This window comes from Chryseobacterium nakagawai (assembly GCF_900637665.1).
Lineage (GTDB): Bacteria > Bacteroidota > Bacteroidia > Flavobacteriales > Weeksellaceae > Chryseobacterium > Chryseobacterium nakagawai.
The window spans coordinates 1,037,843-1,095,513 of sequence record NZ_LR134386.1 but is presented as its reverse complement, the minus strand read 5'-3'; the positions used below and the strand labels follow the sequence as shown (position 1 = coordinate 1,095,513).

The 57,671-nt window shown below is 33.7% G+C and carries 49 protein-coding genes and 13 tRNA genes (1 of these 62 cut by a window edge); 9 read left to right on the top strand and 53 right to left on the bottom strand.

Annotated features, from left to right (window positions below):
- Together EL260_RS04975 and EL260_RS04970 are read right to left on the bottom strand one after the other, a co-directional pair.
- Nucleotides 1-2,160 carry the 5' portion of a DUF6493 family protein gene (locus EL260_RS04975; protein ID WP_123859114.1) on the bottom strand. The gene continues 537 nt to the left of window position 1, outside the view, so 2,160 of the gene's 2,697 nt are visible here — the first part of the coding sequence; the start codon lies at nt 2,158-2,160; the stop codon falls past the left edge of the window.
- Entirely contained in the window at nt 2,141-4,675 is a 2,535-nt protein-coding gene (locus tag EL260_RS04970) for a DUF6493 family protein (protein WP_123859113.1), read from the bottom strand. Before EL260_RS04970 ends, EL260_RS04975 begins: the two co-directional genes overlap by 20 nt.
- A gap of 466 nt (nt 4,676-5,141) precedes the next feature.
- Between EL260_RS04970 and EL260_RS04965 the strand changes: the two genes are divergently transcribed.
- The 3 genes from EL260_RS04965 (at nt 5,142) to EL260_RS04955 (ending at nt 6,859) form a co-directional block, all read left to right on the top strand.
- Nucleotides 5,142-5,540, top strand: coding sequence for a MarR family winged helix-turn-helix transcriptional regulator (locus tag EL260_RS04965; protein WP_228445320.1), 399 nt, complete (start codon nt 5,142-5,144; stop codon nt 5,538-5,540).
- Nucleotides 5,541-5,618: 78 nt separating this feature from the next.
- Complete coding sequence (locus tag EL260_RS04960) at nt 5,619-5,963, top strand: GIY-YIG nuclease family protein (protein WP_123859111.1); 345 nt, start codon at nt 5,619-5,621, stop codon at nt 5,961-5,963.
- Nucleotides 5,960-6,859, top strand: a complete 900-nt coding sequence (locus EL260_RS04955; RefSeq protein WP_123859110.1) for an alpha/beta fold hydrolase — start codon at nt 5,960-5,962, stop codon at nt 6,857-6,859. The genes EL260_RS04960 and EL260_RS04955 overlap by 4 nt, the downstream gene beginning before the upstream one ends.
- 12 nt (nt 6,860-6,871) lie before the next feature.
- On the opposite strand, the gene EL260_RS04950 is transcribed toward EL260_RS04955, so the two are convergent.
- From EL260_RS04950 to EL260_RS04820, 31 genes are all read right to left on the bottom strand, one after another.
- Entirely contained in the window at nt 6,872-8,845 is a 1,974-nt protein-coding gene (locus EL260_RS04950) for an AAA family ATPase (RefSeq protein ID WP_228445318.1), read from the bottom strand.
- 112 nt (nt 8,846-8,957) lie between these two features.
- Entirely contained in the window at nt 8,958-9,509 is a 552-nt protein-coding gene (locus tag EL260_RS04945) for a 3'-5' exonuclease (RefSeq protein ID WP_123859108.1), read from the bottom strand.
- Between the two features lie 69 nt (nt 9,510-9,578).
- Nucleotides 9,579-10,124: a 3'-5' exonuclease gene (locus EL260_RS04940; RefSeq protein WP_123859107.1), complete on the bottom strand. Its 546-nt coding sequence runs from the start codon at nt 10,122-10,124 to the stop codon at nt 9,579-9,581.
- Between the two features lie 75 nt (nt 10,125-10,199).
- Nucleotides 10,200-10,763, bottom strand: a complete 564-nt coding sequence (locus EL260_RS04935) for a metallophosphoesterase family protein (RefSeq protein WP_123859106.1) — start codon at nt 10,761-10,763, stop codon at nt 10,200-10,202.
- 125 nt (nt 10,764-10,888) lie between these two features.
- Nucleotides 10,889-11,830, bottom strand: coding sequence for an MBL fold metallo-hydrolase (locus tag EL260_RS04930; RefSeq protein ID WP_123859105.1), 942 nt, complete (start codon nt 11,828-11,830; stop codon nt 10,889-10,891).
- Nucleotides 11,831-11,997: 167 nt separating this feature from the next.
- Entirely contained in the window at nt 11,998-13,011 is a 1,014-nt protein-coding gene (locus EL260_RS04925) for an RNA ligase, Rnl2 family (protein ID WP_123859104.1), read from the bottom strand.
- Between the two features lie 4 nt (nt 13,012-13,015).
- A complete protein-coding gene (locus EL260_RS04920; protein WP_123859103.1) occupies nt 13,016-13,579 on the bottom strand; it encodes a DinB family protein in 564 nt (187 codons plus the stop codon).
- Entirely contained in the window at nt 13,579-13,944 is a 366-nt protein-coding gene (locus EL260_RS04915; protein WP_394343538.1) for a cyclic-phosphate processing receiver domain-containing protein, read from the bottom strand. Before EL260_RS04915 ends, EL260_RS04920 begins: the two co-directional genes overlap by 1 nt.
- A gap of 16 nt (nt 13,945-13,960) precedes the next feature.
- Nucleotides 13,961-14,737 (bottom strand): ATP-grasp domain-containing protein, encoded by a 777-nt coding sequence (locus tag EL260_RS04910; RefSeq protein ID WP_123859101.1) that lies wholly within the window; start codon nt 14,735-14,737, stop codon nt 13,961-13,963.
- Nucleotides 14,738-14,827: 90 nt separating this feature from the next.
- On the bottom strand, nt 14,828-15,313 hold the full coding sequence (locus tag EL260_RS04905; protein ID WP_123859100.1) for a ribonuclease H-like YkuK family protein: 486 nt from the start codon (nt 15,311-15,313) through the stop codon (nt 14,828-14,830).
- 125 nt (nt 15,314-15,438) lie between these two features.
- A tRNA-Trp gene (locus EL260_RS04900) sits at nt 15,439-15,509 on the bottom strand.
- A gap of 8 nt (nt 15,510-15,517) precedes the next feature.
- A tRNA-Gln gene (locus EL260_RS04895) sits at nt 15,518-15,590 on the bottom strand.
- Between the two features lie 99 nt (nt 15,591-15,689).
- Nucleotides 15,690-15,762: transfer RNA gene (locus EL260_RS04890), tRNA-Phe, on the bottom strand.
- A 260-nt stretch (nt 15,763-16,022) separates the two neighbouring features.
- Nucleotides 16,023-16,094: transfer RNA gene (locus tag EL260_RS04885), tRNA-Glu, on the bottom strand.
- A 253-nt stretch (nt 16,095-16,347) separates the two neighbouring features.
- A tRNA-Tyr gene (locus EL260_RS25355) sits at nt 16,348-16,431 on the bottom strand.
- Nucleotides 16,432-16,660: 229 nt separating this feature from the next.
- A tRNA-Cys gene (locus tag EL260_RS25350) sits at nt 16,661-16,742 on the bottom strand.
- Between the two features lie 284 nt (nt 16,743-17,026).
- Nucleotides 17,027-17,098, bottom strand: a tRNA-Asn gene (locus EL260_RS04880).
- A gap of 5 nt (nt 17,099-17,103) precedes the next feature.
- A tRNA-Leu gene (locus tag EL260_RS04875) sits at nt 17,104-17,176 on the bottom strand.
- A gap of 100 nt (nt 17,177-17,276) precedes the next feature.
- Nucleotides 17,277-17,348 (bottom strand) — tRNA-Pro (locus tag EL260_RS25345).
- 65 nt (nt 17,349-17,413) lie between these two features.
- Nucleotides 17,414-17,484, bottom strand: a tRNA-Asp gene (locus EL260_RS25340).
- A gap of 6 nt (nt 17,485-17,490) precedes the next feature.
- Nucleotides 17,491-17,564 (bottom strand) — tRNA-Arg (locus tag EL260_RS04870).
- Nucleotides 17,565-17,567: 3 nt separating this feature from the next.
- Nucleotides 17,568-17,644 (bottom strand) — tRNA-Lys (locus tag EL260_RS04865).
- A 9-nt stretch (nt 17,645-17,653) separates the two neighbouring features.
- Nucleotides 17,654-17,726 (bottom strand) — tRNA-His (locus tag EL260_RS04860).
- Nucleotides 17,727-18,296: 570 nt separating this feature from the next.
- Nucleotides 18,297-18,425 (bottom strand): penicillin-binding protein, encoded by a 129-nt coding sequence (locus tag EL260_RS04855; protein WP_164464399.1) that lies wholly within the window; start codon nt 18,423-18,425, stop codon nt 18,297-18,299.
- A gap of 226 nt (nt 18,426-18,651) precedes the next feature.
- The gene (locus tag EL260_RS04850) at nt 18,652-19,671 is read right to left on the bottom strand and encodes a soluble NSF attachment family protein (RefSeq protein WP_123859098.1); all 1,020 of its coding nucleotides are present in this window, start codon (nt 19,669-19,671) and stop codon (nt 18,652-18,654) included.
- Entirely contained in the window at nt 19,664-21,364 is a 1,701-nt protein-coding gene (locus EL260_RS04845; protein WP_123859097.1) for an APC family permease, read from the bottom strand. The genes EL260_RS04850 and EL260_RS04845 overlap by 8 nt, the downstream gene beginning before the upstream one ends.
- The gene (locus tag EL260_RS04840) at nt 21,354-23,726 is read right to left on the bottom strand and encodes a hypothetical protein (protein WP_123859096.1); all 2,373 of its coding nucleotides are present in this window, start codon (nt 23,724-23,726) and stop codon (nt 21,354-21,356) included. Before EL260_RS04840 ends, EL260_RS04845 begins: the two co-directional genes overlap by 11 nt.
- Nucleotides 23,717-24,460: a hypothetical protein gene (locus EL260_RS04835; protein WP_123859095.1), complete on the bottom strand. Its 744-nt coding sequence runs from the start codon at nt 24,458-24,460 to the stop codon at nt 23,717-23,719. Before EL260_RS04835 ends, EL260_RS04840 begins: the two co-directional genes overlap by 10 nt.
- A complete protein-coding gene (locus EL260_RS04830; protein ID WP_123859094.1) occupies nt 24,433-25,566 on the bottom strand; it encodes an AAA family ATPase in 1,134 nt (377 codons plus the stop codon). The genes EL260_RS04835 and EL260_RS04830 overlap by 28 nt, the downstream gene beginning before the upstream one ends.
- Nucleotides 25,563-26,213: a hypothetical protein gene (locus EL260_RS04825; protein ID WP_228445317.1), complete on the bottom strand. Its 651-nt coding sequence runs from the start codon at nt 26,211-26,213 to the stop codon at nt 25,563-25,565. Before EL260_RS04825 ends, EL260_RS04830 begins: the two co-directional genes overlap by 4 nt.
- A 362-nt stretch (nt 26,214-26,575) precedes the next feature.
- The gene (locus EL260_RS04820) at nt 26,576-26,965 is read right to left on the bottom strand and encodes a VOC family protein (RefSeq protein WP_123859093.1); all 390 of its coding nucleotides are present in this window, start codon (nt 26,963-26,965) and stop codon (nt 26,576-26,578) included.
- A 288-nt stretch (nt 26,966-27,253) separates the two neighbouring features.
- Here EL260_RS04820 and deoD point away from each other — a divergent pair, with 288 nt between their 5' ends.
- Complete coding sequence (gene deoD / locus EL260_RS04815) at nt 27,254-27,964, top strand: purine-nucleoside phosphorylase (RefSeq protein ID WP_123859092.1); 711 nt, start codon at nt 27,254-27,256, stop codon at nt 27,962-27,964.
- Nucleotides 27,965-28,046: 82 nt separating this feature from the next.
- Here deoD and EL260_RS04810 read toward each other — a convergent pair whose 3' ends face one another.
- From EL260_RS04810 to EL260_RS04800, 3 genes are all read right to left on the bottom strand, one after another.
- Nucleotides 28,047-28,832: a TatD family hydrolase gene (locus tag EL260_RS04810; protein WP_123859091.1), complete on the bottom strand. Its 786-nt coding sequence runs from the start codon at nt 28,830-28,832 to the stop codon at nt 28,047-28,049.
- A gap of 212 nt (nt 28,833-29,044) precedes the next feature.
- The gene (locus EL260_RS04805; RefSeq protein WP_228445315.1) at nt 29,045-29,698 is read right to left on the bottom strand and encodes a hypothetical protein; all 654 of its coding nucleotides are present in this window, start codon (nt 29,696-29,698) and stop codon (nt 29,045-29,047) included.
- Nucleotides 29,688-30,407: a DUF434 domain-containing protein gene (locus tag EL260_RS04800; RefSeq protein WP_123859090.1), complete on the bottom strand. Its 720-nt coding sequence runs from the start codon at nt 30,405-30,407 to the stop codon at nt 29,688-29,690. The genes EL260_RS04805 and EL260_RS04800 overlap by 11 nt, the downstream gene beginning before the upstream one ends.
- A 264-nt stretch (nt 30,408-30,671) precedes the next feature.
- Between EL260_RS04800 and EL260_RS25890 the strand changes: the two genes are divergently transcribed.
- Together EL260_RS25890 and EL260_RS25815 are read left to right on the top strand one after the other, a co-directional pair.
- Nucleotides 30,672-30,848, top strand: a complete 177-nt coding sequence (locus EL260_RS25890; RefSeq protein WP_228445313.1) for a hypothetical protein — start codon at nt 30,672-30,674, stop codon at nt 30,846-30,848.
- Nucleotides 30,849-30,966: 118 nt separating this feature from the next.
- Complete coding sequence (locus EL260_RS25815) at nt 30,967-31,827, top strand: DUF4822 domain-containing protein (protein WP_198418058.1); 861 nt, start codon at nt 30,967-30,969, stop codon at nt 31,825-31,827.
- Nucleotides 31,828-31,998: 171 nt separating this feature from the next.
- On the opposite strand, the gene EL260_RS04785 is transcribed toward EL260_RS25815, so the two are convergent.
- The 6 genes from EL260_RS04785 to EL260_RS04760 all read right to left on the bottom strand — a co-directional run bounded on the left by EL260_RS04785 (nt 31,999) and on the right by EL260_RS04760 (nt 39,961).
- Nucleotides 31,999-33,045, bottom strand: coding sequence for an MBL fold metallo-hydrolase (locus EL260_RS04785; protein ID WP_123859089.1), 1,047 nt, complete (start codon nt 33,043-33,045; stop codon nt 31,999-32,001).
- An 11-nt stretch (nt 33,046-33,056) separates the two neighbouring features.
- Nucleotides 33,057-34,637 carry a Na+/H+ antiporter gene (locus EL260_RS04780; protein WP_123859088.1) on the bottom strand — a complete coding sequence of 527 codons (1,581 nt, stop codon included), beginning with the start codon at nt 34,635-34,637 and terminating at the stop codon, nt 33,057-33,059.
- Nucleotides 34,638-34,828: 191 nt separating this feature from the next.
- Entirely contained in the window at nt 34,829-35,752 is a 924-nt protein-coding gene (locus tag EL260_RS04775; protein WP_123859087.1) for an alpha/beta hydrolase, read from the bottom strand.
- Nucleotides 35,753-36,460: 708 nt separating this feature from the next.
- A complete protein-coding gene (locus tag EL260_RS04770; protein ID WP_123859086.1) occupies nt 36,461-37,327 on the bottom strand; it encodes a helix-turn-helix domain-containing protein in 867 nt (288 codons plus the stop codon).
- Nucleotides 37,328-37,424: 97 nt separating this feature from the next.
- Nucleotides 37,425-38,114, bottom strand: coding sequence for a hypothetical protein (locus tag EL260_RS04765; RefSeq protein WP_123859085.1), 690 nt, complete (start codon nt 38,112-38,114; stop codon nt 37,425-37,427).
- A 92-nt stretch (nt 38,115-38,206) separates the two neighbouring features.
- Nucleotides 38,207-39,961, bottom strand: a complete 1,755-nt coding sequence (locus EL260_RS04760; protein WP_123859084.1) for an alkaline phosphatase D family protein — start codon at nt 39,959-39,961, stop codon at nt 38,207-38,209.
- Nucleotides 39,962-40,388: 427 nt separating this feature from the next.
- On the opposite strand from EL260_RS04760, the gene EL260_RS04755 reads away from it, so the two are divergent.
- Entirely contained in the window at nt 40,389-41,615 is a 1,227-nt protein-coding gene (locus tag EL260_RS04755; RefSeq protein ID WP_123859083.1) for a site-specific integrase, read from the top strand.
- A gap of 233 nt (nt 41,616-41,848) precedes the next feature.
- Nucleotides 41,849-47,041 (top strand): AAA domain-containing protein, encoded by a 5,193-nt coding sequence (locus EL260_RS04750; protein WP_123859082.1) that lies wholly within the window; start codon nt 41,849-41,851, stop codon nt 47,039-47,041.
- Nucleotides 47,042-47,199: 158 nt separating this feature from the next.
- Here the strand turns inward: EL260_RS04750 and EL260_RS25485 are convergent, their stop codons facing one another.
- The 4 genes from EL260_RS25485 to EL260_RS04735 all read right to left on the bottom strand — a co-directional run bounded on the left by EL260_RS25485 (nt 47,200) and on the right by EL260_RS04735 (nt 50,313).
- The gene (locus tag EL260_RS25485; protein ID WP_164466605.1) at nt 47,200-47,361 is read right to left on the bottom strand and encodes a hypothetical protein; all 162 of its coding nucleotides are present in this window, start codon (nt 47,359-47,361) and stop codon (nt 47,200-47,202) included.
- 52 nt (nt 47,362-47,413) lie between these two features.
- Nucleotides 47,414-49,045, bottom strand: a complete 1,632-nt coding sequence (locus tag EL260_RS04745) for a hypothetical protein (RefSeq protein WP_123859081.1) — start codon at nt 49,043-49,045, stop codon at nt 47,414-47,416.
- Between the two features lie 4 nt (nt 49,046-49,049).
- Nucleotides 49,050-49,691 (bottom strand): hypothetical protein, encoded by a 642-nt coding sequence (locus tag EL260_RS04740; protein ID WP_123859080.1) that lies wholly within the window; start codon nt 49,689-49,691, stop codon nt 49,050-49,052.
- 67 nt (nt 49,692-49,758) lie between these two features.
- Nucleotides 49,759-50,313, bottom strand: coding sequence for a hypothetical protein (locus EL260_RS04735; protein WP_123859079.1), 555 nt, complete (start codon nt 50,311-50,313; stop codon nt 49,759-49,761).
- Between the two features lie 176 nt (nt 50,314-50,489).
- Here EL260_RS04735 and EL260_RS04730 point away from each other — a divergent pair, with 176 nt between their 5' ends.
- Nucleotides 50,490-50,897 carry a helix-turn-helix domain-containing protein gene (locus tag EL260_RS04730; protein WP_123859078.1) on the top strand — a complete coding sequence of 136 codons (408 nt, stop codon included), beginning with the start codon at nt 50,490-50,492 and terminating at the stop codon, nt 50,895-50,897.
- 191 nt (nt 50,898-51,088) lie between these two features.
- Here the strand turns inward: EL260_RS04730 and EL260_RS04725 are convergent, their stop codons facing one another.
- The 7 genes from EL260_RS04725 to EL260_RS04695 form a co-directional block, all read right to left on the bottom strand.
- Complete coding sequence (locus tag EL260_RS04725) at nt 51,089-51,976, bottom strand: hypothetical protein (RefSeq protein ID WP_123859077.1); 888 nt, start codon at nt 51,974-51,976, stop codon at nt 51,089-51,091.
- Nucleotides 51,977-52,158: 182 nt separating this feature from the next.
- Nucleotides 52,159-53,223 carry a hypothetical protein gene (locus EL260_RS04720; protein WP_123859076.1) on the bottom strand — a complete coding sequence of 355 codons (1,065 nt, stop codon included), beginning with the start codon at nt 53,221-53,223 and terminating at the stop codon, nt 52,159-52,161.
- A 2-nt stretch (nt 53,224-53,225) separates the two neighbouring features.
- A complete protein-coding gene (locus EL260_RS04715) occupies nt 53,226-54,587 on the bottom strand; it encodes a DNA cytosine methyltransferase (protein WP_123859075.1) in 1,362 nt (453 codons plus the stop codon).
- A gap of 5 nt (nt 54,588-54,592) precedes the next feature.
- Nucleotides 54,593-54,901: a helix-turn-helix domain-containing protein gene (locus tag EL260_RS04710; protein ID WP_123859074.1), complete on the bottom strand. Its 309-nt coding sequence runs from the start codon at nt 54,899-54,901 to the stop codon at nt 54,593-54,595.
- A gap of 441 nt (nt 54,902-55,342) precedes the next feature.
- Nucleotides 55,343-55,954 carry a hypothetical protein gene (locus EL260_RS04705; RefSeq protein WP_123859073.1) on the bottom strand — a complete coding sequence of 204 codons (612 nt, stop codon included), beginning with the start codon at nt 55,952-55,954 and terminating at the stop codon, nt 55,343-55,345.
- A 22-nt stretch (nt 55,955-55,976) separates the two neighbouring features.
- Entirely contained in the window at nt 55,977-57,125 is a 1,149-nt protein-coding gene (locus tag EL260_RS04700; RefSeq protein WP_123859072.1) for a relaxase/mobilization nuclease domain-containing protein, read from the bottom strand.
- On the bottom strand, nt 57,118-57,567 hold the full coding sequence (locus EL260_RS04695) for a plasmid mobilization protein (RefSeq protein ID WP_123859071.1): 450 nt from the start codon (nt 57,565-57,567) through the stop codon (nt 57,118-57,120). The genes EL260_RS04700 and EL260_RS04695 overlap by 8 nt, the downstream gene beginning before the upstream one ends.
- Nucleotides 57,568-57,671 lie beyond the last annotated feature (104 nt).

Here is a 57,671-nt window from a genome sequence, read left to right as displayed (position 1 = left end):
AGCATTACTCAAAGTATTCGGAAAACACCACATCATACCAATGGTTTCTGAAAGTTCTCTTGGTTCAGCAATAAAATATTCCAGGAGCAATGGATCTTTTCTTTTTTCAAAGTGATATTTTGGAATCACGATATTCAGCTCGGCCGGATAATATGAATTTTTCTTACTGTCAATAGTTTTCCATTGATAAACTCCTGTAAAGAATTCCTTTGGAATCGTATCATATCCAAAGCCACTGAATTCTTTGAAAACAGCTTCCGGAGAGCGTGTAATTCCTGCTGTCATCCACCATGCAGAATGTTCAAATTGTCCTTTCGGTTCGGTATTTTTACCAAAAAAGAAAAGTAATAAATCTTTGTACTCTCCTTTTAATCTTTTTTCAGCCAACTGCAAAGCTTCTGCCGTATTATCCAAAGCACATCTCTGTAGCGCTAACTGCATATCAAGATGATGAGGCTCAATATTTTTATTCTGATATATTTCCAGTCTTTCCACTAAAGTGACAGGAGAGATCCAGCAAGGAGCATGGGTAATGGCAAAAAGTAAAGGAACACTATCTCCTGCTTTTATTTTTTCATAAGTATATATTGCAAGCTCTTTAAAAGCTTTCATCACAGGGCTTCCTGCTCCCACTTTCGTTATGGGACCTAATTTTTTTTGATAGTTTGAATAGGTTTCCCTTGCAGTTTCCTCATTATTGGTTTTTTCATATATTTTGTTCAGGTTTTTAAGCTGTACCGGATACTTTTCCAATAAATTTAATCCGTAATTGATAATAAGATTACACAGCAGAACGTTCAGATATGGAACTTCCCATTTTGCAATGGTTTTACAGGCTTTCAGAAATACAGGTTCTATCAGTTTCACAGATTCTTCATTTACATCATTGGCAAAACATGCAAATCCTGACAAAGCAGTATCACAGTGATGACTGTACGGATCTTCAATAGCCAAAGGCAGGAAGAACATAAGGTCTTCAAAGCTTTCAAGTACCTTCACTTTATTTTCTTCGGTAGTCAGGTATATTTTTTCCGAAACGATAGCTTCCAATTCCTGCGGTTTCTCTTCTATATAAGTTTCTAAAAGAGATCGTACATTCGTCAGTATATTATCTGAATAATGGGAAAGAGATTCCTTTATCATTTTGGATGGCGGAATATATTTCAGGATAATTTTGGCTGCTTTTGACTGTATTCCATCATCTTTGCTTACAAATGCAGAAGTTAAAGCAAGTCCTAATATTTCCGGATCAATTTTCTTATGTTGAAAGATCTTTTCTGTTAAAGCAAGACTGCCTATCACTACGGTTTTAACTTCTAAGCTCAGTAAATTAGGAAGGTAATGGGCAAATTCTTCATTCTTAAAGGCAGGGCTTCCTACCATTTTCTTCAGATGGATAAGAATGGTATTCACTGCTTTTGACTGTGCAGATGCTAACCCAGCCATTAATTCATCCTGAAGTTCTATCAGCTCATCTTCTGTTGGTTTTAAAGCTGTAAAAGCATCCATAAACCAACCTGTCACATTCTTATTAAAATTTCTGTTAGAAGCTAGAAGGCATTCTCTTAAAAATCTTTTTCTTTCAATTTTTTGCTCTGTGACAAGCTTTTGTACTAATGGAAACCATTCTTTCTGGAAGGGTAATGATTTGGATGGATATTCGCACAGATACCAGAAATGGGTACTCAGCGTTTCAGGATGTTGATCCAGATCAGCAGGATAATTACTCAGATGATGTCCCAATAATTCCGGTTTTGGATGGATATAGCCTTTTTCTGTCCATCCTAAAAGATGCTGATAATTAAAGGCAGTAAACTCCGCATCAATAGAATCGTTGATAAAGTCAGAAAACCAGTCGGGACATCCCCATTCCAGTATCTGCTCCGTCTGTTCTATATTACGGAAAAGACTCCAGTAATTTTTACCAAAACTCTTTTGATCCATACATACAAATGATGCAATATCAATAATAGAATGCTGATTCACAGAACCTGCTGTATGGTAAGAATTTTTGGTCATGACGATCTTATTGATCTCACGATCCATTTTTTTAATCGTAGGTACTAATGTCTGCTTTTCTTCTACAGTAAGCTGTTTCAAAAAAGGGACAATCTCATGTATTTTTTCCTCATTAAGGATCTCATAAAGTCTTTCTTTCATGTGTTTTAATTTGATGTATAATTTTTTTCAGGTTATTCTCGTTTTCCCATTCTTTAAGAACTTCAGCAACTGTTTCGTCTACTTTGGTTCTGTTTTGATTCAGTAATTCATAATAAAGCTCTAACAGCTTTTTAAGATTAAAAACCGGTTTTTCAACTGCTGAAAGAATGGATATCAGCAGTTTTTCAAAGGATTGATTATGACTGGTACTCAGATTAATAAATCCGGACAATCCATCTGTAAATCTTTTTACGGGAGCCCATTCAAAATTGATCTTTTTCCCCATTATAATGCCCAGCTCCACAATATTAAAATCTTCTGAAACAGCCCTGTTAATAAGCACTTCAAAAGCTATACCAGAGAATGTTTTATCTTTATGAAATAACCCTGCAGACAGGATTAAATAATGTACAGACTGAAACGGAAGATTCAGTTTCATCCAGGAATCCAGAAATTCTATATTTCCTTTTATATCGTACTGATAGGTAGAACAGGATAAATCACCATTGTATTTTCTCGCAGCTAAAGACCCTGAAAAATGAGGAACTGTATATAAAATTCGAATCAAATCATCCTGATAGAGGGCATGATAAGAATTGAAAAGATGATCAAGAAATGAAGCATTTTCAGGCAATTCTTTGTTGCTGTCAATAGCGATTAATGATTCTGGAACTTCTTCTGTATTATTCCATTTGTAAATTTTTTTATAGCCCAGCTTCCAGTCGAAACTTCCATCAAGAAATTCTTTTTTATAACGTTCTGAAAAATAGTTTTTCTCAAAAATCGGCTTAAGAAGATCAAAATATTCTTCATTAAGCTGTTCTTTGGCATAATGTTCTCCTTTTTTCAGATTCTGCTTTTCTACTCTGAGTAGGGCAATTTCCAGATCAAAAGGAATAGGCTTTTCACCTTGCAACTGATAGATTTTTAATTTATCCACAAGAGTGTTAACAGTAACCCAGCAAGGAGTAAGTTCCGGCACTGAAAGTAACGGAAGTTGTTTATTTTCTTTTAAAAATTCAAAAATACCTAATAAAAGCTGGTGATAGGCTTTAAAAATAAAAGGAGTTCTTTTTTCATTCCAGTTTTCCAGTATTGGAAACCCTAAATAAGCATCTGATAATATTTTTGATTTATTTTTTTGCTTCAACAGGCCATAATTAATAAGAAAGGTAGCCAGCAGATGTTGAAACTCTATCGTATCTTTCCTTTTGAATGCTGTGTTAAAAGCAGGCTCAAGTTGATTAAAATGTTCATCTTCAAAATCATCATTAAACCTTATCAACGCATCTAGAAACAGATCAAAATGATACGTTTCATTATTATTGAAAATCTGAGAAGCCAGAAAAATAAAATCGTCTATGGACCCTATAGGAGAAATAGGCTGTGATACATGCCATGAAGCAGCTTCGTAATTTTGTTCTTCTTTAATTTCAATGACTTTATTTTCTACAAGAAATTTCTGCAGTAAAATTTGAGCATCAGATAGAAGAGATCCAGTATAAAATGCCAGTTCTCCTCTAATCTTTTCTGATTGCAGATCTCCATATTTGGCAATGATCTTCGCCCCTTTAGTTTGAAGTGTTTTGTCTTTATTCAGAAAGACAGGCATGAGTAACAGACCTACTGCTTCATGGTATTTATTATTCTCTTTCGCTATTTTTTCCAGAACCTGAAGCAGTGCATTGACAATATTCTTGGTTGGAAGGGTCATTAAAGATGCTGTAGCCTGTAAAAAGTATTCTGTTTTAAAATCTTTTTCTGCAATTACCGGATTGATAATTTTTAAGACTCCCGGAAACAGAGAATGTTGTGTGGAATGGAAGATCATAAACAGCTCCTCCTGTAATTCCAGAATTTCTTTGTGAGTAGGTTCCAGATGCGCAAAAAGCTCAAGGAACCAAGCATTATGTTCTTTTGAAAAATTGAAATTGATAGCGGAAAGACTTGCTCTAAGTACTCTGAAACGGTCTATTTTTTTTTCCTGAATAAGACTTTTCAATACATCTTTCCAGCTTCTGTCAAGATAAACGGAGGTAATACTGCATTCATATTCAAACAAAAGCCAGATATGGGAGTCCAGTGTTACCGGATATGCAAACAATATTTCTTCAGTTCTTGATGATGAAGAAAGCAAAGATGCCAAAATTTCATCCTGGATATGAACCTCCCTTTTCTGATCCCATTCCAATATTTTCAGGTAATCAAATCCATCGAGAAATAAATGACTTTCTCCAATCCAGTCAGGAATATAGGTTTCAAAAAGTTCATCAACAAGTTCTACCGGAATGGAATAAAATCCTGGTCTCATCTTTTCGTATTCATCCTTCGTTTTACTGCATGCCAAAGCAGCCAACACAGATATTGTATTATGCCCCCATTCTTTATTGATGTGCTTCTTTAAAAGGGCAGCAACTTCTTTTTTATCTTTGGGTGTAAGCTTCTTTAGAAAAGGAATGATTTCCTTGATTTTATAGTTCAAATATATTGCCCTAAACTCCTGGTCAATAAGCATAAATTCATTCTTGGCGGCTAAAATAAAAAAAATTGACTGACAGGCAGTAAATTATCCCTGAAAAGTGAATTTTTTAACAAAACTTTAAGTTAATAAAGCTATTATATTAAACACTTTTATGATATACAATCATTTCCCTATTTAAAGATTTATATATTGAAACTCTCTAAATTCATCAGTAATTATTTTTTTACTTTGAATTTAAGTACAAGTTAAAAGTTAGAAAAGGAAAGACGAAAGCTAGATGAGCAATCAGATTATAGTAAACTACAGTAGACCATAGATTACTAAAAACTAACACTATGAAATATTTATACTTTATGAACTTCTTACCCCGTTTCTACTCTATTTATTATTTACTTCATTAAAAAACATTATTAATTCATTAATATTTATATATTTGCAAAATATAATTAATTGACAACTCAAATACTTTTCAATGATAAGTCCTGAATTATTATTTTTAATGAACATTAACAAAGTTCAATCAGTTATAGCCAGAAAGTTTGATTCTTTGAGTGCTCATGGATTGGGATTCAATGATTTTGTAATTCTTTATATCCTCAGTCAATCACCTGAAAGTAAAATGCGTAGGATTGATCTGGCTGAAAAAATAGGAGTTACAGCTTCCGGTATCACTCGCTTACTGAATCCTCTGGAAAAAGTAGGATTGGTAACCAGAGAAACAAATGAAAGAGACGCCAGAGTAAGCTATGTTTTGATTACTCTTAATGGTAAAAAGATATTTGAAGAAGCTAAAATAACTGCAGAACTTGCTACAAACGATATTCTTCTTTCCAAAAAGAATAAATCTTTACAAACCGCTTCCGGGCTTTTATCTGAACTAGGCGGAAATATTAAATAAGTTAGAAGGTATTTGTTATATCATAATCACGTCATCCTTTCAACTTCTACCCTATTAACTCTATACATAATAAGTTATATGAAAAATGCTATAAAGCAACAGCTTCGTGAAAAAGCCAAAAACCAAATTATTACAATGGGTGTACTTTCTGTAAAAAATAATAGGACCGGAAAGCAATACCTTAAGGGAGCTTTAAATCTTGAAGCACTGGTGAATAAAATGAAGTTTGTATTAAATAGTGGATTATTCGCTAATACCCAACTCCAAAAGGATTGGAATGAATATGGAAGTGACAATTTCAGTTTTGAATTTATTGTCACTATTCCCTATCAGGAAAATAAATATATCAACTATCGTCAGGAAATCTTAAAGGCTGAGCAAACTGCAATATCAGAAATTAATGGTGAAATTTATACATCATGAATCATAGTGTCAGAATAAACGGCGTTGATATATGCTATGAAATTTTAGGAGCAGAGCATCAACAGACTATTGTACTGATTGCCGGATTAGGAAGTCAGATGATTCGCTGGGACGACTCTTTTTGCCAATTATTGGTAAAACAAAACTTCCGAGTCATTCGATTGGACAACAGAGATTCCGGGATGTCAATTTTTCCAACTGAAAAGGAACTAAATTTTAACGGAAATCATCAGGAATTTTTTTCTAATATCAAAGCGGAAAATATCCCTTATTCTTTGATGGATATGGCAAAAGATGTGATTGGTTTACTTGATTATTTACAAATTGACAAGGCTCATTTTACCGGAAGATCCATGGGAGGAATCATTGCACAATTATTAGGTTCTTACTTTCCTGAAAGAGTTTTATCATTAACAATTATCATGTCAACATCTCTAAATCCCGCATTACCTCCTTCTGATCCGGAAGTGATGGCTATGATGATGAAACCTTCTTCCGATCCAACCTTGAATAAAGAGGATTATATTGAGGAAAAATTACTTTTTGCTAAGAGAATTTCAGGAAATTTATATGAATGGGATGAAAGCTTAGAAATCAAAATGATTGAAGAAGAACTCAACCGTTCAAAAACAAAATATGGAATTATAAGACAACTGTTGGCTATGGCTACCTATCAGTATGACCGGGAAGTTCTGAAGAAAATTGAAGCCCCAACTTTGGTTATCCATGGAACTCAGGATCTTATTTTCCACTTTGATTGTGGAAAAGATATTGCAGATGCTATTCCCAATGCAAAATTTTTGTTGATGGAAGGAATGGGACATTCTGTTCCAAAAGAATTGTATCAACTTATCTGTAACCAAATTACTATATTGATCTCAAAAATAAGTGCATAGCTTTTGGCTGCGTTACTGTTTAAAAGTATGCTCTACTTCTGTTAATCCCATTTTGACAAGGTGCCTATATACTGTTGCAAGGGTAAGATTTCTCTTTTCTGCAATTTCAAAGGGAAGTATTCCCTCATCAAATAGCTCAAAGGTGATTATATGAGTCGGTCTTTTAACAACTTTTACGGAAGTATCTATTTCAATTTCCTGATCGAATAAAAGATGATCGAACAAATAACAAGACTTGAGCTTTTCAAGGTATTCTTCGAGATCGTGTAGAAATATTTTCGTTTCTTCGTTGAAGGTTTTTAAGCCTTTGATCCCTATAGTATCTGAATAAAGATTTTTCAGAGGCAAAAAGAACTTCTCAGCGACATTTTTATAGAAAAAGTTGATAGCACCCTGGCATTTTACTTCAACCTCCATCCACTGAATTTCTCTTCCAATAAAATCTGCTAATTTCAAACGGATCACTTTTTTAAACTTTTCAGCTACTTTAAAAAGATATTCACTTTCTCTTTCAAACTCATCAGACAGTGTATTGACCTTTTCTGAATCCGGGATTCCTGCAGTAAAGGTTATCTCTTTCCAGCTCATGACCGCTTCTTTTAACCAACCTGTATCTACCGTCATCTGAACTTTATATAATGTGTAATCATATTTTTCATGCTCAATGATCTGAGGTAAATGATCATTAACATGGGTAGCGTTTTGAAAGTCTTCAATTCTTTGGTCTTTGAATATGACATTCTGAGAAATTTCAGATTTCAGAACGATTCCGCTTAGGGTACGGCAGCGGCTTAATGCCACATATACCTGCCCACTGGCAAAGGATCTTCCGGCATCAATAATGACACGATCAAACGTCAGACCCTGGCTTTTATGAATGGTAACTGCCCATGCTAAACGTATAGGATATTGTTCAAAACTTCCCAATACATCTGTTTTAATATTTTTGTCAGTATCCAGCGTATATCTTTTCTGCTCCCAGACTTCGGTGGTCACGATAATCTCTTTTTTACTTTCAGCCAATATCACCTTTATGGTATCTTCATCGAGATAGGAAATTTCAGCTAATTTCCCATTATAAAAGTTCTTTTCAGGTGATGAGTCATTTCTGATAAACATAATCTGCGCCCCTACTTTTAGCTTCAATGTTTCCTCCATAGGATATTGGGTTTCTTTAAATTCACCAATTACTGAAGCTGTATAAAACAAAGATTCTTCTTCTAATGCTGCGAGTTTTTTCTGATTAATATGATCTGCAATCCGATTATGAGAGCATAAATGAATATAGGTTTCATTTTCAGGCTCAAAGTTGGGATTGTATCTGGAATTCAGTTTTTCAAAATCTAATTCGTGGAAGTCTGCATGCCGGACAGCATCCAGTATTTCCAGAAATTCCTCATCCTGCTGGCGATAAACTGTGGTGAGTTCTACTGTGATTAACCGTACATTCTGCAACGCTTTGGCTGAAAAGAAAAATGGAGTTTCATAGAATTTTGATAAAATCCGTTCAGAATCATCTCTTACCACAGGTGGTAATTGATATAAATCCCCCACTAACAACAACTGTACTCCCCCGAATGGTAACTGATTTCGTCTTACTCTTCTTAATGAATGATCCATCATATCTAATAAATCAGCTCTCAGCATAGATACTTCATCCATGATAATCAGTTCAATTTCCCGAAAAAGATCCAGCTTTTCTTTTCTATACTTAAAGTGAGGAAACAGCTCATTAATATTCATTGCAAGATTAGGATCAACAGGCTCAGTAGTAGGAACAAATGTTCGAGACGGAATACCAAACAGCGAATGTATGGTTACCCCACCGACATTGATTGCTGCAATTCCTGTAGGAGCAACAATAACATGTTTTTTACGGGTTGTCTTTACAAAATTATTCAGGAAGGTTGTTTTTCCTGTTCCTGCTTTTCCTGTCAAGAATACACTTCTGTTGGTATGTTCCAGTAATTTGACGAGTTCCTCCAAGGGATACAATTTTTATCAAAGGTAAATTATAAAAATAAAGTAACATATAAAAAAAGAGACTGAACGCTCTGGAACAGTCTCTTACTATCAATGATGTGATCTGTATTGCATTTTAATTATTCTGCAAACACCAATGTAAGATCTTGGCGATATTTCTGGCATCATCTACTCCTCTGTGGTGGGTGCCATCTAATTTAAATCCAAGTTCATTCAATGCTCTTTGCATTCCTACGCTCTTTCTTACCGTAGGATGAATTTCTCCAAATAATGTTTTGACATTGATATGGTCATCACTTAACGGATAATCCACATAAAATCTTCTGGCCTGATCCTGAAGCATATTCAGATCATAGTTTCCATAGCTTGCCCAGGTTAATTCTTCTGAATCGTATTCTGCTCTCAGAATATCAAATGCATCATCCAGCATAATTCCCTCATTATCCAACATATTTTGGGTAAGGGTGGTAAGTTCCGTACAGAACGGGCTCACTTTTGAGTATTGAGGTTTTATTAAAATCCCCTCATTCTGGGAGATCTTTCCGGTTTTTGCATTCATAATACAAATGCCAATTTCGATGATCTCGCTTTCCTGACCTCTTGGCGGTCGGTTGTCCCAACACGTGGCCTCAAGGTCTATAATAAGTATATTTTCTGTTGTTTTCATTGTTTTTTATTTAAGATTAAAAGATAGAAGTAATGTCTGGCTTTGAGTTTTCTTCTTCCATCCAAATTATTATTCCAAAATCTTATTCAGTATTTTGGCTGTATTGTAAGCATCGTCTGCTCCACTATGATGATTGCCATCGAAATTCATGTTCAGGTAATCCAGGGCTCTTTTCAGTCCTAGAGATTTTTGCAGTCTGAAATGTCTTTTGAATTCGTACATTACATTCAGGTATTGCCCTGAAAAAGGATTTTCGATTCCAAGCCAATCACATTGTTCAATGATCTGTTCTCTATCGAAGTTTCCATATCCGGCCCAGGTGAGCGATTCAGTATCATATTCATCTCTGATCTTCGCACAGGCTTCTTCGAAATAGATTCCTTTTTCTTCTATCAATTGTGGTGTAATCCCCGTTAGTTTTGTACAAAATCTATTGATTGCTGATCTTTCGGGAATGACATAAATGCTTTGTTTTTGAGAAATAGTATTGGATATCAGATCCAACTTACAAATTCCCATTTCGATAATATCTACTTTCTGTCCGATTGGAATCCTGTCGTTTTCCCAACAGGTTGCTTCCAAATCGACAATTATTATTTCATGAGTTGTTTTCATGGTTGTGTAAAATGTATTAATGAGGGCAAGGAGGTTCCAGAAATTTTCTTTTTATCCCAAAACCCTCTTGCTCATTTACTCTCGAGGCCCAAACGGCGGTGTCCATTTTTTATTTTTCATGACTTCCTTAACTTCTTCGTAGGAAATCGGGTAAAAATCGTGGCAATCTACACCTACATCGAAACTCAATGCCATCTCATCATCCGGCAATGTTCCGTGTGAGTGCCCGTATAATTGCCAGACTCCACGGTGTGATCCATTCCAGGTACGCATGGCATAATGGAAGAGAATAATTTTCTGTTTCCCGTTTTGATTATCCGGTTCATCAATTCTCAGTTCGTGATAATCCCTGATGGAGGAAAATCTTTTAGGATACGTTAAAGCTGCACCTTCATGATTACCTTTGATTAAATGGATGTTTCCGTTCAGTTGATCTAAGATTTCCTTTGTAAAATCCGGTTTTCCAAGACTGAGATCTCCTAAATGATAGACGGTATCTCCGGGATTGATTCTCTCATTCCATCTTTTAATTAATTCTAAATTCATCTGCTCCAAGGATTCAAATGGTCTTTCAGAGAATCGTATAATATTTTCATGACCAAAGTGATGGTCAGCTGTAAAAAATATATTGGGTTTCATTTTTTTAATTTTTTGTTATTAGTTGTTCCTAGAACCACCCCGTCAAATCTACGATTTGACATTCCTCCGTAAGATGGGAATATTACGTCTTCAACAGAGGTTTTGTGAAGGGGATACTATGATTTTTAATTTTGAAATGCTTTATAAAAAGCAGTCTCAATTTCTTCCTGATCGCTTTCTGTATATCTTCTTGAAAAGTGGATCGGAATGGCTTCTTTCACCTTACATTCATTCATGATTTTTCCAGATGCAGAGGCAAAACTGTGATAATTGATCTTGGCGAACTCCTGATCCGTATCCTTGTAAAAGGTTTCAATATAGACTTTATCTGCATTATTGAAAACGGCTTTTATCTTTTTATAATTATCTTCATCTACAGCATGATCCATGATAACGCCTAATTTGTAGCCTTCATTTCGGGTTAGCATATAGAACAGATCTGATGCTTTATACAAGGTTTCTTCTATTTCAATTTCTTTTTCAAGATCATTATTTTCAAAAGCGGTTTTCAATTCACTGATCCATTTTCCTTTCCTAAAATCAGAGGCATTGTCATGAAAAGTCACTGAATCTTTTTCTTTAAACAAATAGGCAATAGAGTCTGTCTTATGATCCAGAATAGCAAAATCCACATTTACATATTCATCTTCAAATAGAAAATTCTGTGTCTTTACATATTCAGCATTCCAGTAAGGAGGATGAAGCGTATAGATGTTGATTTCTTCTTTGGAAATAATTTCATGAATTTCGTATTCAATGGCATTTTCATCTATTAAGTTCCAGGTGTAGGATTTTAATCTTGCCTCAATTTGCTGATGGATATTTTTCGGTCCACAGATCACAACTTTTTCACCACTGCCAATCTGATGTCTGAAAATACCATCAAAGTTGGAAAAATGATCGATATGAGTATGACTGATGAATATTGCTGATATTGCCTGCGCTTCCTTTACTGTGAGTAAACTTGCTTCTCCACAATCACATACATAATGCTTTCCTGAATTAGGAATTTTTATTAATATACTGATGTCTTCTTTTAAAAGACTTTTTATTTCTGCTTGTAACATTTCTTTTCTTTTTTTAAAACCAGCCCGTCAAAAATTCTTTGAGTTTTCGTCGCCTTTATTTTTCATGTCTTCAATTTAAATTTTTGTAAAAATTGAAAATTCCAAGTATTCCTCTGGGCTTGTGGTTATATTATACATAAAAAAGTTTCGGTAATACATCACCGAAATTAGACTTTAAGAGTCATTAACTCTTCTTTTATACAATCAATGACTAAAGAGTTCAACTTTTTGTTGATCCTTTTATGCTCATCTTTTTCTATGGTTGTGAAAACAGCTGGAAAATCTTTTTCAAAATCTTCTAAAATATCCTGTGCAAAAAGGTCTATTACTTTCCCTATCATTTTGGGTTCAAATTCACCAATTTTGCTCACGACATTATTCAATCTGTTTGCTGTTACATATTGTTGAATCTCCCCCCAGATATTTTGAGCCGTTTCACTAAAATCAACCTGTTTTTGAGTAGCTTTTCTCTCTTTTTTTACCATTTTAGATTTTTCAATCCATTTTTCATTCTTATTTTTTAGAATGACTCTGGCTCCGTTTCCGAAATATTTAGTTTTTAGGGTCTTAATAATGGTTCCTTCACACATGTTGTTCATTTCCGGTAATCCTAACCAGGTTGGGATTTTAGAATTGAAAACATTCGGGAATCTTAAAGCTTCTTCTAAAGTTCCTTCAAACAAAGTTTTAGCATAGAAAAATCCGGTCTTCTCAAAAATTGAGTTGATGATATCTGTATCCAAATAAGTGACTCCATTCAACTTAATGTCAAATGCATAAAAATCGTTGTAAGGTGCATATTCAATTCCTTTTTGCACTTTTATCGCATTTTCTACTGGTTCTACTTCTTTATGATTGTAACTTCCACCGAATAATTCACCGTAGATGACTACTGTCTCAACATTCGGGTATATTGTTTTCACTTTTTGAAATAAATTAATTACATTTTTTCTGTATTGTTCCAAAATCTGATGTGCATTGTAAAATTTTTCTTCTTTTTCAATGAAAGCTGTTCTTTTTGCGATCTTAATTTCCTTTCCGTCGGTAAAGAAAGAGAAATTAGCACCGTGAACTTTTTCCTGCACGATGAAAACCTCATCCCCAAAGCCCTGCAACCTGATCTGATCGATCATGCGGGTTTGGTAAGCATTTTCTATAGAGTTATATGTTTTGAAAATCATTTTTTTAGTTTTTAATCATTTCTGATTGGTTATTTCCCATTTGGGTAATATGTCTTTGTGCATGGAGTGAGAGAAAATAAATGTACTCATCGACATTGATCTTGCCCAGATTATTCACGCTCATGGTCGTTTTATAGAGAACTCCTTCGCCATTTTTCATCAAATCCAGGTAATTCTGACATTGATAATACTGTTGAGTAATCAGGTTTCTGATCTCTCTTAAACTTCGTTCTCCTTTAGGCTCCATGTGTTCAGGTCTGATCCATTCAAAAGCACCATATTCCCCTACTTTTTCAAAATTTTCTTTGTTGAAACTGTAGTTTTTAATTTCAGATTCCAGGTCGAGTTCTAAAGAATTTCGCATTGCCTTTTTTGAGCCTTTTTCAATAAGGATCAGCAAATAAAAATTCGTAAGATAGATATGCTCTAAAATCTGTTGAACTGACCAGCCTCCATTTGATGGCTGATAGTTCAGGGTTGTACCATCTTTATCAAACCATCCGTCAACCTCATTAAAACTGAGGCTGAGATGATTTCTAATCTTCTGGATATATCTGAAAATGTCCATTACAATTTTTTAAAGTTTTTTAAAAGTCGTTCAATATTCTCCTTTCCTACAGTATTCATGGAATGACAGTAGAATTTGGGTAGGTCTAAATAATGATCCATACAATATTCTATCAGCCATTTTGCACAATCGTAGCCTGTTTTTTCCACAAATTCACCGGTATCTGTTTTCAGATAATGTTCATCTGCAAGGTCATGGTCAAAAGAAATCATTTCCGGAAGTCCCTTTTCCAGGATTCTGTTGACAAACTGATCGTAATTTCGAACGATATGCCAATCTCTTCTGAGAAAAATATCCTGTTTGGTATAACGATATGCCTCAATCGGATATCGTATATCATCCAGAAATAATAGTCTTTTGGTCATTTCTATGGTTTATTTTTTAATTGGAAAAGTAGATATTCAATGCTTTGATTACACTTTTCACGTTAGTATTGGGATAAAATCCGGAACTGTTGATGCAATTTATTTCAACAATTTTCCAACCTTCATCCGTTAAACAAATATCCATTACAAAAGCTTCTGCAAGGTTAAACAACTGAATCATTTCTTTAGCAAAACCTAATCCGTCCCTTGAAACATTTTCTTCGAAAGGAACATTATCATTAAGTTTATAATAACCACTATCAACAATTTGCCCACCAACGATCCAAAGTCTTGCTTCTTTTAGGGTTTGCTTTGCTTTAGAAACCTGGATTAAAGAATCTGCTGTAATCCTATTACTTTGATTTTCTAATCTTTCAAAAACGAAATCCTTCCATTCTGATTCAGTAAAAACCTTTCCTGTAAAAATTTTCGCTTCATGATAAGGTTTGATAAATTTTTCTTCATCTTTTTCCCATAACAATTCTTCTGAAATTGTATGAACAGAAATCTTATCATTCAAAAGGTTTTCACCATAATATTGAGAATAGATCTCATATAAATGACTACCTCCGTAAAAAGAACCTGGATACCAATCTGATTTCTTTTTGGCCAGCCTTGCAATGGTCACAGAACCATACACAAAAATATCTTTTCGATCTGTCTCAAAATCTACCTTATCAGCCGTTGGCTGAATATTAATGGCCTTATATTCAATATTTAATTCTTCCAGCGCATCAAAAATTTTATAATGGTCCGGATCTGAATATATATTCGACTGAATTAAGAAATACATGGGTAATAGTTTTAATCTTTATTATTTAGGATGGAAGATAGATCAGGAAGTTAATAGTATAATGTTAAAACTCCTGCTTCCAGCCTCATATTATACCATCATATCAGCACAGTTGGAACTTGCGAAGGCAAAAGGTTTTGCTTTAAACACATATCCCATTCCCAGAATGTATCCCATTGCATCTTTTAATGCTGCATTGGATTTAAAATCAGGATCGGTATTGATGTCTGCGTGTACCTCCATTTCTACTCCATAAGTATCCAATACAGAACAAATTGCGTAAGCAATTTCAACAGATTTGTTGACTTCATTCAGCATTCGCTCTTTAATACTGATGGTCTGTATTTCTCTTTCTTTTCTGATAAAGGTAAACGCTCCTTTTCCTTCACGAATAAATACTACTGCCGTAGCATAATTAATAGCTTCTCCATATACGTGAGAGTCTGATCCCACACATACTTTCAGACGATGTCCGTTTGCCTGTTCGCGAATAATGGCTTCTTCTACCAGCTGTGTGATAGAATGTTGGAAAAATTTTCCTTTCATATTCTGCCATGTTTGTTGTTGCGTTTCCATTTTTTTACATACTTTAATTTATAATTGATAAATGATTGTTGATAATTAATTTGTAAACAGTTAATCCACTTTGCAGCTAATTTTAAAAATTCACTTGCCTGGCAAAGTTCACTGTTTACTTGTTGCACTCCGAACTGGACTCGAACCAATACCATCAGTTTTGGAGACTGAGATGCTACCATTACAATATCAGAGTAAATGTTGTTAATTCATTAGGACTCGAACCTAAACTCCAAGAATCAAAATCTTGTGTGCTGACCAATTACACTATGAATCAGATTAATTCATGAGCAATAAGTAATGGATAATGAGGAATGTTTAAAAACAATCAAGTATCAAAGATCACTCATTATATTACTTATCGTTCATGTTCTTGCGGAACAGACAGGAATTGAACCTGTACCTTTAGTTTTTCAGACTAACGTGCACACCAAGTACACCACTCTTCCCTATTTTATGAGTAATAAGTAATTAGTGATGAGTAATGATGAAAACTACTTTTCTATCATTCATTACTTATTGTTCATTACTTATTGTTCATTATAAAAAGTAAAAGGTTGTCTGTTTTTATTGACTAAAGATCTTCTACGCTTGACAAACCTTTTCTCTTTTCTTCATTTTGTGTGAATGGCAACTGGCCAATATTTTTTTAAATCTGAACTTTCATGGTATTATATCAATTATGTATTGACCAGTCATTCACATTCAGTACTCTATAAGGGAATCGAACCCTTGTTTTCTGCTCGAAAGGCAGGCGTCCTTACCGTTAGACGAATAGAGCGTTTTTATAAGCAATGGGTAAGTGATACTATTTTATATTATTAATTACTTATTGCCCATCATCCATTATAAAAAGAATAAGCTTGTCTTTAAATTTGCTTAACAAAAAGATCTTCTACGCTTGACAAGCCTTTCTTTCGAAAATTATATTGAGCATTTAATATTTTCTTCTTTTTGACCTACTGACTAGGAATCGAACCTAAACAACAAGAGTACATTTCCTGCATGCTGCCATTACATTATCAGCGGTTGGGTGGAAGTAGTAGGATTCGAACCTACTCAGCAATGAAGCAACAGATTTACAGTCTGCCCCGACTCTCCAACTTCGGCGTACTTCCGGATTTCTTTATGAGTAATGAGTAATTGATGATGGCTAATTTATCATTCATTGCTTATTGCCCATTACTTATAAAAAGAAAAAGCCTGTCTGTATTTTGTGTTTTGGCTTAAAGATCTTCTGCGCTTGACAGACATTTTCTTTTCTTAATAAAGGATATTTTTAGCTATAATTAATGAATGATAGTTGATGGATCATCTTCTAACATTACAATTTCCAGCTTTACATTGAGATGGTTATGGGATTCAAACCCACTCAGCTTACGCAACGGTTTTGCAGACCGCCCCGACTCTTCCACTTCGGCGAACCATCAGATTTTAACATGAGGAATAAGCAACAGGTAATGAATAATTTTTGATGTTTATTATTCAAAAAAACAAAGTCTGTCTATATTTTTGCTTGATATAAGAACTTCTGCGCTTGACAGACTTTATTTTTACCTAAAATTGTATTAATCATATTTTTCTTTCACTTGTAACTGTATTATTGAGAAAGAAAAAAGTTTGTCTGTATTTTCTTGTGTTTTTTTGATGTAAAGATCTTCTGCTCTTGACAAACTTTATTTTTCTCCTGAAACAATTAACATTTAGTTACTGCGATTCCGGGAAGATTCGAACTTCCAACTTCTGGTTTAACAGACCAGCGCTCTACCATTGAGCTACAAAATCTTTTGTACGGGAAGAGGGATTCGAACCCTCAGCGCCTTGATCCTAAATCAAGTGTGTCTACCGTTCCACCATTCCCGCAGCGGTTTTATGAGTAATGAGTAATTGGTGATGAGTAATATTGAAAACTCCTTTCTATGCATTATTGCTTATTACTCATTATTTATTACTTATCATTTCGTCTGGAAAGCAAGATTCGAACTTGCGACCTCCCGCGTCCAAGACGGGTAAACAACCACCGTTATCTTTCCAGTTTTACAGATTCACTTCAATTCTTTTCCGGGAGACAGCCGGAGCAAAACTTTCTACGAATCTTTGCGGTCTATGCGAGAATCGAACTCGCAGTGCCCAAGAGACAGTCGGGCAGGTTACCATTACCTCAATAGACCATTTTGTGATTCCGAAAGGATTCGAACCTCTAACCCTGGGTTTAGAAAACCCATGCTCTATCCGGTTGAGCTACGGAACCGTTTGGTAATCCCAGAAAGATTTGAACTTTCAACCCCCGGTTTAAAAGACCGGTGCTCTAACCATTTGAGCTATGAGATTTTATATTTTGGGTATCTTCGGGGATCGAACCCTGTTCTCCGGTTCCACAGACCGGCGCTTTACCAAATAAGCTAAAGAAACCATAAAAAAAAGCGCCTCTTTTCGGGAGGCGCTTCATATTTTTTAACGTGAAAGATCATTAGCTGACCCACGTATATAAGCACCTTTTATCCACAAATTCACAATCATAAGCACACACTGTCCCTGTCGGCTCCTGTCCGAATAGTCTTGAATATTGATTGAGTATGTTATGAAATTGTTTCATTTTATTTTTGTTTGTTTCTAAATTATTTTTTGTTGAATCCTGAAAACCTGTTGCTTTCAATTTTCGGTTGCAAAGTAAATATGATTTTTTGGAATCTGCAAATAAATTTTAAAATTAAATTATTGATAATCAGTTAATTACATGCAAAATTAAGAATAAGCGATTTCTGTCCGCAATCTTTTGCAGATATCTTAATTACCTAAATGACTGTCTCTCATCGGGTTACTTATCACTCTATTTTATTGTATTAAAGTTGCATTGTTAATTAAAAAATTTTCATGTTTATGGTTATTTTTTTTCATTCTAAATAATTTCTGACCTAAAAAACAAAAAACGCCTCGAAAAATCGAGGCGTTTTTGCTGTATTTTGATTAATTTTTTACAAGTTTATAGTAAATAATTTCCAAAGTCAGCACATTTCGCCTCATTCCATACCCCTTCATCATATCCTAATAATCCTTTATTAGAAGGACTTTCGAATAGTTCTGCATTGATATGTGCTCTTTGTATTGTCATAATTTTCTGGTGCAAAGATAAATCTTTTTTGTTATTTTTTATAATTCTCACATGGAAGAGTAATAAAAAAAGGATTCTATGATTGCTTTTAACGGCTGAATTATGTGTTTTTGAAACACAGAGTTTTACTCTATTTCTTCATCAAGTTTTTCAAGTTGCATGAATAGCTCACCTTGCATATTTATATTGGATATATTTAAATGTATTATCATTTTATTTTTATCCTTTAATTTCTAAACATTTTATTTCTTCCGGTCTTGAATCTTGAGATATCTTTAAGGATCACTTCATCTTTAGGGTTGAAATGTTTCAACTCGTTAACAATTTCTGAACGGCTTTCTACTTTTTCAGCAACGATCTCATAAGCTATTCTTCTTGTAACAGACTGTACTTTGAGGTCTTTTTTAAACTCATACTTCATTGCTTCCAGATAGATGAGTTTTTTATAGGCCGGAGTTTTTTCATACATAACCTGGATTTCGGCTTCCAGTTTTTTAGTATCAGAGATATTCGCAAAGTAATTATTGAGACAATTGAAGGCATCTTTATCTTCTTCCCAGCCTTTTAATAATACTTTTTGAGCATCTCCCGGCTTTTCCATTTTTTTACGGTATACCAATGAAGCTTTCACCATCTGATTATTGGTTATATAATCATCCGCTACCATCTGGTAATAGATATGGGCATTTTTCAGCTCATTAATCTCTTTGTAAAGATCACCTACTTTTTCTTTCTGTTCCATTTCTTTGTACAGGTCAATGGCTTTTTTATATTGCTTTGCCTTTTCATAACAATTCGCTGCATCAGATTTACTTTTAAGTTTTTTAAGATATACTGCTGCTGCCTCATTATAAAATCCACCGTCTTCCAATGCTTTTGCCCCTCTGTAATAATCTTGAAGTAAATTCATATACACTTTTGCCGCTTTTTTATAATCTTTTTCTGCAAGGTACTTTTGGGCAAGGTCTTCATATTTACTTCTAATCCTGTCAAATAGTGAATTTTCCAAATAGAAGTTTCCTCCTCCAGCTCCTCCCCTTCCTGAATTCTGTTTGTTTTGTTCTTTATCCTTTAAAGAAGTAATGACCATTAACAGAATAAATGCCACAATTAAAAAAATGACTAAATTTCCGACTACGCTCCAAAAACTTTCATGGAACAGCTGGGCTACGATTCCGATAATCTTAAACATAGCCAGCAGGACAAAAGCAGCCATGAACTTGTCTATAAATTTCTGTTTATTCATCATCATCGGATTTTAAAATGCTTTTATCATCTCTGAACAAACGGTAAAGCAGTAGCATCACCCCAATAGCAAGTATCCATACAAACCAGTTGTAGCCAAACATTTTAACCAAAGGATAAAACAGATACACCAACATAGCTACGAGAATCACAATCAAAAAGAATTTCACCCATCCCGGAACATTATCTCCTCCAAGATTTAATGATTTATTTTTAAACATGAAAGAATACAAACCAACCGCTGCAATCATCAGAATCACCATATATAATATATCGAAAACAGGAGTGTCTTTCTTCATCGAGTTACTACTTGATTCTACTCCCTTTACTTTAGAATCTTTAATGGTAGATGGAGGTGACCTATCAGTCATATCAATGGTTCCGTATAATTTTCCTAAAGAGTCTTGCATCAGAACCTGCTTTTTCTTTAAAAGATATTTCACCACCTCTCCATTTACCGGTTTTCCTTTGGTGTATTGTTTTAAAGAATCTGAAATTTTCCGTTTCAGCGCCTCACTTCTTTCCTTAATATGTTTGGTTATAACTCTTGTATAAATGGTTTTAAGAGAGTCTCGGCTTTGTTGCTCTTTATTACTTAGCTTTTGAATATCGTGTCCTATTTCATTTACTTCTCTTCCCCCTGCCCTTTTATATTCTTCTTTTTCTTTTTTTGTCTTACTTTCCTGCATTCCTGCGTTCAGGAGTTCATTGGACAAGCTTTTCCTTTTACTGTAGTACAGAGAATCTATCTTCATATCTATTTCAGAGACTCCTGAATGAAAAGCAATCATATCTGCAGGGGCTTTTACAGCATCTGTTACAATAGTTCCTGAGGACACCTTATTTTCTTCCTGCTGGGGCTTATTTTCATTGGATGGTAAAGCTATTTTTAAAACAATTGCAATGACAATAACGGCCCAGAATATTCTGCGGAAATTCCTGGTATTGGTACTTTCCTGTTTACTATCCGTTCCTCCTCCAAATAGCCCCTCCAACCAGGTAAATTTACCAAATCCATCTCCCCTGGAAGTACCCATGATATCTAAAGGAACTCCTAATTCTATAGCTCTTTCAGGGTATTTTTCTATGTATTTTAAATATTTTTCAATTTCTTTTTTGTTTCCAGCCATTACTTTCTTCAGATCAAACGGCAGGTTATTCATCCATTCTTCTTTGGTTGGGGGATTCTGTAATGCTTCAAGCATTTTTTCCTCATCGATTTCCACCGTATAGCTTTGTATGATTTGTGGAATTTTGACTCCATTCAAAGGTTTTTTGATGGTTTCTTTTATGATCTCCGGATCCTGAATCAATTCAATCCAATTGATCTCTTCTAGCAGTTTTACCAATCCAAATTCAGGATGCATTATGAGAAAGCCTGCCTCTACTGTATCCCAGTCTTCAGGATTGATCTTAGGATACAATGTTGTGTTTTCGGGAATAAAAAGTTTATTATCTACGCATTGGAAATAAGCATTTCTTCCAATTTCCTGCGGAGCATAATCATCAAATACAAGAAAGCATCCATACAATACATTGGGACTATTGGCTGGAACAGCATAAGATTTCACGCCATTAAGTGCTATTCCTAACGTTTCCATTTCCTGAAGCCATACCAAAGGTGAAGAGCCTTTTATCAAAAGTCCTTTTTTAGGGTATTTATTTTTCGGGAAAGGTTTTATTCTAAGCTCCATAATCCAAAATCTGCTCTATAAACGGCTTTACATAGTGATTATACATTTCGTCCATTGTTCTCACCTTCAATAGCGTATGTTCCGGAAGATAATATTCTGATCCGCCAAACTCTGTATAGGTAGCTATGGCTAAGAAGCCATATGTTGTAGTAGGCATATAAAACTCTTCAATTCCTTTGTTACTGCTTCTGAATGTCAATATTCCTCGGGAATCTGCAATGACCTCGCTTCCGTCAGGGAAAGTATATTTATTTTTATTCTGTTCCGCAAAAATCTTAATATCATATCTGTTTTTATAAAGATTCAGGGTATTTTCATATACACTATTTATTTCAAATCCTGAAAAAACCAGATTATCATGGGCATTAATACCGATTTTATTAAAATTACCGATAATTTTTAATCCACTCCGGTTTAACTTGGCTACTTCAGTATTTACTTTTGTGGTGTTTTTATCTATATCATCGTATTTATTATCCAAAGGCTCAACAGAGGTATTTCCTTCAATATTTATTTTATAAAGTAAAGGATTGTTAAACTCGTGAAGATAGAAGCTTTTCCCAAAATAAATCAGTTCATAGTCATCAGGAATATTCAATCCGGTAACATTGATCTCAGAATATTCTCTTGTATTTACATTAAGTTTAGATACTAATTTTCTGGAGGGTTGATATTGGCAGAGGATAAAATGCTGCTGTTTATTTTTTGCCAGGGCAAATTGTCCTGTTCGCTTTACAGAAATATCTTCAATCATCACTTCACAACCATGATATGTTTTATAATAATCATAGGTGTGCCTGTCGTAATAATTATCAGAAAGATAAGTTTTCAACAATTGTTTTTTTGAACTCAGAATAAAAAACTCTCCTTCGTATAAAAACTGGGCAATCTTATTAACCGGTGTTGGGAACAGGATCGGATAATTCAATGGAAGATCAGTTTTCTTTCCATTAGAATTGTTTTCTTTTCTTTTTTGCTGTGGTGGGTTAGCCCACAACTCATGAAGGGGAAGTTTTATTTTCTGGATGTGTTTCCGTGCTCCTTTATGATGCTTATAAAAGTTAATTTCTCCCTCTGAAGAAGTAGCCACCAAAAACTTCAGCCTGTCTCTATTTTGATGAACTACTTTCTGGATTTTTTCATCTTCAAAGTTCTCCTGATGGGTAATGAAAAATACTTCAATATCTTTCTGAGGATAATCTTCGTTAAAAAAATTATCTAAAGCTTCTGAAACCTCCAAAACCGGACTGACCTGATTAAGGTTTTCAACTACCTCTTCCACTTTATTCAGAGAAATAGCAACACCTGTCTGTCCCAATGCTATTACTTTACATTCTGAATGAGCTTTTGGATGTTTAATTATCGCAATCGCTGAAGCAAATGCCAATACTTTTGGAGTTCCCCAGTTTCTCAAGGAAGTATCAATCAGAATAATTCTTTCAAAAATATTTTCTTCGGGCGGTATCTCTCTTTGGATGTATAATGCTTCATTATTGGCTACGCGGCTCATAAATAAATCGTCTTCATTCGCAAACTCAGACAAAAGCATTCTATGAAAGTCTCCTTTATTGGTCATATCTGAGATACCTCCAACAGGCTGTTCTCCCGGAGAAAGGTGGCGCATTGGAATTTTAAGTCCGCTCCAGATTCTTTTGATTAAGCTTCCTACCTGGAATGTTTTGGGTTCTTCTATCAGCTCTCTGATAAAGTCTGTATCTGTAGTAGCTTGCTCTTCTACAACCTCATCAATCAATTCTGGCTCTTCGATTAGCCCTTTCATGGCCTCAATGATGGATTGTACGGTTGGAAATTTTTTATTGAGATCCATTGCCGTGAGATCTTTATTCAAAACGGATGGTCCTGCATCTTGTTTCTCTGCACTTACAGCTAATTCCTGAGGTCTTTTGGAATAAATTCTTAAATGAGCTTCAGCATTTGCAGAAGATATTCTGTTATGACAATCTTTAAATAAAGTCCGCAATAATACGATTTTGTTCTGCTTCTGTTTGTAAACCTTAGGAAGTGCCTTTATTTTTTCAAGAAATTCAATCTCTTTTTCAGCATTGAATTCAAAATTCCCCATGCTATAAAAATCTGTAGTATATCTTAAAGGACCAGCAAAGTCTGTATAGCCATCTTGCATGGCATATAAAACCATCAGCAAAGCACCGAACGGAGGCCATCCCTGATCCTGAAGGTCTTTCAGAATTTCTATGATATAAGGTCTATAAGCAATTGCTCCTACTCCTGGGATGGAGAGGAGGTTATTGTCATTATATCCGGAGTCTCCGGGAACATCTTCATCAGTTTTCCATTCCCAAAAGTAGTTTTCATAGGATTGGAAATAGGCCTTTAATTCCATTCTCTTGATTTTTCAGTAAGACGGAATGAACTTACAGATAATGGTCGGAAATCTGTTTTCTTTATTTCAAGATAATTCCCTTCCTCATCCCATAAAAGCCATCCATCTGACATTTTATTATATTTCTGTTGTAAGAGCTTGCTCAGATTTTTAAATTCAAAATCAAAACCGGAAGGCAAAAGGTGTCCGTCTTTTGTCCAATATGTTTTTCCTGGCAGGCTTAATAGTGGGGTTCCTAAAAAAAGAACTTTCTCTTCTATTACAGTCCATTCTATTTTATCCAATCTGAATTTTGGCAGTGTCACAATACTCTGTTTGACCTCTGTAATTACGCTTATCAAAGCAATAACCGAATGTTCTTCCTTACTTTCTTTTAATCTGATCTGAATCTTTTCACGAATCCCAAAATAGTTTTGGTTAGAAGCTGGAAAAGTAAGGCGTAATGCTTTATCAATGGGTGTCCAAAGCAATCCTGTTCTCATCTTTTTACTGGGAACCAATGCTTCTTTTTTAAATAAAAGCCCATCCCGAAGCTCGTAGAGTAAAAAGTTAGGCAGCTGATGAATTTCTGATGACAATGTCTGTTCCTCAGTGAAACCTTTGAGCCATATAATTTCATCATCTGTTGCAACATGAACGTTCTTCCAGTCTCGTATAGAGCCTAGATAATCATCATCGGTACGGGATAGTTCTGCCCAGAATTCTTTTATATCGTCTGAAGAATTTTCTGCCATAAGCTTTCAATTTCTTGCTGAATGTATTGCTTTTGTTCAGGGTTTCTGATCCAGTCACAGCGTGTCTGAAGGTATCTCAGTTTATCTTTGATTACGTTTTGCTCTTCAAAACTTAGCGATCCCTGATTCCATTTATCAACCAATATTTTTACATCCTTCATTACTTCTTCCGGGTTAGGAGTTTTATTCTGCATAGCTTGAGGATGAGAATGCGGATGATCGTCTTTCTCAATGGTTCTGTTAATGATCCCTTCCAGAATTTCTATCTGCTCTTCTGTATCCCATATATGTTTTAAAACCCAAAGATCTGAAAGAACGGCTTCATTTCTTCCACAAATCAGAGCACTTGCAGCAATGAGGTTCTGAAGTTTAACGGCTCTACGGTCTGAAATGGCAATTCCTGTGTTTCGTAAGCTCATGATGGTATTCAGATATACTTCGTAGATTGGTTTTAAATCGATCGCTCTACACAGATTCTGAAGTTCTCTGATCTCATTAGCATGAATTTCCGGGACTTCTGTTTCTTCTTCGTTTTCCAGCTTTCTTCCTGCTAAAAGCACTTGTTGCAAAAGCTCCGGATGAACATAATCAACATTGATTCTAATCAGGAAGCGATCGAATAATGCATTCAAAGCTTCATCTTCCGGAAGAATATTACTTGCTCCTACAAACATTAAAGCGGGTAAATGCTTTGTTTCTTTTCCTCTCTTGAAGATCTTTTCGTTAAGGGCCATCAAAAGTGAATTCAAAATAGCAGAATTGGCGTTGAAGATCTCATCCAGGAACACCATCGAGGCTTCAGGCATCATTCCTTCCGTATTGGTAAGCAGTTCTCCTTCTTTTAATTTTCTGATATCAAAAGGACCGAATATTTCATTCGGTTCTGTGAAACGGGTTAATAGATATTCAAAGTTCTTTCCGTCTGTTACCGTTTTTGCCAATGTTCTTACTATAGCTGATTTTGCAGTTCCCGGAGGACCATACAAAAAGACATTCTCTCTTGCCAAGAGACAGATTCCCAGTAAATCTACCACATCATCTTTACCGACAAAGGTATTTTTTACGTAGTTCAGAACCGTATTGAGTTTATTGATATTCTGCGTCATTGATTTTCTTCAGTTATTATTTTTAATTCTCTCCAGAATGCTTCTTTATGCATCCCAAACTCTGCAATAAGCAATGTATTGATGAACGGAATTTCCGCCAGTTTATAATCTTTCTTGTCTACAATTCTTTCCAGATATAATTTCCGGTATGTTCTATCTTTCAGCTCTTCTTGCCAGTTTACCACCTCCAGATCAAGATCATACCCTATTGCTGAATAATGAAATTCTGTCAGAATATCTTCAAGCATTTTAATGAGTGGATCTTCGGGATCTACTGAATTCAGAGCCACGATCACCTCGGGTAGAAATCTCAATGATAAATCGGCAGACAAAATAGAAGACACATCTCTTGGCCCTTTATATGCTGGAATAAGATTCTCAAGATTGCTGGCCGTATTTTCTCTTATTAGATACAATTGGGCACTATGATACAGTATTTTTGCCGCCCAAACTGCCGTTATTTTATTACAGATTATCCGATCATACAGAAACTCCAGTCTTTCTTTTTCAAATTCTGTTTCAAAATACACTTCTGCTTCCGCTTCCTCTTTTTGGGAAATGGTCTGTATACTGGAAAAAAGAGTGATGCATTCATTCTTCCTCAGCAAAAATATGGTATCTAAAAATGGTGATTTGGTTTCCAACATCTAACAAAAATAGAATTATTTCGTTGAGAATAAAATTTTTAAATAGAGGATTGATATTAAATTGTATTTCTTTATGAATAATGATGAAAAAGAGTACTATTGGAAAACGCAAAGAGGTATTTTTTTCCTTTCAACATGCTTTTAAAGCACCGGGATCTTATCGTAGATAAAATTTATAAATTGCCACGAATTCACGAATAAAATAATTCGTGAATTCGTGGCATATGATATCCTTGCTGAAAATTTTTGATTTTCAAGCGTCTTAAAAGCAATATATTATTTAAATGAGCCTTTGTACTATCCAATAATACTGATTTCTAAGAGAGAATTGCTTGGTCGCTAGCGCTCCTCGCATTGAAAGTTTAGGCTACTATTTCAATGATGTTGTTTTCCGGATCAAGGATAACACTTTCATAGTATCCGTCACCTGTTGTTCTAGGTTCTCCTGCAACTGTATATCCTTCTTTTCTTAAAGTCTCTGTAAGCTCGTTTACTTTTTCTTTGCTTCCTACAGAGAATGCAAAATGTATGACTCCAAAGTGTTGGGATTCGTAAGAGTTTTCATTTTCTATAAGATCCGGCCTGGTCATAATTTCAAGTCGGCTGCCATTCTCGAAACTGAGAAAATAAGATTCAAAATTTTTAATAGGATTATTATATTTTTCATTGGAAACAGCTCCAAAATATTTTTGATAAAATGTTCTAGCTTTTTCAAGGTCTTTCACCCAAATTGCAATATGTTCTATTTTCATTCTTTAAAATTTTAATATGATTACTATTGCAAAAGTAGCCTACTGAACTATTGTATATCCGCTCCCTGTTACTCTATCCTTGTTCTCTATTGGCTTATTTTATTTTTTATTTCAAAGAAAAAGATAAAAACAAAAATTCTAAAACTCCGACTGGAAAGCAAGAAACAAAACATTTATATACAATTATTTACCCATTATATTCTTATAAAAACACCTGTCTCATTTCATTTATCATAATGATGAGGTCAATATAAAAGTTATTATCTTTGTGCCATTCAAAATTAAATTATGAGTATTCACATCAGTGCAAAAAAAGGAGAAATTGCTAAAGTAGTATTGCAGCCGGGGGATCCGCTTCGTGCACAGTATATTGCTGAAAATTATTTAGAAAATGCAAAACTGGTAAGCAAAACCAGAGGTATCTTTTATTATACAGGTCTTTACAAAGGTAAAGAAATCACTGTAGGAGCTAGTGGAATGGGATTCCCAAGTATCGGAATCTATTCTTTTGAGTTATTTACAGAATATGAGGTAGACACGATCATCAGAATCGGAACTTGTGGAGCTTACAATACAGACCTTAAGCTTTTTGATATTTTAAATATTGAAAATGCTGCCAGCGAAAGCACCTATGCTAAATATGCATGGGGAATTGAAGAAGACATCCTTCCTCACCAAGGAAACATCTTCAATACAATCAATGAAACTTCTAAAGAGCTATCTATAGATGCTAAAGCGATCAATATCCACAGTAGTGATATTTTCTACAGAAAAGATCCAAACACTCCTGAAATTGCTACAAGATATAACTGTCCTGCAGTAGAAATGGAAGCTTTCGGATTATTTGCTAATGCTCAACACTTAGGTAAAAATGCAGCTACTATTCTTACCGTAACTGATATTATCCCAACTCATGAGAAAATTTCTGCCGACGAAAGAGAAACTGCTTTGAAACCAATGATGGAATTAGCACTGGAGTCTGCAATCAAGAGTTTATAAGAAAAGGATAAAAGGCAAATTTGCTGGTCACCCTTTCAACACTATAATAAAAAGAGCTTTACTGAATCAGTAGAGCTCTTTTTTATAGTCTGAAAAATTTTCTGGCAGTTCCTGTAGTTTCATCTGCTACTTCAGCAATGCTGATCTTCTTCAAATGCGCAATAGTTTGTGCCACATAGGGCAAAAAGGAGGGTTCATTTCTTCTGTTCTGCATCCTTGGCATATTCTTCGGAAGCATGAATGGCGCATCGGTTTCAATCGTCATTCTGTCCAGAGGAACATAACGAATCACCTCTTCCAAATGTTTAAATCTTTTCTCATCACTGATGGCTCCGGTAAATCCCAGATAAAATCCTTTGTCCAGATAAGTTTTGGCTTCATCAAGTGTTCCTGTAAAGCAGTGTACAACAGCTTTCGGTAATTGAGAAAGATAATCATCCGTAATTTCATTAAATCTTTTAAAAGCTGATCTTTCATGAAGAAAAAGAGGCTTATTCACTTCAATTGCCAATTCCAGCTGAGCTCTATAGCATTTTTCCTGAACGGGTCTTGGTGAAAAATCACGATCAAAATCCAGTCCACATTCGCCTACTGAAATGACATGATCCTGCTTCAACAGCTTTCTAAGCTCATGAGTGCTTTCATGATTAAAAGATTTTGCATCATGGGGATGAATTCCCGCTGTAGAAAATAAAATATCAGGATAGTCTTCCGCAATAGCTGCGGATTCTTTACTTCCACGGACACTTGTTCCGGTAAGGATCATATAGTCTACTCCATTATCCATAGCGCGGTTAATTACTTCTTCGTGTTCATTGTAAAACTGTTTATTGGTCAAATTAATACCAATATCAATGTATGTATTCATTTTTTTTAAATTTATGCACCTGTAACTATTTATCATTCAGGTATTTTTGATTAAGTTATTATTTCTTATTTCATTGATCTTCCAGAATTACTTTTTTCCAGAAGAATACAAAGCAAAATTATTCACAAGAAACGCAATCTTTTTGCGTAGTAAAAAATAGTGACTTAATCAGCTTGAAAAATATGAGCTAAAAGAAGTAACTTCCAGCCTCTTTATTCATTGATAAATTTTTCTAGAAAACCAATCAATTTTTCTCTTCCATGGCTCCATCGGATTCCGTGACCATCCTTTTCTCTTATTTCAAAAACTAATCCATGTTTATAATGAAAAAAAACATTCCACCAGGTTTTATTTTCAAGGATATAATGTATTTTCTGCATTACCTTTTCTTGTTTCTGCAAGGTATTTCCTTTCACTTCACCCCAAAAATCATCGCCCATTCTTCCGGTATGTTTTTCCCAGGCACGTTGGGCAATAGTAATTTCTTCATTAAAAGGTTCCTGACAAGCTTCAATCAAAACAGAAGCCAGTGGTGGAATTGCATTTTCGTCACGAATACTTGCAGAAGTTAACCTTTGACCTAAGACAATAAGCCAGTCTTCAAACGGAATTGCTTCCAGCTGTTTTGCTTTATCCTCATCAGAATCATTATTATTAAAAATGTTGATAAATTGATTAAAGATTTCATCCCTGTTAATCTTAACTTCTTCATTAAAATAAGGGAGATTGCATTCCAAAGTTTTAGCCTGATATTGTTGAATGTTTAGTGACAGACTTTGTAAATGTTCTTCTGTTAAAATAGCCTGATATTTTTCCTTCCAGCCCTCTGAAATCAACACCATATATTGTTCAAAATTATTCATCATAACATTGTATAAGATTAACGAACTGGCTTTCTTCTTTAATAAGATAGCCGATAAGATTAAACCATTCTTTACAGTGATCCAGAATCCAGGCATCCGAGGAAATAATAATCCCGGAACTGTCTGCCAGGAATTTATCCGGACTGTACTGTAATTCAACTTCCCAATTAATCTTATTTTCCCCAGCAAAATCAAGTACAAGCTGTTTAATTCTTCCACTATTGGAAACCGGCTGATCAAAAATCCACATTAATTTCTGAACCTGAGCTTTTTGAAAAAATGCAGCAACAAGTTCTATCGCTCTTTCTGTTTGATTTACCCGTTTATATGTTCCATGAACTCCGGAAAGATCCCGAAAACAACCGTCCACCCCTTCAAAAATATAGGCTTCCGACAACAGACTTTCCAATAGAATCAGCACATTGAATCCATCCAGGTATACTGGTTTATATTTCAGATCTGAAAGATTCAATTGTTTCAGTCTTCTGTTATGAATTTGTCCATCAGATGCTGAGGCTCCACGAATCACCTGTATCTGTCGTGTTTTTAATCTATATCTGTTTCCTACAAGGTCAGATGCTGCTTTTTCCGCATACCCTCTTGTCAAAAGATACTGCATATCCTGAACTGCCAGCTTCAGCTTGCTGATCTGCTTTTCTGGACCGAACAGAGTGTCATCACCTGTGTTTTTTCCGCGGTTTCTATTATTCATACTCAAAAATAGAATTTTTTAAAGGTAAATCTCTCACAGATTTTACCGATCACGCAGATCTTTCTACAACCATATGTAAAACCTGTGGGATCTGTGGGAGATAAAATCTAAAGTGGCTATATTCTTATGTAGGACATGATGGATTGATGGATTTTCAGTTATCAGAATCTTTTAAAAATATGGATAAACAGACAAGAGACTGTATTATTTTAGCCTGTTACAGTAAAAGATTCACCATTATTACAGGAAACCAAGGCTAATCCATTGGTATGGACAAGTCATCTGATGGCTCCTGAAGCCTATATTCTTCATGATGCTTTAACAGGATACATCAACAATGAATCGGCTGAACAAGTCAGAAGCCGGGCAGCATTAGCCTATTCAACATATCAAAAATGCAGTATCAAAGCAGCGAGAAATCTATTGGTAACAGGCTGGTAATTTCATTTCATTCAACTTAACACTTTATCGGTTATATTTTTTACAACAAAAGAGATATTTCATACAAAGATTTTAATATTTAATAAGGATAAGTTTGCAAAGACTTAAAAATACCTTTATGAATACCCTGAAAAAATTATGTTATCTGTCTGCAGCGATACTTTTATCTGCTTCTTTCATTTCATGTTCAAGCGATGATAACGAAATTGTTATTGAACAACAGACTCCCTCACAGGTTCTATCTTCTACTCCCTGGGAAACGACAGGAGCTAAGGATAAAAACGGCAGTAACGTAGCATTAACAGACTCTAGCGTAGCAGGTTATGTAGGATTTGCTTACTTTAAAGCGGACGGAAACTTTGCTATTTACAGCTTGACTGATGTTTTGAGATCAAGGGGAACATGGTCTGTAGATGCTCAGGGGAAAACGAGAACTATTACAGCGTTAAACCCGGATGCAACAACCATTTTCACACGTGATGTTGAAATTCTTGTTTTAAACAGAAATGAATTTACATACAGAATTCGTCCTAATGCTGCCGATCTATCTGTATATTATGACATCATCCATACGAGAACTCCTCATGCTGAACCTAAAAACGGACAACTTACATTAGCTTCTACCCCATGGAAGACTACAGGTGCTAAAGATAACAGTGGAGCCAATGTAGCTTTAGATAATTCCGCGGTGGCTGGTTATGTAGGATATTCTTACTTCAAAGCCAACGGAACTTTTAAAATCTTTGGATTAAATGATGTTCTTAGATCTCAGGGAACATGGTCAATTTCTCCTGATGGGAAGACAAGAACACTTGTTGCTTTAGATGCTAACGGTAATGTACTTTTTACCCGTACCGTAGAAATTTTGGTTCTGAACGAAACTACATTCACTTATAGAATCACCCCTGACGCAGCCCAGCCAACTGTATTTTACGACATTATTCATACTAATGATCCCGCCCACAAGGAACCTCAGTAGTGATTATTTTTTTGATCATAAGAAAAACCTGCTCCATATGGGCAGGTTTCAATTTTATTGATTAGGCCAACGCTACTTGTTTTTACTTTGAGTAGAATAACTGGAAACTGGAAAGAGATGCTTCATTCAGAATGACAGGATCTTTATTTAAAATCAGTACCCTATTCATTCTTACCAATATTCTTCCCACCATTTTTTCCAGGTTACATTGCCCAACTGATCCAGATCTACTTTTTCACCGATAACAGGTAAGGTAATTGGCTGATTGTTATCTTCTGCATTTTTAGCGGCCAGCTCTACCGGCTCAAACCATGCATGCTGAGACAGTTTGAACTTTGAATGATGGACCGGCATAAAGTTTTTTGCTTTCAATTCTTTAACTTCTCCGATTAGCTGATCCGGCAATGTATGAATATAGGGCCATTTTTCGTTGTATTGTCCGCATTCCATCACTGCAAGGTCAAATGGACCATACTTTTCACCAATTTCAGTAAAATGATTTCCATACCCACTGTCTCCTCCTAAAAACAGGTTCTTGGTTGGAGTCTTTAAAACAAATGAAGTCCAGAGAGAGATATTTCTATTCAAAAGTCTGCCGGAGAAATGTCTTGCCGGAGTAAGGGTAATTTTGAATCCACTGGCAAGATCTACACTTTCCCACCAATTTTTTTCAATAATCTTTTCCGGTTTCCAGCCCCAGTATTCAAAATGCTGGCCTGTTCCTAATCCACAGATTACTTTTCCTACTCTGTCTTTCAATTCCTGTACGGTTTTATAATCCAGATGATCCCAATGATCGTGGGAAATCAATAAAAAGTCTATATCCGGCATATGTTCCGGTTTATAATAATCTGCTCCTTGAAATGCTTTTATAGATCCGGGCATGGGTGAGGCGTTTCCGCTGAAAACAGGGTCTACCAGTATTTTTTTTCCATCCACTTGTATAAAATACGAGCTATGCCCGAACCATACCAAAACGTTTTCTTCCGGGGGAAGGTTTTTCAAATCTGTGACAACAAATGGAAGGGCAGATTTTGGAGAAGTATTTTCTACTTTACACAAACTGTTAAGGAGGGCTTTTGTCATACTTTCTCCTTCTAATAAAGCTGGAGTGATCAGTATATTCTGAAATTTTCCATTGAGATAATTGGGAAGTGTGCTGAAGTATTCCTTTCTTTTTTCATCAGGAAACTGCCCAAGCTGTTTTACTAAATTCATTCCTTATTTTTTTACATTCTCAGCCTTTCTTCTTCAAGATCCAGCCTTGTTAAATAATCTCTTATATATTCTTCGTCAATATTCGGATTGCGTCTGTTTTCTTCCCGAAGCCAAATCCGTTGCTGTTCCAGAGTTTCAAAATAGATTTCTTTGGCTTCATCAGACATTTTATGGGTAGAATCTTCTTTATCTTCCTGTTCCCAACGGTCCATCAGTTTATTAAAATATTCGTTTTCACTTCTTCGTTCTTTATAGTTTTCATCAAGATATCTAAAAGCTACTCTGCGCATTTTTTTTCTTAAATAATGTTCAGATTCTTCTTTGGACAGATATCCGCGTTCAGTATCGGATAAATTAAGCTTTTTAATCAATACGGGTAATGTAAGTCCCTGAATAATAAGAGTAGCCAAAATTACAATAAAGGTAATAAAGAGTATGAGATCCCGATGTGGAAAAGGCTGTCCGTTATCCATCACCACTGGGATAGATAGAGCTGCCGCCAAGGAAACTACACCACGCATTCCGGTCCAGCTCATTAATATAGGTAATTTCATCCCAGGGTCTCTATCTGCTACATTGATGAAATTTCGCATAATTAATGTTACGAAAACAGCTCCAAAAGAGGCTAAAAAACGGACAATTATCAGTACCCCTGTGATTAGCAGTCCATAACCAATCGCATTAGAAAGACTTATTCCTTCTTTATTCAATCCTACCATGATTTCCGGAAGATCCAATCCTATTAATAAAAATACAATCCCGTTTATCAGGAATACAAAACTTTCCCATACATTGGATCCTTTTAACCTTGATTCTGAGGTTCGGAAAATTTCATGTCTTCTGATGGAAAGAAACAATCCTCCACTCACCACAGCCAATACTCCGGATGAGTGTACTTCTTCAGCGGCAATATACATTACATAGGGAGCTACAAGGCTAAGAATAGCATCCATGTTTACATCCGTGGGAAATATTTTTTCAATTTTGAGAAAAATAACTGCTAGCACTACTCCTATTCCCAATCCACCGAATACCATCCATCCAAAGCTTACCACTGCATCCTGCCAGAGAAACTGTCCGGTTGCTACGGCTACCATTGCAAATCTAAAGATGATAAGGGAGGAAGCATCATTGAACAGGCTTTCACCTTCTAAAACAGTAGATAGATTTTTAGGAACTTTTACAAATTTTAAAATAGCTCCTGCACTTACCGCATCCGGTGGAGAAACAATTCCTCCCAGTACAAAACCTAATGCTAATGAAAACCCGGGAATATAAGAATTGGCAACAAAAGCTACCGATATAGCTGTAAGAAACACAACAATAAAAGCAAAACTGGTAATGATCCGCCTCATTTTCCAGATTTCTTTCCATGAAACAGCAAATGCTGCTTCGTATAATAATGGCGGTAAAAAAATAATAAATATAAGTTCAGGATCAATTTTTATAGGTGGTAATCCGGGAATAAAGCTGATGAGCAGCCCCGCAATTACTAATATAATAGGATATGCTACTCTTAAACGATTGGCCAGCATAATGGACCCAATAATGACCAGAACCAGTCCGAGATAATAAATGAAATTCTCCACCATTTGTTTTTCAATTAATTGTGTGAATCTAATTTATATATTTTTTGAGAAATATGGTTTATTTTTTATCTGGTTTTCAATCCCAGCAGAAACTAATTCTCAAGTATTTTGCTTAAGGATTCGTTTTATCATCCTGTTTTTATTGCAGATAAATACAGCCATACATTGTTGTATGGCTGTATAGATCAAATTTTTTAAGCTAATTTTTCCAGAAAGAATGGAACCAATTGCTGTACCGCTTCATTAACATAATTTTCTCTGTCATATAAGGACATATGATTGGCACCTTCTATCACATATTTCCTTTTGTCCACAGTAGCAGCACGTTTAAGTAAATCATCACTCATCCATGCACTTCCTGCCACACTTCCCACAATGGCTAATAATGGTTGTGTAAAGAAGGCTTCAGATTTATTGTAAGCATCATAAGAAATGATTTGTGAAAGGCTTCTTGTTGTAGCAAACCCGGGAGCTGTTGGATACTGGCATCGATCAGTATGATAATATTCCCAGGCTTCTCTTAACTCTTCATTAGGTGCATCTTCTTCTCGCAATGGAGCTAACGGAATGGTTTGAACATTTGTGTTACCCACATCTACAGTTCTTGCATTGGAACCTGTTACTAAATAAGGCAATGCATCAGCATCTTTTATATTATTTTCCCATCCGTTTCTGAACATAGATCCAATGTTTACAGCACTTACCATTCCCACCGCTTGAATTCGATGATCATTGATTGCAGCATTGGCTGTATATCCTGCTCCTGCACAGATTCCCATGGCTCCAATCTTGTTTGTATCTATATAAGGCAAGGTAACAAGGTAATCAATTACTGCACTTATGTCTTCTGTTCTGATATAAGGATTTTCCAATTGGCGTGGTTCTCCTGTACTTTCTCCCTGATAAGAAGCATCATACGCCATTGTTATCAATCCATGCTCAGCCAATCTTTTAGCATATAAACCGGCGGTCTGTTCTTTTACTCCACCTCCCGGATGAGATACTACGACTGCCGGATATTTTTTGTTCTGATCAAACCCTTCTGGGAAATTAATAATTGCTGATAATATAATTTCTTGAGCGTTCGAGTTTTTAATACTGATTTTTTTCTGTGACATGATTTTGTATTTTATTTGTTATTATTTATTTTGATGAAAGCTGGAAGAACAAAAGAGTATCCTATTTTTTGATTACTTTTTTCAGCTCTATTCTTCTTTTTTCATTTTGATAAATCAAAGGTAGGAAGGGATGGGCTCTTGGGACGGAGACACATTACCTGAAAACAGATACATTTTACCTTTTTGTATTTTTGGGTACTTCTATAGTAAATTTTGGCTAGAGCCGGATGATATTTTGGTATTTTTCAGACCTGCTAAAGTTTTATCTCCCGCAGATCGCACATATTTCGCAGATGATTACGAATATGAAAATCATAGGTTTTCAAAAACTTGTGTGTACTTCTTCTGCACAAAGCTTTTAACTTAAAATCCCTTAAGTGTTTAAATCTTTTGTGACTTTTGTGGTTAGGCACAATCCTTATTAGATTGCAGAATTTTATTTCCCACAGATTACTCAGATTTACACAGATATTTGTGGATATTATTGAAAACAAAACATCGGTTTAGGTTTAATATTACTCATCATTTATTACACATTACTCATACATTAGCCAGGATAGTAACGGTTACCCCGCAGCCAAACTAGAAAGCTGGGGAGGTAAGTCTGGGATGCGCTGGCGCGAGGAGTATGAGTGAATAGCCGGAAAAGCTCCTGAAAAAGCAAAAGACAACTCGCGGAGCTGTCTTTTATTATATTGTTGAAACTATTTACTGATTCCTGAAAACTTTTGGGGAAAGTCCTGTTTTCTTCCGGAAGAACCTTGCAAAATAGTTGGGATAATCAAACCCGAGGCTGTAGGATATTTCACTTACGGAAAAGCTTGTATTCTTGAGTTTATCTTTTGCCAGCTTTACAACGTAATCATGAATGTGATCCAATGGTGATTTTCCTGTAAAATGTTTGATGAGGTCTCCGAAATAATTAGGAGAAAGGTAACTTTTCTGTGCGAAATAAGCTACAGAAGGAAGGCCGGCCAGATTTTCATTTTCTCTGAAATACAGATCCAGATTTTTATAAAATTCATCAATTACTCTGTGGTAAATATCACTTCGGGTATCAAACTGGCGATCATAAAAATCTTTGACATAAGTAAGGATCAAATTGACATAAGAAATGATAACGGTTCTTGAGTAATATTCTTTCTGAAATTCGTGGTTAGCTTTTCTGAAGAGATCCCACAAAATGTTTTCTTCTTCCTTAGTGAGAAAAAGGGCTTCATGATTGTTATAATGTACAAAGCTATAATCCTTGGCGTACTTTTCAAGATATTTGGCACCTATCATAATACATAAACCCGAAAATGGTGGGGCAATCTCCCACTCCAGCGTATTTTGCGGACAATCCACATACATATAGGAAGAGTCTGACTGATCATCCAGAAGTTGATAAGAAGCAAACTTTACATCCATCGGTGGCTTAATGGCCAAAAGATAAAAATCTATAGTTACCGGCTCAGATTTTAACCTGATTTCATTCTGCGTCTCAAAATCTACGACGTGAAGATCATCGCTTTTCATATTACCAACATTCAGGTAACGGCAGAATTCGGGGATATTTAATATTTTCATGCTCATCGTACAGGCTTTCAATAATTGGTAAAATTAGAAATTTTGAACAGTGTCCTTATGATACATATTCAGGAAAAACGGATATATTTTACGGTTTGTCTTTCTATACTTTTACAACTAGGAACATTAATCCTAAACTCAGCAAAACTATAATACCGGCTATGATCGCAGCTTCGCCTACATGCTTCAGATATCTTTTTCCGTCAAATGTGAATTTTTCGGGATGAATACTGAATTCCTTAAAAACAAACGGGTCTATTTTCAAATCTGGCCTGAAGCGAACAATTCCTTCTATGAACCTGGCCCGCAGAGCTCTTCCATTTTTGATATAATGAGTACTGCCAATGTCTGTTCCGTCAAATACAACTTTAGTTTCATTACGATTGATTCCTACAGTGAGTATCCATGTTTTTCTTTTCATTGTCAGGTAAATCTCATAATCATCTGAACGAAGGGACGGTCCTAACTGATTGTAAAGAATAGCATCTATGCTTTCGTCTTTTTTATAAAAATGAATGCCTTTATCATCTACCATAATTTTTGTTACGGATATACCTTTTGATTTTTTCACATACCGAAAAAGCCGATACATACCTAAAACCCAAACGGGATAATATAATACAGCTACTACAACAAATACCTTTATATTCCCCGAAACCAAAAAAGGAAACACAGCAAGTACTATAAACATAAACAACAACACTGATCCAAAGAAAATATTCATCAGCCATGTGATTACCCAGCTAGGTTTGGAGGCTAATGGTAAAAATTCTTTTCTAAAATCCTCTTGCATCTGTTCAAGATACGGAAAAAAATGATAATAAAAAAGCCATAGGATTGCCTATAGCTTTGTACAAAATTGAAAATAAGATATGTTCTTTGAAACTATGAAATTGTATGTGTTTTTTCTGTAGTAACATTATAGAGGTCGGAAATCACATTATCTACAAACCTCCATTCTGCTACTGAATTTCCTGAAGTAAACTTAACATGCAGATACCCCCTTTTGTAAAGATTCGCATACTCCAGATCGTCGATCAGTAATGAAAATGCCTGAGCTAATGCGATTGCCTGACCAGGATCTGATGTAATTCCAAGATAGCCTTCAAGGCCTGGTGAAGAAACGGAACTGCAGGCTAATTCGGTTCCGATAATCTTCCCTTGTGCATTAGTCAATGTCCCTAACCAAGCGTTATGCGTATCCCCTGCCAACACAACAACATTTTTACCCGCAAGCATAGAATACAACTGTTCTCTTTCCATGAAATATCCGTCCCAGGCATCCAGGTTATAAGGTAAAGTGGTGGTTATCCTTGCTATTTCTTGTGGAGTAAGCGTGGGATCCTGAGCTTTGTATCTGCCTTTTATGACCATCAGTTGGGCAATGGTATTCTGAAGTGCCTGCATCGTAGCCGGTTGTGCACTTCCGTACTGTTTTATTTCTGCTAAAATCTTATTCAATAGCATCAATAATTCTGCAGGAACCATCATTTTGGTCATCAGGATTTGCTGTCCCAATACCTTCCATTTTGCAGAATCAGCATTGATCTGGGAGCCTAACCATGCCATTTGCTCGCTTCCGATCAGTTTTCTGTTGGGATTTAAAAAATCTGTTTTAAACTTCAACTGATCGAAGTTTCCGGCATTATCCAGATAATCTGAATACTCTAGTTGCTTATCTCTTGCAATCACTCTGGTATCCATCATATAAAGGGAAACAATATTTCCGAAGGTAAAGCTTCTGTAGATTTTCAGATCTTTCCCTGTTTTAAGCGGAATATATTCACTGTAAGCCTGAAATGCTGCCATTTTTCTTACCTGAAAATCACCTTCGTTAGGCTGATGATTCTCTGCTCCGCCTTTATAGGTATCGTTTGCAAATTCGTGGTCGTCCCATACACAAATAAAAGGTTTTTTCTGATGGGCCAGCTGAAGGTTTTTATCACTTCTGTATTGTCTGTATCTTTCTCTGTAATCGTTCAGGTTCAGAATTTCTTTCGCAGGCTTATGAGCTCTTCCAAGCGGGTTGGTATATGGATTCGTTCCATATTCTCCCGGTGCATATTCGTAGATATAATCGCCAAGGTGTACTACTACATCAGCTTCAGATTTGGCAACGGCTCCGTATACGTTGAAAAGTCCCGCAGGAAAATTCGAACATGATACCACCGCCATTTTCACTTCACTGACGGAATCTGCCTTAGAAGGTAAGGTAATCGTTTCCCCTGTTACACTGACTTCTTTTGTTTTAAGGTTATAAAATCTATAGTAATATTTCGTATTGGATGGAATATTTTGTACATCTACCGCTACAGTAAAGTCATTAATGGTTGCAGCACTTGCTTTTCCACTTCTTAAAACTTCAGAAAAATTGCTGTTTTTGCTTATTTCCCATGTAATTTCAGCATCTACTCCTACAGAATATCTTGTCCATATAATAACTCCTGTTGCGGTAGGGTCAAAACTGGCTACTCCGGTATCAAAACCTGAATTTTTAAGATCATTAGGAGCCGTTCCGCCTTCGGTAAAGTCTTGATCGCTGCAACTTTCAATGAGAGGAGCAATAAAGATTCCTCCAGCTGCTAATAGTGAATTCTTAAGAAACCTTCTTCTGTTAAGCAGATTATTATTTTCCATCATTACTTTTTTCTGCAAAGCAACGGGATCTGAGGAAGAAGGCTGTTAACTGAGTTTTAATTATTCTTTATGGTTTTTTTAAACATATGTTTAACATAGTGTTTTTTAAAATAGTAGCAACATACTGTTCATTTTCATTCTTACTCAAATCTTTAATTCTTATTCAAATTATAAAGAATCAATTCTTATAAGAATATAAAAAACCACTCACATTATTGTAAGTGGCTGATTTTATTGTGGTCCCACCTGGGCTCGAACCAGGGACCACCTGATTATGAGAAGACTACCGATGCTTTGCATTATCTTTCATTAAGATTCAAAAGCGCTGATTATCTTTTAGTTACAATCTTTAAAATCTACTTTTGGTTTCATTAATTATCACGGTAATGTATAATATGTTGTACTCATATTAAACTTAAAACAAAATTTAATGAACACAAGTATTAAAATTGTAAGCAAAAAGAACGTATTAAAAAATGGGTTGTATCCAATTTATTTACGTGTAACTATTGATCGTAAATCAAAATTCTATTCTACCCCATTCTCCTGTAAACTTTCAGAATGGAATGAGAATCAAGGCGAATTTACATCAAAATTCCGAAATCATCTTTCTTTTAATAAAACTCTTAGAAAAATGAAAGATTCGGCATCAGATGTTATTAATTTGTTGGAGAAAGATTATGAAAGTTATAACCTTATCCTCTTTGACAAATATTATTCACAAAAAGATAAGCAAGGACTAACATTATGTGAACTATTTCAAAAGGAGATTGAGATCCTTTATGAAAATGGACAAATTAGTTACTCAACTTCAATGAATGAAGCATTGAAAGCACTGCAAAAATTTAAAAAAGATTTAACTAACTATAAATTTGAAAATATCGATTTTCAATTTCTAACTGATTTCGAAAACTTTCTTCGTAAGCGAGGAGCAAATGATGGTGGAATTGGCGTTTATATGCGCAATATTCGTAAGATCTACAATAAAGCAATTAATTATAAAATTGTTCAGCCACAATATTATCCATTTAGAGATTTTAAAATTTCAAAATATAAAAAACGTAATATAAGGAAAGCTTTAACAGAAAAAGAATTTGAGATACTTTTAAATTTCAATATAGAACATATACCATCTGCAAAAAATGCAAAATATTTATACATATTCAGTTATTATGCTCGAGGTATGAATTTTACAGATTTAGCAGAACTGAAATGGTCTGATATGGAAAATCATCAATTCAATTACAATCGAAATAAAACTGATGTTTTGCTTAAAGTTAAACTCCCACATATACCTATTATAGATGAAATACTTCAATTTTACAAAATATACAGACCATCTGAAACACCATATATTTTCCCTATATTAAATAAAAAAATCAAAGAATATAGTCCTGAAGAAATGAAAAAAAGAAAAGATAGCGTGCGCTCATATTACAATAGACAACTAAAAGAGATTTTGAAACTTTGCGAAATTGACAAAAATATCACATTCTATACAGCTCGTCATACTTTTGCGACAACAGCTCTCAGGAAAGATGTAAATATCAATATTATTAAACAATCGCTTGGACATAAAAGGCTAAGCACAACTGAAAATTATCTTGATGATTTTAAGGAAAGTGAAGTGGATGATGTGATTGTAGGGATGTTCTAAAAAAATACAAAAATGATGATAACTTAATAATCTAATATTTATCTAGTAATATAATGAAACTATAATTCTTTTTAAATAAATTTCACCAAATTTTCTCAAACGACTATGACCAAAGTTACTAAAAGAATAAAGATTAAATAGAAAAACTTTATAATGTGTAAGATATACATAATATTAACTTAACACTTTGGAAAAAAATGTAAATTTGCCTGAAAACTTTACTATTGAAATAAATGAGCGTACTCAACCAATACATAACCTTTCTGAAAGAATATAAAAAACTGCTCGAAAGAGGAGTAAAAGACGTTCTGAATTCAACTGTTTCCAGTAATTTTATTTGGGTTGATGAAATTGAAAATTTCATTGATTCGGGTATTTGTGAATCCACTTTAATTGATATTTTTTCTGCAAAATTCAAGAAACATCCTTTAATCTTCTCTTTACAAAAACCGTATAAACCAAACATACAAATCCCAAATAAATTTATTGAAATCATAGATTTTAACGAAGCTAAAAACAAGTTTGAAAGTGTTAATGAAGATGATGATGAACTTATAAGTTTCCAAAATTCGGCAGAAGGAAAAATTGAAACAGAAAAATTAAAAAAGTTTAAAAAAAATAAAGAAACATATTCAAAGCTTTACAGAGCTTATAATGATATTAAAAATGATTCAAACTTAGAAATCGTTTTGAGTGTTGGTTTCATACAATATTCCAAATTAAATAACAATGGAAATTTATCAAAAACCAATCAACATCTATTTCATTTTCCTTTATCGTTAGATATTGATTCAAACAATATTGTAAAAATTTCATTTTCAGATTTAGAAAATCCTTATGCAGATTTTTTCTTTCTAAATAACACTCCTATCGAGAAAGAAGTATTATCAAATATCATTGATAGATTTGAAGAAAGAATTACTGAACTTGGTTACGAGTATATTTTTGAAAACGAGTTTAAAGATTTACTTGCAAAATCAATTCAAAAAATTTCGAGCAATTCAGAATTCGAAAATTCAATCTACAAACCAGAAAGTGACCATTTCAGAGAGGATTATTTTAAAGTGCTGTTTTCACCTGCAGTAAATATTAAACAACGAAAGCCACGTTTTTTTGAAAAATTAACGGATTCAATCATTAAATACAATGATGAAAATGAAATAGAAGCAAAACTATTTAACCTGTTAGTTAGAAATCCTGAATCATCAGGAAACAATTCTTACACAAAACCTAACTATTTTAAAGACGAACTTTTTGAAACTTACAAGGATAAGGCTAAAAATCTAAATGGAGATGATGACTTTTCTGTCTTTTTCCCACTTCCATTCAACAAAGAACAAAAACAGATTTATGAAAATTATCTTAAAAACAGATTAACAGTTGTAACTGGACCACCTGGAACAGGAAAGTCGCATACAATTGTAAACATACTTTGTTCTTTGTTAGCACAAGGAAAACGAGTGCTTGTTACCGCTCAAACAGATAAGGCTTTAGAATCTCTTTTAAATAAAATTCCAGAGACATTCGATAATTTAATTTTCACTAAAATTGAATTAGAAAATCTAGGAAAAGATGGAAAAAAAAGATTTTCTCTAGAAAATAGCATTGGCAATATTTCAAAAATTCTTACGGACAACTTTTATATAAATGTTGAAACTAAAATTGAAGAGTTAGACAATTTAAAAGCTGAATATGTAAAATTAAAATCCGAAATTATTCGAGCTCTTGAAAAAGAATATACTCAAATCAGAATTAATGATTCATTTGAAAATTTAAGAGCCTATCAAATTGTTGAAAAATTTGAATCGAAAGAATTAGAAGAATGGAATTGGATTCAAGATGAATTATCAAATGAAGTCATATCTAATTTTGAAGTTATTAAAAATGAGATTTTAAAATACAAACAATTAATTGGAATAGAAATCCGATACAATAATGCTATCAATATTGATATTTCATCAATATTGAAAAACTTAGAAAGTTTTGATTTTAAAAACTTCCTATCTATTCAAGAGCAGTACATCAAGCAATTAAATTATTTGGGATTAAATGAGTATTCCAAAGATAAGGTGTTAAACATTCAGTTAGAAAATATCGCAAAAGTTGCAAATGAATTTTCTAACTCGGATATCGTTCTCAAAAACATTAAGGAATTAGAGAATCTACAGAAACAATTAAACAATAAGGTTTTTCAAGAAAGTGTTACGATAAATAAATCCTTTAGTAACCTTACTGAAAATGGAACAAAGTATCTTTTAGACATAGAAACTTACCTATCGTTTGCTGAAAATGGTAAAGCAGGATTTTTCACAAAACTTACCAATTCCAATTTTAAGCAAGTTTCATATTTAGAGCAATTTACTATAAACGGCAAAAAGTGTAATACTAAAACCGAAATATTACAATTGAAATCGGCAATTGAAAACCTTTTAACTATCAACAAAAATTTCACTTTGTTGAAACAAAATGGTTTTTCATTTTCTTATGATGACAACTCCAATCTATATGAAAAAAGCATAGTTTTAAAGGAAGTTTTGAAAAAGATAGAAACAAACAAGGAAGTTGTTTCTAAAATTCAATTCAATGCAGATTTTATAAATCTTTCAGAATACGCTCAAATCAATTTATTTGATATAGATAATTTATCTAGAAAGGCAATAACATTAGAAAAAGACATTGATAAGTTTGGGAGAATAAATGGTCAATTAATTGAGAAACTTGAAGTATTAAAAAACATTGATTCAATAATTGAACAATCTTCATTAAAAAATGACTTTTTAAAGTTTTTACCTGTTGAAAAAATTGGAGAAGTACAAGATTTTGAACTTTTAAAGAGTAGATTCTTAGAAATCGGAAAACAGCTTGAGGTAGAACAAACATTTCTCAACTTAAAAAAGTATTTGAGAGATTTGCTTCCAAATACTTTTGATTCTCTTGAGAATATTCCTAATCATTATATTTCAAAAGAAAATTTTGAATACGCTTCTACCAATAGGTTCATTAAAGAAAACGAATTTATTGATTTACAAAAATGTAAAGAAGAATTATCATTTATCAACAAAAAAATATTCCAAGTTAAATGTGATATTTTGTTTGACCTAGCAAAGTCAAACTTTAAAAACAAGTTTGATAATAATGAAATTGATGCTTTTATAAATTTGCTGGAAGAATACAAATATAACCTATCTCAAAGTGTTAGAAAGATTCGAAACCAAACTCAATATCAGATTCTTACACGTAAAAACAGTATTGATATTAGCAAGAGATTGTCTTGTTGGGTAATGAAATTTAATGATGTTCTAAATTCAGTAGGAAGTGAACCTGAAATTTTTGATTGTATTATTGTAGATGAAGCAAGTCAATTAGATTTTAATAGCCTTATTTTAAGCTATTATGCAGAAAATATGATAATTGTTGGAGATGACAAACAAACATCTCCAAGCAGTCTTACGGGAGCTGACGGAAATGATTTTGAATCAATTAAAAATAAACATCTCAAATTCTTAGGAGCTAATGCACTTCATATAAAAAGTGATAACAGTTTGTTTATGCTTTCAAAAATGGTTGCTGGAACTTCTAATTTAACACTTAGAGAACATTTTAGATGTGTTCCTGAAATCATTGAATTTTCAAAGAGAGAGTTTTACGACAATTCGTTACGACCTTTGAAACAAATCAACTCAAACAGATTAAATCCAAAAGAAACTGTTTTTATAAACGGTGCATTTACAGAAGACAAAATTGTTTACAAAGAAATTGAAGAAATTAAAAAATTTCTTCAAAGAATACTAAAGGATGAGCAATATGCAAATAAATCTATTGGTGTAGTCAGCTTAGGATTAACAAAGCATACCGAAAAACTAAAGGACATAAAAGAAGATTTAGCTAATGAATTTGGTAAGGAAAAAATAGATAAGCATAAACTTATTATAGAAGATTCTCCAAAATTTCAAGGAGATGAAAGAGATGTTATGATTGTTTCTCTTGGAGTTGCATTAGATTTTCAGAAATTAAAAGAAAATCAAAATGCTAAACCACGAGCAATTATTAGTGACCAAGATGAATTTAAAAAAATTAATGTAGCATTAAGTCGAGCAAAAGAACAAATGATTTTATTTCATTCGGTTGAGCATAACGATTTACAAACAACTGATTTTAGAAATAAAATCTTAAGTTTCTTCAAAGATGAAGCAAAACCAATTTCTCAATTACAAATTGACAACAACAATATTGAAAGATTTAGACACAATGTTCCTGAACCATTTGACAGCTGGTTTGAATGTGATATTGCTAAATCCCTCATTGGAAATGGATATAGTTATATTCAACCACAATACAATGTAAAAGAATCTGAACTTTTCTATAATCATAAACTTGGAAAACAAGTTTACATCAACTTTAAACTAGATTTAGTAGTTCACAATAACGGAAAAATGATTGCTATAGAATGTGATGGCGACCCTTTCCATTCACTTCCTGAAGATGTGGCTTACGATATTGAAAGGCAGGAATTTTTAGAACGTGTTGGTTGGAAAGTATATCGTGTACTTTATTCAGCATTTAAAAGAAGTCCACAAGAAGAAATACAAAAAATTATAGCTTTTATTGAAAAAAATACGAAAAAAGACCATAAAATAATTTTTGAAAAAACAATTGATTTAAAAGAAGAATTTGAAGATGAAATAGAATTTGAGAATGAGGAAGAGATACCTGAATATGTTTTGCCGACAAATAAATCATACATTGACATTTTAAAGGAAAATAGTGAAACTTCTAATCCTTTAGTTCAATTGAACGGTACGACTACAAATCATGGGCACAAGCCATTCATTGAAATGATTGAGGAGAATTTGGAAGAATCAAATCAAATAAATCTATTTTCTTATGAAAGTAATATCCTTTGCTACTTTAATCTTTTCAGTGACAACACATGTAAAATACAAGAGCATTCAGATGAAAATTGTATATTTTCATTACCTATTGAAGAAAGGTTTAAAAATGGGTTTCTTCTTCAATGTTATGACAACGGACATATAAACAAAGTTTATGTAAAGTCTATATTAGCAAAAAGAAGAAACTATCATTATTCTAATGGCAAAAATCCAAATGCAAATCTTCTTTATCTCAAATTGATTGAAGAAGATGCAATTATTGCTTTAAAAGTAAAACGAGGTTTGGAAACTGTTTTTAAAGCTCATAAAACTGAAAATATTTCAAATAGAGAACTTTTACATTTGCAAGGTTATAAGATTGTTTACCAAAATAATGAAAGCATTGAATACAAAATTTTACCCAAAAATATTTTTGAAGATATAAAGAGACTAGTATTCACTAGTTTTACTGCAGAAGGAAAATCAGTACATAACAGCTACTATGAAAATGAATGGAACGTAATTAAACGATTTATTCCTAACCTAAATAAATAATAAAAACTTTAATATTTAACTGGAAAAACAGCAGAGTTAATAAATCATATTTATCGTTACTTCTAAAAACAACACAGCGCACCGCTTTAAGCAGTGGGCTGTTTCTTCAATTGACCGATATAAAACATTCTGTTTATAGGGGTTTTTAATTTAACAGGCTAATCTTCATCTTCATCCTGCTTCCCAATTTCATCTTCTATTTTGTCAAGAAGAATAAAGAGTTCTTTAAAATCAAATAGAATGTTATCCAGATCATTTGGAGTTCCTCCTTTTAAAGTATAAATGTAGTCTACAAATAATGAAAAAAGATTTCTTTTCATAGTTTTTGGTGGGTGGTCTTTTATAAACCGGATGATAGCTTTGCTTAGAGGTTCATTCAATTGTTCCATCCTTTTCTGTATTATCAATTAATCCTCCTTCTAAGACCAATATGTCAAGTTCATTCATCAGCTTTTCGACAAGAACTTTCATTTGATCTATTACCTCCTTATCAAGAGAAGTAAATTTATGGCGCAGAATCTTATGATATTCCAAAGTGGGAATAAGTCTAACCAGATATCCATCATATAAATATTGATAGCGTATCATATCCGGATTGGCATATAAACATAGTTGCCACAATGATTGAAAGGACAAATAATTGGGCATATAGCAAAGTTTTACAAAAACATAGGTTCTGCAAAACGAAAGGAAGAATAAAGCAAAAAGAAAAGGTATTCCCTGATGGTTTCTGCTTTCATTTCCAACAATAGCTAAAAACTGTAAGCCATTGCCTTTTGCTGATTTGTAATACCAATCCAGGTCTTGTTCCAGAATATACGGAAACTGCCAATGTGGCTCAGGATGATATTGATTAGAAGCATAAATCTTGTTTTTACCCTGAATGATGTTCGCAAAGAAATTTTGGTATTTGTAAAGGTGTTGCTGAATCCAATATCGGTCGTGACTGATCAATACAAAATCATATTTTTTCCCAGCTTTATTTTTGAGATAATACTGTATCTCTTTCAGTTTTTCGTTACTCACATTATGAGCAATTACGAGCAGATAATAAATCTTACTATTACCGTATGTAGATTTATGAAATAGGTAAATCTCTTCTGTATTTTCAGATTTTACAATGACTTCAACCGCCTTATCAAGGATTTTATCATTCTGACGTACCAAAACATCCGCTATTTCCGTATGTATTGCAATATTACTAGTTGATTTTTTGATCTGTTTTTTTAATTGGTCTAAGCGTATTTCTATCATACTGAAAAGACTTTCTTCTGCAATAACGATGGCTTCAAAGAATTCGTTATCGTACATAAGTTCATCCTCACGAGCTGATATTCTTGCTTTCTCAAATAAACTGATCAGATAATACTCTTTTCCATTTTGTTTCACAAAATATTTTTGAATCTCAGGATTATAGGGTATTAAATGATAAATACGCTCGTGCAAATTTTTTGAATCGGAGAAAGATCCTGTATATAAGTTTTCCAGATATTCCAAGTCATACCTGATGACTTTTTCATAGCTGAGAAAAACACTGACAAACGACTCATCATTAATAAATTCACGGGTTTGAGATAGCAGCAGATTGTGATCGTGGTAAAATCTTTCCTTGTAATTTTCAAACTTTTTGTTAAACTTCTTCCAATTTCGGTCAATCAAAAGATGATTTCCACAATGCTCATTTTGATAGATCAAGGCAGATGGTTTGCAGTAAAATTCGACAAAGGGATGTCCTGAATCAAACTTGTGTTGAAGTTGAGTATTGTAAAACAAATGTATGTGTACTTTATGCTCAACGTGGGCTTTTTTAACCCAGTGTTTTTGTTTTATCGTATCAACATCATTCTTGTGTTCCAAATGTATAATTAGATGGGAATCCTGAGAATGTACGCTTTTGTTATAAAATATCTGAATGATAATATAATCTTGGTTAAGCTGTTTGATGGCATCTTCTAAAAATTCGTTTTCGAGTTTTGAGAATGAAAGTTGATTTGAAGTTTTCATTTTATTAGATTTTTGAGTTATGATTTTCGATATTTAAGTAGAAGTAAATAGCTTCCAGAAACACACGGATCAAGGAGTACCACATCAGTAAATCAATATGCTCCTGCAATTCTTTATCTTTATCAAGTTTCAAAATATCATCAATAGTAAAATCTGGATTGCCAATTTTTTTGAGGAATTTTTGGTAGTATTCTTCGCCAGTAACAGAAAGGACACTCAGAAAAAGCTCTTTTAAATAATCATCCAAAGCGATTGAACTAATGATATAGTGTTCGGCTTGATAAGAATTACTAGTTTCAGTTTCCTTCAAAGGAAGACGATTGTCAAATTCATCTATAAAATCAGTAAAGCTTGAGACCAAAAATTGCAGGCAGGTTAGTAATCCGGCAATCTTTAAACTATGGGGATCAATATTTGGAATTTCAATGTTTCCTGAAAACATTTCTTTGAGACTATACTTTTGTATCAATCTAGGATATCGGTCAAAAAGCAAATTTATGTCTTCACTTCCTAATTTATCCATAAGTAGATAAATACCTTTATTAAGTTCATCTATCTGCCTCTCGTCTGACAACAATTTAAAAGTTATATCAACCTTTTCCATCGAGTCTATGATTCTTCCGATCATTTTTTCTTTATTTCTCATATTAAAATTTTTAGTGAAATAAAGTTGGTCAGTAATGATCAGATATCTAATTCTTTCAAAGGATAAATTATTCTGATGATGCGGTTTTTTTATCTTTTATCTTCTTTAAGCCTCTTTCACGAATGATTTGTGCTGAATCAAGCATTTTATTAAGATGGATAAAAAGAGTAACGATATTTGCTTCAGGTTCATCAGAATATGCACCTAATGAGAAATAAACAATCTGCGTATTGAAATACTCAAATTCTTGTAGAGTAAACTCTTTAAATGCCTTTTGAAAGACAAGAAACGGATTGCGGTATTCTTCATCTGAAAGCGAACTTTGAAGTAATCTGGATGGAAACTTTGGGGGACGTTTAACTTTCCATCTTTTTGCTTTGAATTGTAGTACATAACTTGCTCTTATGAATGAGCGCATACAGAGGTAATGGTGGAATATTAGAGACGGGTCTTCTTTCATCAATACTTCGCATTTCGTTGAATAGTTTATCACGTCATTTAGTCTTTCTTTTACAGCGGACAGAAAATCCATTTGAAAAAATGCATCTATCAGTGTCAGACAAGAATGCTTTTGATGGCTGTCCCAGAACTCAGCTTCAAAATCTATCTTCTTATTTTTCATAATAATTATATTTTTATTGATACGAATTACTACTTTCAAAAGTGGATAATCAATACAGAAGTTGGATATTATATCTACTGAAATGGATATTTTACAGGATAATTTTTTAACTTTACAATTCAGACGATTTAACAGAAATGGTTTTATCTTTGAGCCTTTAAAAATTGATAACTGCTATGGAACAGAAAATACATCAAGGAAGAAATGTAAAACGATTTAGAGAGATGCTAGGTATCAAACAAGAAGCTTTAGCTCTTGACTTAGGTGATGATTGGAATCAGAAGAAAATTTCTTTGCTTGAACAAAAAGAAATAATCGAAGATGTTTTGCTGAAAAAGATTTCTGAAGTAATGAAAATTCCGGTAGAAGCTATTCAAAACTTTGATGAAGAACAAGCTGTTAATATTATTTCTAATACTTTTGGAGAGCACGCTTTTAATAATTCTTTCAATTATGGAACTATCAATTTTCATCCGATAGATAAATTAGTGCAGTTGCACGAAGAGAAGATTGCCCTTTATGAAAGAATGCTGGAAGAAAAAGATGAAATGATGGATAGGCTTGAAAAGCTTATCAATAAATAAAAATAAAAATAAAAATAATTGCGGGATAATTACTTTTTCATAGGGGGCTCAACTATCAGTTGAGCCCTTTAACTAAAGATTTAATCTATTTTTTGAAAAGTTCTGAAATATACTAAGATGCTTAGTGAAGCAGAATCCTAAGCTAAAATACAGGTACTGATTGTAATTCAGCACGCTCGGTACAAACCTCGTTAGCCAAATTCCTTATTTTCCCAAGTGAAATTTCTAAAATTTTCACCAAAGTCAATAACATTATTAACAATTTCTACAGTTGTATGTTTTCCTCTTTTATCTATTTCAAGTAAGGAAACATTTGCCAATTCAAAATTTTCGTCAAGAAATTCAGGCAGTAAAGCTAAATTATATCCCATATAGTCACTTTTTACACTAGGATATTTGACTCCACCAATATTTGGTGAAGAACTTAGAGAAAGATTAAAATATGATGATGAAATTTTATAAAATCGGTGATCATTAATTAATTTCTTAGCAAACTCTGAAGTGAAAAATTCTAAAATTAATTTAAACCTTTCTTCATAGTCGGGAAGTTGATTTTTTAAATTACTCCAATGATAATTGAATGCTTTTTTGTTTTCTCCTGATTTTAAATAATCTTCTGAAAAGATAATCTCTAAAACTTCTGTTTCTTTTTTAAGTTTCCATCTTCCAAGTGTTGCAAAGAATTTTTTATCAAGATCGTTGTTTTTTTCAATATCACGAAAAATTTCACTTGTTTCAATAAGACTCACAAAACGTGGAAGTTTTATATTTTCAGACTCGAAAGCACCATAAAACATAGATTGATTTGGATAATTCGCTCTTCCGTAAGAGCGTATATTTTCAGTGTCCTTTCTATAACTAATATCATCAATAGAATAAAATAATTTATTTTCTTGGTTTATTCTTAATCTGTCGACGTAAAAATTGTTCTTTAAAATTGCAGTCGGGAATGGTATAAATGACAACGCTCTAAGCTTATTAAATAATTCATCATCCGAAATTTTTGTAAGGTCATAAGATTTTAATTCTTCAATTATATTTCTTATTTCTTCAATAGCTGGTAATTTTTTAAAATCCATTCTAGCGATTAATATTAATTATTATGCTTAACGTCTAGCTGCTTTTCGATGGTGTTACAATTGATAATTTAATCTTCAACTTTGTACAAAAGTTGAACTAAAGCACAAACGTTAAATTTGTAATATCACCCACTGTCACAAAAAACCTTGATACGCTAGCGCCCTTTTTAGAGTTTAGTAATTTATTTCAGTGTTAGTTCTGTCAAGATTTGTTTAATTTTCAGATGTTTTGCATCTTGAATTTTTTTTGAGTGTTCAGCGACCAAATCAATCCAGTCAAACAATTTCGTTTTGTCTGTCGTTTTAGTTTCCCAATATTCCGATAGTTCAAAAGCTGATGTTCGCATAATAGTTTCAACGATACTTGAAATATTATCAAACAAGTTAAGAAATATTCTTGGTACCTTTTGATACGAATTTTTACCAATTACATAATCTCTTTTTCCTCCAGCAGTAAACAAATCCCGAACGTTTGGACAAACAACTGCTTCACGAGTGACCAACCAAATGGCTAATCTCCCAAATTTGTCATTACTATTTCCGAAAAGTTCAGGAAAATAAACCATTGAACTATTTTTCAGTTCTTGTTTTTCTTTTGCAGATAAGTTATTCCAAATTTTGATAATAATGCTGCTTGGTTTACTGTTGTTTTCTGCATCCATCCACCAAAGTTCTTCGCCTGGTTTTAGTTTGCTTTTATAGTAATCAACAATTGGTTTTATAGGACTTTCTTTTTTACGCAAAGTGTCATAAGGCATTTTTATTTTGTCGAAAATGGTTTTGCCCTGTTCTAAATTCATATCAATCAAATAACGTGGCGAATGTGTTACTACAACTTCTGAAAGCACTTCTTCATAAGGACGACAACGGAATTCTATTGGACTTGCTAATTTTGCAAACAACATAAAAATACGTTCGACATCATCAACTCTTGTTCCCTCCAAAACACTATTTCCCGTAGTTTTCCAATGGTTTTGTGTGGTTGTTTTTACTTCAATTCCGTAATATTTTTTTGCAACAATATCTGGAAATTTTTGACCACCAATCAATTCAATTGAATTTTCAAAAATAGTTCCAATGGCTAAATCCGTCATTACATCTTTGACATAAGGCTCAAGATTTCTGCCTAAAAGCGTTGCAACTTTCTTTGATGAATTTTTTGCGTGAACATTCAGCTCAGTAATAGTTGAGCTGAGTAACATATCAAATTCACTTCTATTTGGGTCTGGATTTACTGAAACTATCATTTTTAATCGTTAAAATATAAGTCCCAAACATCTTCAATTCTCTTGGCTAAATTATAAGCCAAAAGTGGTGGAACTGCATTACCAATTATTTTATACGCTTGCGAAGGGCTAACCAAATAGGAACCTTTTCTACCGTTTTTGTTTTCTATTACAAAATCATAATCGGGAGGAAAAGTTTGGATTAATGCGCATTCTCTTGGTGTTAATCTCCTTTCTGTTAATCCTTTATTTAATTCCTTTTCTATTTTTCCACCATTTACTGAAGAAAGTCTTCTGAATTCAATATTTCCGTGATGTTCAGAACGAATTGTTGGTGCAATTCCTTCCAATTTTATTTCAGTCTGTCCTTGACAATGTTTACCCATAAACTTTGCTTTTGAGTAAAATTTCTGCGATAGATCTTCTGTATTTTCAGGTTCATCTAAATTTTTAAACAAATCTTTTAGTTGAACAAAATGTTTCAAATTTTCACCTTCAGATGTGTACGAATGAGTAGAATTTGGATAAGGGTTATATTTCTCCGAAATCACTTCTTTTTCTAATTCCGCCAAAGCAGATTTTTTCAAAGCAGATTTTTTGATGCCAATAAAAATTACTCTTTCTCTTGATTGTGGAACACCAAAATTTGCCGAATGTAAAACTTGTGGGTCAAGTACAATGTAGCCGTTTCCGTTAGCAGATGAAAAATCATTTTGAATAATAGACTTTACGTCGCCAAGATTTACAAGTCCTTTCACATTTTCTGCGATGAAAATTTTTGGTTGAGTAATTTCAATCACTTCTTTCATCCACATATAAAGTTGTCCGCGAGTTTCAGCAGAAGCGGTTTCTTTTTCAATCAGTTGTCCTTTATGATTTTTATGAGAATTGAAACCATTTCTTTTGCCAGCGATACTAAAATCTTGACACGGAAATCCTCCCGTTACTACGTCAACTTCTTCTGGAAAAACATTCACTCCATTGCGATACATTTTCACTAAATCTACGATGCTCTCTTTGTAGAAATCTTCAGCATTGTGTCCTTTTTTTGAAAAATAATTAACCCAAGCATTTCTTGCATCAGTCAAAATATCGTTTGCAAAAACAGTTTTGAATTTTGTTTTTTTTAGTTGAACAAAACCATTTTTTTCTTTTTTATCAATGAAATGCGGTGTTAAAATTTCGTTGATTGATTGTTGTAAAACCGAAAAACCACCTTCAAAACCCAAGTCCATTCCACCACAACCTGAAAAAAGTGAAAGCACATTTAGTGTTTCTTTTTTATTATCACTAGTCGATTTTAAGGATGATTTTGGATAGTATAAAATATCTAATTGTGGTTCTCGAACAACATTTAATTCTGACTCTAGAGTTTCAGCACGCATATAAGTTAATTTTTTACAAGGTTAGACTTAAGGTATTTCACTTTTTGTTCTGCAACTTGTAAAACTTTGCTTGCACAATCTTCATCTGCAATTTCATTGGCGATCTTTTCGCTAATAAATTGAACTAACAAATATTCTTTGTCCAATTTTAGAATTTCCGCAAGTTTTAAGATATTATCTTTAGTCGGTTTACGTTCGTTACGCTCAATTTTGCTCAAAATCGCTTGGTCAATATCTAAGTATGATGCTACTTGTCGAATTAGCAAGCCTAAATTTTCTCGTTTTGCTCTTATTATTTGTCCAACTGTTTCCATATGAAAAATTTTACTTGACATAATTTGTCAAATATAAGTTGTCATTTTGAACTATGCAAATTTGATTATTATTTTAGTTCTTTTGGCGATTGACATAGGGTGTCACAGAACATTTAGGGTATTGCCGAAGGGCGGTATTTATAGCAAAAAGCTCAATCGAAGAAGGAAATATTGAACCTTGCAGAAATGTGTAATTGAAGCCCTTCAGTCCATCTTTGATAATGCCTTTTAGCTGCCGGTGTTTATGTCGTCACATATTTTCTAAGTGTTATAATGAATTGATATATTAAAAAACCGACTAGAATTCTATTTAAATAGTCAATAATAATACTCAATCCATTAAGTTCTTAAAAAATTACTTCTGTGAGTATGTTTAGGAATGCAAATAATAACTAATGATGACTGTGCTTAAAGATACAGAAGTATTCACAATTAATTTTGCTATCTAATTTCTTTACTAGCCTGAAATCCATCTTTAAACCGCAGAAAATCTTCCGCTTTTTTAGGATTATTTTTAATCCACAATTGCATTACCTGAGTGTTTTCGCTCAAGATTTTTATCTCATTTGCATCGTAAATCTTTTTTCCTTCATCAGCAATTTCATTTAAAATATCTTGACGTAGTCCACTTTTGGCCTTGATGCTTTCTTTGTACCAATCGGTTGCGAAATTGATAGAGGCGACTATTATTAAAACCGCAAAGACAAAAACTGCAATTCCGCTCCAAATAAATTTCTTCTTCCATCGTATATCTTTTCCAAAACTTTCCAAATAATCTTTAGTTTCTTTTGAAAGAACCATTTCTGTCTGGGTAGGAATGCTGGCAAGGAATTCAGTTCTTCTGGTTTGCTCTAATTTGATCAAGGTTACAGTTTCATTATTGGTCGAATGTCCATCTTCCAAAGTGATCTGTATATCGTTCAGTAGGGTAGTATGGTCTTTAATGGCAGACTGAAGTTTGATATTTTGTTCAATATTTTCCATATTTGATTTGATCACATTTTCTAAAAGCTCCATTCCGTTACTTTTAGATTCTTTATTTTCATTTTCCATATTTATTTTTTTTAATTTTTGATTATCGTCTTAATTTTCGCTTCTTTTTCCAGAGTTCATCTTCGTTCTGAGAAACATAGGTTGGATTAAGAAAATCACCTAAGAATCCGCCTGCAATTTCTATTAAGCTTTCATTAGTGTCTGCTTTCAAATGATTACCTGTATCATTTTTTACACTACTGTGACTTAAAGATCTTACTACATTGCCAAAATCAGAATCTATTGCCGAAAGAGAGAACCCGACATTTTTCCGGAAAAAGAATCCGTCTTTCTCTTGACTATTATCACTTTTATTTATCCAGAAATCTTGAATTTCATTTTTTTGACCGGCTTTAAATTCTCCCTTGTATTGGATCTTAATAGAAATCCCTTTTTGTTGTAGAGTTTTCCGAAATCCCTCTAAGTTGTCAGCGTTTTTTTGTGCTTCCCTGACCGCTTGTTTCATTTTAAAAAGAGATTTTATTTCAGAAATTTTTAGTTGATTTGAGATTTCAGACAATTTGTAACCTGCTTTATAAATCCTTTCTGTTTGAAAGTTTTTATCCTTTTCCATCACGATTCGCATTCCCGAAATCCCGTCCTTGACATTTGAAGACAATTGAATTTCAAAACCTTTTTCCTTCATTTCTAATATCAGATCATCAAAATTATCTTCTGATCTAATAGCCTCACTCAAGCTTTTCAGCATCTCAGCTTTTTTCTGAATTCCAATTTCAACATCGGTTAATAATCCTTTCTCTTTGCAGACTTCTCGAACAGCTTCACCAAATCTCTTTCCGATATCGTGTGCTTTCACAGTGCACTTTCCCGAAATATCAATTCTGTTGACAACAAAGTGAATATGCTTATGTTTTGTACTGTTGTGAATGTCTAATCGATATTGATTTCTATTTGTCACACCTATTTGGGTAAGAGCTTCCATCACAATTTGTTTTAGTTCCTCATCCTTTAATTTTCTGCCTATCTCGTCTGGTTGAGAAATATAACCAGTCAATGCCCATTTCTTCACTTTGGTATTTCTTTCAGCTACGGTTTTCATTTCGTTAAACTGACCTTCAGCAGTATCGCTTAGAAGATAATTCGAAGCCACCATTTCTGCTGTTCCTTTATCATTGCCATTGTATTGCAAAGCAATCTTTGTGATAGCTCTTGTGGTTGCTGAATTATTCATTTTTCTGAATTTTTGAATACAAATATTGATGAATCAATTCGATCAGATTTTCAATTCCTACTATGATCTCTTTCTTATTTTCAAAAACATTCCATTCCCGATTTCGCAAAAGATTGGTTATTTTTTTGAAATGGTTTCCATACTGAAGTAAGACTTCATCAGTTTGAAATTCATTGATTTTAAGTTCTTTTTCGAACAAAACATTCCGAATATAAGTGGACAATTTTAAAGGATATTTTTCTTGTTTTTGAATGAGAATTTCATATTCGGAATTGGTCATTCTTACAGAAATAACTTTATCCAATTTTTTGTTTTCTTTTGTTTTCAAACCACCTTTCCGACCTAGTTCCTGAAAATATTTTTTTCTCTTTTCCTGAGCAATCTTTACCTCATTTTCTTTGGCGACTTGGTGTATAAATTCTTGTAGAAAGTCTTTTTCCATTGTGTTATTTTAGCGTTTTTAAAAAATATTTCTGACGATAGGAAGAAATCAAAAATCCCAATTTTGCAATCAGCGCCCACGCTTATTGTAAACTTTGGGTACTT

Coding starts and splice junctions, on each gene's coding strand:
- EL260_RS04970 (WP_123859113.1), bottom strand. CDS start 4,675: ATGCTTATTGACCAGGAGTTTAGGGCAATATATTTGAACTATAAAATC.
- EL260_RS04965 (WP_228445320.1), top strand. CDS start 5,142: ATGAACATTAACAAAGTTCAATCAGTTATAGCCAGAAAGTTTGATTCT.
- EL260_RS04960 (WP_123859111.1), top strand. CDS start 5,619: ATGAAAAATGCTATAAAGCAACAGCTTCGTGAAAAAGCCAAAAACCAA.
- EL260_RS04955 (WP_123859110.1), top strand. CDS start 5,960: ATGAATCATAGTGTCAGAATAAACGGCGTTGATATATGCTATGAAATT.
- EL260_RS04945 (WP_123859108.1), bottom strand. CDS start 9,509: ATGAAAACAACAGAAAATATACTTATTATAGACCTTGAGGCCACGTGT.
- EL260_RS04940 (WP_123859107.1), bottom strand. CDS start 10,124: ATGAAAACAACTCATGAAATAATAATTGTCGATTTGGAAGCAACCTGT.
- EL260_RS04935 (WP_123859106.1), bottom strand. CDS start 10,763: ATGAAACCCAATATATTTTTTACAGCTGACCATCACTTTGGTCATGAA.
- EL260_RS04930 (WP_123859105.1), bottom strand. CDS start 11,830: ATGTTACAAGCAGAAATAAAAAGTCTTTTAAAAGAAGACATCAGTATA.
- EL260_RS04925 (WP_123859104.1), bottom strand. CDS start 13,011: ATGATTTTCAAAACATATAACTCTATAGAAAATGCTTACCAAACCCGC.
- EL260_RS04920 (WP_123859103.1), bottom strand. CDS start 13,579: ATGGACATTTTCAGATATATCCAGAAGATTAGAAATCATCTCAGCCTC.
- EL260_RS04915 (WP_394343538.1), bottom strand. CDS start 13,944: ATGACCAAAAGACTATTATTTCTGGATGATATACGATATCCGATTGAG.
- EL260_RS04910 (WP_123859101.1), bottom strand. CDS start 14,737: ATGTATTTCTTAATTCAGTCGAATATATATTCAGATCCGGACCATTAT.
- EL260_RS04905 (WP_123859100.1), bottom strand. CDS start 15,313: ATGGAAACGCAACAACAAACATGGCAGAATATGAAAGGAAAATTTTTC.
- EL260_RS04855 (WP_164464399.1), bottom strand. CDS start 18,425: ATGACAATACAAAGAGCACATATCAATGCAGAACTATTCGAAAGTCCT.
- EL260_RS04850 (WP_123859098.1), bottom strand. CDS start 19,671: ATGAATAAACAGAAATTTATAGACAAGTTCATGGCTGCTTTTGTCCTG.
- EL260_RS04845 (WP_123859097.1), bottom strand. CDS start 21,364: ATGGAGCTTAGAATAAAACCTTTCCCGAAAAATAAATACCCTAAAAAA.
- EL260_RS04840 (WP_123859096.1), bottom strand. CDS start 23,726: ATGGAATTAAAGGCCTATTTCCAATCCTATGAAAACTACTTTTGGGAA.
- EL260_RS04835 (WP_123859095.1), bottom strand. CDS start 24,460: ATGGCAGAAAATTCTTCAGACGATATAAAAGAATTCTGGGCAGAACTA.
- EL260_RS04830 (WP_123859094.1), bottom strand. CDS start 25,566: ATGACGCAGAATATCAATAAACTCAATACGGTTCTGAACTACGTAAAA.
- EL260_RS04825 (WP_228445317.1), bottom strand. CDS start 26,213: ATGTTGGAAACCAAATCACCATTTTTAGATACCATATTTTTGCTGAGG.
- EL260_RS04820 (WP_123859093.1), bottom strand. CDS start 26,965: ATGAAAATAGAACATATTGCAATTTGGGTGAAAGACCTTGAAAAAGCT.
- deoD (WP_123859092.1), top strand. CDS start 27,254: ATGAGTATTCACATCAGTGCAAAAAAAGGAGAAATTGCTAAAGTAGTA.
- EL260_RS04810 (WP_123859091.1), bottom strand. CDS start 28,832: ATGAATACATACATTGATATTGGTATTAATTTGACCAATAAACAGTTT.
- EL260_RS04805 (WP_228445315.1), bottom strand. CDS start 29,698: ATGATGAATAATTTTGAACAATATATGGTGTTGATTTCAGAGGGCTGG.
- EL260_RS04800 (WP_123859090.1), bottom strand. CDS start 30,407: ATGAATAATAGAAACCGCGGAAAAAACACAGGTGATGACACTCTGTTC.
- EL260_RS25815 (WP_198418058.1), top strand. CDS start 30,967: ATGAATACCCTGAAAAAATTATGTTATCTGTCTGCAGCGATACTTTTA.
- EL260_RS04785 (WP_123859089.1), bottom strand. CDS start 33,045: ATGAATTTAGTAAAACAGCTTGGGCAGTTTCCTGATGAAAAAAGAAAG.
- EL260_RS04780 (WP_123859088.1), bottom strand. CDS start 34,637: ATGGTGGAGAATTTCATTTATTATCTCGGACTGGTTCTGGTCATTATT.
- EL260_RS04775 (WP_123859087.1), bottom strand. CDS start 35,752: ATGTCACAGAAAAAAATCAGTATTAAAAACTCGAACGCTCAAGAAATT.
- EL260_RS04770 (WP_123859086.1), bottom strand. CDS start 37,327: ATGAGCATGAAAATATTAAATATCCCCGAATTCTGCCGTTACCTGAAT.
- EL260_RS04765 (WP_123859085.1), bottom strand. CDS start 38,114: ATGCAAGAGGATTTTAGAAAAGAATTTTTACCATTAGCCTCCAAACCT.
- EL260_RS04760 (WP_123859084.1), bottom strand. CDS start 39,961: ATGATGGAAAATAATAATCTGCTTAACAGAAGAAGGTTTCTTAAGAAT.
- EL260_RS04755 (WP_123859083.1), top strand. CDS start 40,389: ATGAACACAAGTATTAAAATTGTAAGCAAAAAGAACGTATTAAAAAAT.
- EL260_RS04750 (WP_123859082.1), top strand. CDS start 41,849: ATGAGCGTACTCAACCAATACATAACCTTTCTGAAAGAATATAAAAAA.
- EL260_RS25485 (WP_164466605.1), bottom strand. CDS start 47,361: ATGAAAAGAAATCTTTTTTCATTATTTGTAGACTACATTTATACTTTA.
- EL260_RS04745 (WP_123859081.1), bottom strand. CDS start 49,045: ATGAAAACTTCAAATCAACTTTCATTCTCAAAACTCGAAAACGAATTT.
- EL260_RS04740 (WP_123859080.1), bottom strand. CDS start 49,691: ATGAGAAATAAAGAAAAAATGATCGGAAGAATCATAGACTCGATGGAA.
- EL260_RS04735 (WP_123859079.1), bottom strand. CDS start 50,313: ATGAAAAATAAGAAGATAGATTTTGAAGCTGAGTTCTGGGACAGCCAT.
- EL260_RS04730 (WP_123859078.1), top strand. CDS start 50,490: ATGGAACAGAAAATACATCAAGGAAGAAATGTAAAACGATTTAGAGAG.
- EL260_RS04725 (WP_123859077.1), bottom strand. CDS start 51,976: ATGGATTTTAAAAAATTACCAGCTATTGAAGAAATAAGAAATATAATT.
- EL260_RS04720 (WP_123859076.1), bottom strand. CDS start 53,223: ATGATAGTTTCAGTAAATCCAGACCCAAATAGAAGTGAATTTGATATG.
- EL260_RS04715 (WP_123859075.1), bottom strand. CDS start 54,587: ATGCGTGCTGAAACTCTAGAGTCAGAATTAAATGTTGTTCGAGAACCA.
- EL260_RS04710 (WP_123859074.1), bottom strand. CDS start 54,901: ATGGAAACAGTTGGACAAATAATAAGAGCAAAACGAGAAAATTTAGGC.
- EL260_RS04705 (WP_123859073.1), bottom strand. CDS start 55,954: ATGGAAAATGAAAATAAAGAATCTAAAAGTAACGGAATGGAGCTTTTA.
- EL260_RS04700 (WP_123859072.1), bottom strand. CDS start 57,125: ATGAATAATTCAGCAACCACAAGAGCTATCACAAAGATTGCTTTGCAA.
- EL260_RS04695 (WP_123859071.1), bottom strand. CDS start 57,567: ATGGAAAAAGACTTTCTACAAGAATTTATACACCAAGTCGCCAAAGAA.